At 72.1% G+C, this 57,671-nt stretch carries 48 protein-coding genes and 2 tRNA genes (1 of these 50 running past the window's edge); 34 read left to right on the plus strand and 16 right to left on the minus strand.

Annotated features, from left to right (window positions below):
- The first annotated feature begins 213 nt into the window (after positions 1 to 213).
- From ACZ607_RS14880 to moeZ, 5 genes are all read left to right on the plus strand, one after another.
- Positions 214 to 2,043 (plus strand): DUF3492 domain-containing protein, encoded by a 1,830-nt coding sequence (locus ACZ607_RS14880; RefSeq protein ID WP_469735119.1) that lies wholly within the window; start codon positions 214 to 216, stop codon positions 2,041 to 2,043.
- A gap of 31 nt (positions 2,044 to 2,074) precedes the next feature.
- The gene (locus tag ACZ607_RS14885; RefSeq protein ID WP_469735120.1) at positions 2,075 to 3,271 is read left to right on the plus strand and encodes a hypothetical protein; all 1,197 of its coding nucleotides are present in this window, start codon (positions 2,075 to 2,077) and stop codon (positions 3,269 to 3,271) included.
- 131 nt (positions 3,272 to 3,402) lie between these two features.
- Positions 3,403 to 4,368, plus strand: coding sequence for an NAD-dependent epimerase/dehydratase family protein (locus ACZ607_RS14890; protein ID WP_356716154.1), 966 nt, complete (start codon positions 3,403 to 3,405; stop codon positions 4,366 to 4,368).
- Positions 4,356 to 5,183, plus strand: coding sequence for a spherulation-specific family 4 protein (locus ACZ607_RS14895; RefSeq protein ID WP_469735121.1), 828 nt, complete (start codon positions 4,356 to 4,358; stop codon positions 5,181 to 5,183). Before ACZ607_RS14890 ends, ACZ607_RS14895 begins: the two co-directional genes overlap by 13 nt.
- An 84-nt stretch (positions 5,184 to 5,267) precedes the next feature.
- Entirely contained in the window at positions 5,268 to 6,446 is a 1,179-nt protein-coding gene (gene moeZ, locus ACZ607_RS14900; protein ID WP_469735122.1) for an adenylyltransferase/sulfurtransferase MoeZ, read from the plus strand.
- Between the two features lie 66 nt (positions 6,447 to 6,512).
- On the opposite strand, the gene ACZ607_RS14905 is transcribed toward moeZ, so the two are convergent.
- From ACZ607_RS14905 to ACZ607_RS14915, 3 genes are all read right to left on the minus strand, one after another.
- A complete protein-coding gene (locus ACZ607_RS14905; RefSeq protein ID WP_469735123.1) occupies positions 6,513 to 8,054 on the minus strand; it encodes an alpha/beta hydrolase in 1,542 nt (513 codons plus the stop codon).
- A gap of 83 nt (positions 8,055 to 8,137) precedes the next feature.
- Complete coding sequence (locus tag ACZ607_RS14910) at positions 8,138 to 9,736, minus strand: alpha/beta hydrolase (RefSeq protein WP_469735124.1); 1,599 nt, start codon at positions 9,734 to 9,736, stop codon at positions 8,138 to 8,140.
- A gap of 76 nt (positions 9,737 to 9,812) precedes the next feature.
- The gene (locus ACZ607_RS14915; RefSeq protein WP_469735125.1) at positions 9,813 to 12,629 is read right to left on the minus strand and encodes a lysylphosphatidylglycerol synthase transmembrane domain-containing protein; all 2,817 of its coding nucleotides are present in this window, start codon (positions 12,627 to 12,629) and stop codon (positions 9,813 to 9,815) included.
- Between the two features lie 216 nt (positions 12,630 to 12,845).
- Here ACZ607_RS14915 and ACZ607_RS14920 point away from each other — a divergent pair, with 216 nt between their 5' ends.
- The 6 genes from ACZ607_RS14920 (at position 12,846) to ACZ607_RS14945 (ending at position 23,759) form a co-directional block, all read left to right on the plus strand.
- A complete protein-coding gene (locus ACZ607_RS14920) occupies positions 12,846 to 13,259 on the plus strand; it encodes an MGMT family protein (protein ID WP_469735126.1) in 414 nt (137 codons plus the stop codon).
- Positions 13,260 to 13,567: 308 nt separating this feature from the next.
- Positions 13,568 to 16,909: an ATP-dependent helicase gene (locus ACZ607_RS14925; protein ID WP_469735127.1), complete on the plus strand. Its 3,342-nt coding sequence runs from the start codon at positions 13,568 to 13,570 to the stop codon at positions 16,907 to 16,909.
- Positions 16,910 to 16,969: 60 nt separating this feature from the next.
- A complete protein-coding gene (locus tag ACZ607_RS14930; RefSeq protein WP_469735128.1) occupies positions 16,970 to 20,470 on the plus strand; it encodes a UvrD-helicase domain-containing protein in 3,501 nt (1,166 codons plus the stop codon).
- A gap of 10 nt (positions 20,471 to 20,480) precedes the next feature.
- Entirely contained in the window at positions 20,481 to 21,875 is a 1,395-nt protein-coding gene (locus tag ACZ607_RS14935) for a dipeptidase (RefSeq protein ID WP_469735129.1), read from the plus strand.
- 44 nt (positions 21,876 to 21,919) lie between these two features.
- Positions 21,920 to 22,864, plus strand: a complete 945-nt coding sequence (nudC, locus tag ACZ607_RS14940) for an NAD(+) diphosphatase (RefSeq protein ID WP_469735130.1) — start codon at positions 21,920 to 21,922, stop codon at positions 22,862 to 22,864.
- 70 nt (positions 22,865 to 22,934) lie between these two features.
- Positions 22,935 to 23,759: a hypothetical protein gene (locus tag ACZ607_RS14945; RefSeq protein WP_469735131.1), complete on the plus strand. Its 825-nt coding sequence runs from the start codon at positions 22,935 to 22,937 to the stop codon at positions 23,757 to 23,759.
- 73 nt (positions 23,760 to 23,832) lie between these two features.
- Here the strand turns inward: ACZ607_RS14945 and ACZ607_RS14950 are convergent, their stop codons facing one another.
- The gene (locus ACZ607_RS14950) at positions 23,833 to 24,075 is read right to left on the minus strand and encodes a mycoredoxin (protein WP_203182343.1); all 243 of its coding nucleotides are present in this window, start codon (positions 24,073 to 24,075) and stop codon (positions 23,833 to 23,835) included.
- A 184-nt stretch (positions 24,076 to 24,259) separates the two neighbouring features.
- On the opposite strand from ACZ607_RS14950, the gene ACZ607_RS14955 reads away from it, so the two are divergent.
- From ACZ607_RS14955 to ACZ607_RS14975, 5 genes are all read left to right on the plus strand, one after another.
- Positions 24,260 to 26,482, plus strand: coding sequence for an ATP-dependent DNA helicase UvrD2 (locus ACZ607_RS14955; protein ID WP_469735132.1), 2,223 nt, complete (start codon positions 24,260 to 24,262; stop codon positions 26,480 to 26,482).
- 167 nt (positions 26,483 to 26,649) lie between these two features.
- On the plus strand, positions 26,650 to 26,979 hold the full coding sequence (locus tag ACZ607_RS14960; protein WP_469735133.1) for a hypothetical protein: 330 nt from the start codon (positions 26,650 to 26,652) through the stop codon (positions 26,977 to 26,979).
- 169 nt (positions 26,980 to 27,148) lie between these two features.
- A complete protein-coding gene (locus tag ACZ607_RS14965) occupies positions 27,149 to 27,517 on the plus strand; it encodes a WhiB family transcriptional regulator (RefSeq protein ID WP_033298139.1) in 369 nt (122 codons plus the stop codon).
- Between the two features lie 17 nt (positions 27,518 to 27,534).
- The gene (locus tag ACZ607_RS14970) at positions 27,535 to 27,882 is read left to right on the plus strand and encodes a hypothetical protein (protein ID WP_469735577.1); all 348 of its coding nucleotides are present in this window, start codon (positions 27,535 to 27,537) and stop codon (positions 27,880 to 27,882) included.
- Positions 27,883 to 28,033: 151 nt separating this feature from the next.
- Positions 28,034 to 28,237: a hypothetical protein gene (locus ACZ607_RS14975; protein ID WP_469735134.1), complete on the plus strand. Its 204-nt coding sequence runs from the start codon at positions 28,034 to 28,036 to the stop codon at positions 28,235 to 28,237.
- A 111-nt stretch (positions 28,238 to 28,348) separates the two neighbouring features.
- Here the strand turns inward: ACZ607_RS14975 and ACZ607_RS14980 are convergent, their stop codons facing one another.
- Together ACZ607_RS14980 and ACZ607_RS14985 are read right to left on the minus strand one after the other, a co-directional pair.
- Positions 28,349 to 29,800: an ABC1 kinase family protein gene (locus ACZ607_RS14980; protein ID WP_469735135.1), complete on the minus strand. Its 1,452-nt coding sequence runs from the start codon at positions 29,798 to 29,800 to the stop codon at positions 28,349 to 28,351.
- A 64-nt stretch (positions 29,801 to 29,864) separates the two neighbouring features.
- Positions 29,865 to 31,010 (minus strand): ThiF family adenylyltransferase, encoded by a 1,146-nt coding sequence (locus tag ACZ607_RS14985; protein ID WP_469735136.1) that lies wholly within the window; start codon positions 31,008 to 31,010, stop codon positions 29,865 to 29,867.
- Between the two features lie 192 nt (positions 31,011 to 31,202).
- On the opposite strand from ACZ607_RS14985, the gene ACZ607_RS14990 reads away from it, so the two are divergent.
- From ACZ607_RS14990 to ACZ607_RS15005, 4 genes are all read left to right on the plus strand, one after another.
- Complete coding sequence (locus ACZ607_RS14990; protein ID WP_469735137.1) at positions 31,203 to 31,826, plus strand: M48 metallopeptidase family protein; 624 nt, start codon at positions 31,203 to 31,205, stop codon at positions 31,824 to 31,826.
- Positions 31,827 to 31,931: 105 nt separating this feature from the next.
- Positions 31,932 to 33,584: a TerD family protein gene (locus ACZ607_RS14995; protein WP_469735138.1), complete on the plus strand. Its 1,653-nt coding sequence runs from the start codon at positions 31,932 to 31,934 to the stop codon at positions 33,582 to 33,584.
- 11 nt (positions 33,585 to 33,595) lie between these two features.
- The gene (locus ACZ607_RS15000; RefSeq protein ID WP_469735139.1) at positions 33,596 to 34,276 is read left to right on the plus strand and encodes an AIM24 family protein; all 681 of its coding nucleotides are present in this window, start codon (positions 33,596 to 33,598) and stop codon (positions 34,274 to 34,276) included.
- 19 nt (positions 34,277 to 34,295) lie between these two features.
- Positions 34,296 to 35,051, plus strand: coding sequence for an AIM24 family protein (locus ACZ607_RS15005; RefSeq protein ID WP_469735140.1), 756 nt, complete (start codon positions 34,296 to 34,298; stop codon positions 35,049 to 35,051).
- Positions 35,052 to 35,148: 97 nt separating this feature from the next.
- Here ACZ607_RS15005 and ACZ607_RS15010 read toward each other — a convergent pair whose 3' ends face one another.
- Both ACZ607_RS15010 and ACZ607_RS15015 read right to left on the minus strand, forming a co-directional pair.
- Positions 35,149 to 35,697, minus strand: coding sequence for an NUDIX hydrolase (locus ACZ607_RS15010; protein ID WP_469735141.1), 549 nt, complete (start codon positions 35,695 to 35,697; stop codon positions 35,149 to 35,151).
- Positions 35,694 to 37,166: a zinc-dependent metalloprotease gene (locus ACZ607_RS15015; protein ID WP_469735142.1), complete on the minus strand. Its 1,473-nt coding sequence runs from the start codon at positions 37,164 to 37,166 to the stop codon at positions 35,694 to 35,696. Before ACZ607_RS15015 ends, ACZ607_RS15010 begins: the two co-directional genes overlap by 4 nt.
- Before the next feature lie 191 nt (positions 37,167 to 37,357).
- Here ACZ607_RS15015 and ACZ607_RS15020 point away from each other — a divergent pair, with 191 nt between their 5' ends.
- The 4 genes from ACZ607_RS15020 to ACZ607_RS15035 all read left to right on the plus strand — a co-directional run bounded on the left by ACZ607_RS15020 (position 37,358) and on the right by ACZ607_RS15035 (position 40,687).
- Positions 37,358 to 38,506, plus strand: a complete 1,149-nt coding sequence (locus tag ACZ607_RS15020; protein WP_469735143.1) for an SDR family oxidoreductase — start codon at positions 37,358 to 37,360, stop codon at positions 38,504 to 38,506.
- Positions 38,507 to 38,638: 132 nt separating this feature from the next.
- Positions 38,639 to 39,100 (plus strand): molybdenum cofactor biosynthesis protein MoaE, encoded by a 462-nt coding sequence (locus tag ACZ607_RS15025; protein ID WP_469735144.1) that lies wholly within the window; start codon positions 38,639 to 38,641, stop codon positions 39,098 to 39,100.
- Positions 39,101 to 39,227: 127 nt separating this feature from the next.
- Positions 39,228 to 39,398 (plus strand): hypothetical protein, encoded by a 171-nt coding sequence (locus tag ACZ607_RS15030; RefSeq protein ID WP_014048224.1) that lies wholly within the window; start codon positions 39,228 to 39,230, stop codon positions 39,396 to 39,398.
- Positions 39,399 to 39,580: 182 nt separating this feature from the next.
- Positions 39,581 to 40,687 carry a YlbL family protein gene (locus ACZ607_RS15035; RefSeq protein WP_469735145.1) on the plus strand — a complete coding sequence of 369 codons (1,107 nt, stop codon included), beginning with the start codon at positions 39,581 to 39,583 and terminating at the stop codon, positions 40,685 to 40,687.
- Between the two features lie 21 nt (positions 40,688 to 40,708).
- On the opposite strand, the gene ACZ607_RS15040 is transcribed toward ACZ607_RS15035, so the two are convergent.
- A complete protein-coding gene (locus tag ACZ607_RS15040) occupies positions 40,709 to 41,278 on the minus strand; it encodes a PPA1309 family protein (RefSeq protein ID WP_469735146.1) in 570 nt (189 codons plus the stop codon).
- 127 nt (positions 41,279 to 41,405) lie between these two features.
- On the opposite strand from ACZ607_RS15040, the gene ACZ607_RS15045 reads away from it, so the two are divergent.
- The 4 genes from ACZ607_RS15045 to ACZ607_RS15060 all read left to right on the plus strand — a co-directional run bounded on the left by ACZ607_RS15045 (position 41,406) and on the right by ACZ607_RS15060 (position 46,937).
- Complete coding sequence (locus ACZ607_RS15045; protein ID WP_469735578.1) at positions 41,406 to 44,363, plus strand: UPF0182 family membrane protein; 2,958 nt, start codon at positions 41,406 to 41,408, stop codon at positions 44,361 to 44,363.
- A 43-nt stretch (positions 44,364 to 44,406) separates the two neighbouring features.
- Positions 44,407 to 44,480 (plus strand) — tRNA-Met (locus ACZ607_RS15050).
- Between the two features lie 211 nt (positions 44,481 to 44,691).
- On the plus strand, positions 44,692 to 46,770 hold the full coding sequence (locus ACZ607_RS15055) for a tetratricopeptide repeat protein (RefSeq protein ID WP_469735147.1): 2,079 nt from the start codon (positions 44,692 to 44,694) through the stop codon (positions 46,768 to 46,770).
- 93 nt (positions 46,771 to 46,863) lie between these two features.
- Positions 46,864 to 46,937: transfer RNA gene (locus ACZ607_RS15060), tRNA-Met, on the plus strand.
- A 110-nt stretch (positions 46,938 to 47,047) separates the two neighbouring features.
- On the opposite strand, the gene ACZ607_RS15065 is transcribed toward ACZ607_RS15060, so the two are convergent.
- Positions 47,048 to 47,467 carry a Fur family transcriptional regulator gene (locus ACZ607_RS15065; RefSeq protein ID WP_124274600.1) on the minus strand — a complete coding sequence of 140 codons (420 nt, stop codon included), beginning with the start codon at positions 47,465 to 47,467 and terminating at the stop codon, positions 47,048 to 47,050.
- Between the two features lie 158 nt (positions 47,468 to 47,625).
- Here ACZ607_RS15065 and ACZ607_RS15070 point away from each other — a divergent pair, with 158 nt between their 5' ends.
- Positions 47,626 to 49,095 carry a catalase gene (locus ACZ607_RS15070; protein WP_469735148.1) on the plus strand — a complete coding sequence of 490 codons (1,470 nt, stop codon included), beginning with the start codon at positions 47,626 to 47,628 and terminating at the stop codon, positions 49,093 to 49,095.
- Between the two features lie 110 nt (positions 49,096 to 49,205).
- Here the strand turns inward: ACZ607_RS15070 and ACZ607_RS15075 are convergent, their stop codons facing one another.
- Both ACZ607_RS15075 and hisN read right to left on the minus strand, forming a co-directional pair.
- The gene (locus ACZ607_RS15075) at positions 49,206 to 49,607 is read right to left on the minus strand and encodes a CBS domain-containing protein (protein ID WP_469735149.1); all 402 of its coding nucleotides are present in this window, start codon (positions 49,605 to 49,607) and stop codon (positions 49,206 to 49,208) included.
- A gap of 199 nt (positions 49,608 to 49,806) precedes the next feature.
- Positions 49,807 to 50,607: a histidinol-phosphatase gene (gene hisN, locus ACZ607_RS15080; RefSeq protein WP_469735150.1), complete on the minus strand. Its 801-nt coding sequence runs from the start codon at positions 50,605 to 50,607 to the stop codon at positions 49,807 to 49,809.
- 117 nt (positions 50,608 to 50,724) lie between these two features.
- Between hisN and ACZ607_RS15085 the strand changes: the two genes are divergently transcribed.
- Positions 50,725 to 51,318, plus strand: a complete 594-nt coding sequence (locus ACZ607_RS15085) for a TetR/AcrR family transcriptional regulator (RefSeq protein WP_469735151.1) — start codon at positions 50,725 to 50,727, stop codon at positions 51,316 to 51,318.
- Here the strand turns inward: ACZ607_RS15085 and ACZ607_RS15090 are convergent.
- From ACZ607_RS15090 to ACZ607_RS15105, 4 genes are all read right to left on the minus strand, one after another.
- The gene (locus tag ACZ607_RS15090) at positions 51,275 to 51,598 is read right to left on the minus strand and encodes a DMT family transporter (protein ID WP_469735152.1); all 324 of its coding nucleotides are present in this window, start codon (positions 51,596 to 51,598) and stop codon (positions 51,275 to 51,277) included. The genes ACZ607_RS15085 and ACZ607_RS15090 overlap by 44 nt on opposite strands.
- 115 nt (positions 51,599 to 51,713) lie before the next feature.
- Positions 51,714 to 52,730 carry a ribosome small subunit-dependent GTPase A gene (gene rsgA, locus ACZ607_RS15095; protein ID WP_469735153.1) on the minus strand — a complete coding sequence of 339 codons (1,017 nt, stop codon included), beginning with the start codon at positions 52,728 to 52,730 and terminating at the stop codon, positions 51,714 to 51,716.
- Positions 52,731 to 52,734: 4 nt separating this feature from the next.
- Positions 52,735 to 54,114: a 3-phosphoshikimate 1-carboxyvinyltransferase gene (gene aroA, locus ACZ607_RS15100; RefSeq protein WP_469735154.1), complete on the minus strand. Its 1,380-nt coding sequence runs from the start codon at positions 54,112 to 54,114 to the stop codon at positions 52,735 to 52,737.
- 115 nt (positions 54,115 to 54,229) lie between these two features.
- Positions 54,230 to 54,943 (minus strand): M50 family metallopeptidase, encoded by a 714-nt coding sequence (locus tag ACZ607_RS15105; RefSeq protein ID WP_202078978.1) that lies wholly within the window; start codon positions 54,941 to 54,943, stop codon positions 54,230 to 54,232.
- A gap of 75 nt (positions 54,944 to 55,018) precedes the next feature.
- Between ACZ607_RS15105 and ACZ607_RS15110 the strand changes: the two genes are divergently transcribed.
- The 4 genes from ACZ607_RS15110 to rsrA all read left to right on the plus strand — a co-directional run.
- The gene (locus ACZ607_RS15110) at positions 55,019 to 55,834 is read left to right on the plus strand and encodes an SOS response-associated peptidase (protein ID WP_469735155.1); all 816 of its coding nucleotides are present in this window, start codon (positions 55,019 to 55,021) and stop codon (positions 55,832 to 55,834) included.
- Between the two features lie 9 nt (positions 55,835 to 55,843).
- Entirely contained in the window at positions 55,844 to 56,506 is a 663-nt protein-coding gene (locus tag ACZ607_RS15115; RefSeq protein ID WP_469735156.1) for an alpha/beta hydrolase family protein, read from the plus strand.
- Positions 56,507 to 56,826: 320 nt separating this feature from the next.
- Positions 56,827 to 57,483 (plus strand): sigma-70 family RNA polymerase sigma factor, encoded by a 657-nt coding sequence (locus tag ACZ607_RS15120; RefSeq protein ID WP_187281824.1) that lies wholly within the window; start codon positions 56,827 to 56,829, stop codon positions 57,481 to 57,483.
- Positions 57,480 to 57,671 carry the 5' portion of a mycothiol system anti-sigma-R factor gene (gene rsrA, locus ACZ607_RS15125; protein WP_469735157.1) on the plus strand. It continues 129 nt past the right edge of the window, so 192 of the gene's 321 nt are visible here — the first part of the coding sequence; its start codon is at positions 57,480 to 57,482; its stop codon lies off the right edge, out of view. Before ACZ607_RS15120 ends, rsrA begins: the two co-directional genes overlap by 4 nt.

Genomic DNA, 57,671 nt, shown 5'->3' on the forward strand with positions numbered 1-57,671 from the left:
CGCGCGCCGCGCCCCCCCCCCCCCCCCCCCACCCCCCCCCCCCCCCCCCCCCCCCCCCCCCCCCCCGGGGGGGCAAACCTCCCCCGGCAACACCCGGGGGGGGGGGCCCCCCCACCCCCGCCCCCCCCACCACCCATGAATCCGCATACGGTCGTCCCGCTGCGAGTCGCCGATCAACGGCGGCCGCCCACAAGGGAGATCGGGGGTGTGCTCGTGCGGATCGGACTCCTCACGGACGGTGGTTATCCGTATGCGACCGGTGAGTCCAGACTCTGGTGCGACCGTCTGGTGCGCGGTCTTCCCCAGCACGAGTTCGACCTCTTCGCGCTCAGCCGCTCCGCCGACCAGGAACAACAGGGCTGGGTCAGACTCCCCGACCGGGTCGGACGGGTGCGGACCGCGCCGATGTGGACGCACTTCTCGGAGGACACCCGCCACACCGGCCGCCCCCGGGGGCTGACGGGCAGACTCGCCACCGGCCTGGGGCGCTCGTACGGGCGGCGGGACCGCCGGCGCTTCACGGCGCACATGGCGGCACTCGTCGGAGCGGTCTGCGCCGGCGCGGAGACCGGCCCGGAATCCGAGGGCGTGGACTCCGGGACGGCGGCCGCCCTCTTCACGGACGGCCTCTACGGCCTGGCCGAACTGGCCGGGGAAGGCGGCGGACTGCACCACGCCCTGCGCTCCGAGACGACCGTACGCATCGTGGAGGCGGCCTGCCGCGCCCCGGGCACCGGGCGCACCGTCCACGGCGCCACCGTCCCCGACTACCTCGCCTTCGTGGCCGAGCTGGAGCGCTCGCTGCGCCCCCTCTCCCTCGACTGGTACGACGAGGACGGCCTCGGCGCGGTCGACCTCTGCCACGCGGCGTCCGGCGGCGCGGCCGCTCTGCCGGGACTGCTGGCCAAACGCTTCTTCGGAGTGCCCCTGCTGGTGACGGAGCACGCCGTGCCGCTGCGGGCCCACTACCTCGCGGCGCCCGAAGCGCTCCTCGGCGCGCCGGTGCGCGCCCTGCTGGCCAACTTCCACGGGCTGCTCGCCTCCGAGGTCTACCGGCAGGCCGCGCTCATCACCCCCGGCAACACCCATGTCCGCCGCTGGCAGGAGCGCTTCGGCGCCGACCGGAACAAGCTGCGCACGGTCTACCCGGGCATGGAGGCGGAGCGGTTCGCGGCCGTGGGGGAGGGCGACGACGACGGCGGCCCCGCCACGCTGGTGTGGATCGGACGGATCGAGCCCGCCAAGGACCTGATCGCCCTGCTCCACGCCTTCGCCGAGGTGCTCAGGGCCGAACCGGACGCCCGGCTGCGGATCTTCGGCGCGCCGGTCCAGGGGGCCGAGGGCGACACCTACCTCGCCCACTGCAAGGCACTCGCCGCCCAGCTCTTCCCCGACGAGGCCACGGACGCGCACGCCGTCGGCGACAACCCGGTGACCTTCGAGGAGATCGGCGGCCCCGAGGTGTCCGACCTCGCGGAGGCCTACGCCTCGGGTGGCGTCGTCGTGCTCTCCAGCGTCGTCGAGGGCTTCCCCATCAGCCTGGTCGAGGCGATGTTCTGCGGCCGGGCCACGGTGTCGACGGACGTGGGCGCCGTCGTCGAGGTCGTCGGCGGTACGGGGCTGGTGGTGCCCCCGCGCAATCCGCGAGCGCTCGCCGACGCCTGCGTCGCGCTCCTGCGCGACCCCGAGCGCCGGGCGCGCCTGGGAGCGGCGGCGCGCGCCCGGGCGCTCGAACTCTTCACCGTCGAACAGAACCTCGCGGCATTCCGCGGCATCTACCTGGACCTCGTGGGCCAGGCCCCGTCCCGCTGGGCGACACCGCCCGATCCCGGCGATCCGGCTGCTCCGCCGCGCCCCTTCTCCACCCCGCCGGAGGCCCATGTGCTGGGGGCGCTCCCTCCCGGACGGATCACGGGGGCGCTGCCCGGCCGGCCCTCGGCGGGTGCGGCCGTCGGTGCCGCCGCCTCACGGGTGCCGAGCTGGGCGCTCGGCACCGAAGGCGTGTGCGCGGGCGCACGCGGGGCGGGGGACGGCGATGCGTGACGACATGGGCCACGACCACGGAGGAGCCCCGATGGGCGGACCGAACGACGCCCCGGCCCAGGACACCGGGGACGAGCCGGCGGACGAGGGCCGGAGCCCGGTCCGCTCCGCCGTCCGGGCACCCGAGATCGCCTACCACCCGGCCCGCCGGTCCGTGGTCAGGCGCGGACCCGCCGACCCCGTGAAGGTGCTGATGCACCGCCACCGGGAACTCTGCGAGCGCGCCGTGGACCCGCTGGAGATCGCCGCGGGCCTGGAGGCGCACGGGCTCACCGACCGCGCCGCCGCGCGCTACCGGCACCGCGACGTCTTCTCCCTCGCGGAGGAGCTCTACGCCCGCGTCCCCGGCGCCGGCAGGCACGCCCCCCGGCCCGCCGGTGCGAGGCCGGACCCCGGCGGGGAGGCGCGGGCCGGCTGGACGCTCCACGCCCTCCTGCCCGGCGCCGCCTGCCTGGCGACCGCCGGCGCGCTCCGGGTCACCGAAGGGGTGCTCGGCGGCGAGGCCAGGTTCGCCGTGACCGCCGCCGGGGCGCTGCTCGTCGTCCTCGGGCTCCGGCTCGCCCTGCGCGCCGGTCCGCTGCGCGCCCCGGACGGCACCGGCGGCGTCACGCTGTACGTCTGCTGGCTCCTCGGCTACGCGGTGTACGGCGACGACCTGCTCGCCCAGGTCATCAGCGGCGGACCCGACGGCCACTGGACCGCCGCGCCCGCCCCCCTGCTCGGGCTCACGCTCGCCCTGGCCCCCGGGGCCTGGTGCGCCCATCTGTTCTCCGTACAGGCGCGCCGCCGGCTCGCCGGGTCGCACGGGCTGTCGGACTTCGGCGCGGGCGTACGCCCCCTGCTCCTCGCCGCTGTCGCGCTCTTCCTGTGCGCGCTGACCGCGCTGCTGTACCTCGCCGGCCTCGGCCATCCCGGTGCGGGTGGCGGCCTCCTGGCACCCGCCGCCCTCGGGGCCCTGCTCTTCCTGGCCCGCCTGCTGGCCGTCCACGGCTTCCCTGAGCCGCCCGCCACCGGGCTCGCCGCCGCCTGCGCCGTCGAAGTGGCTGCGCCCTTCCTGGTCCTGGCCGGCCGGCTGCCCGGTCTCGGCCTCCTCGCCCGGCCGGTCGACGCCGTGTACACCACGGCCGGTCCCGCCGGCGTACCCGTCCTGGCTTGCGGTGTCGCCGCGTTCGGACTGCTGGTCCACGCGTCGGTCACCCTCACCCGGGCATCCGCCCACGCCGCCTGATCCCGCCCCACCCCCGCGGAGCCGACGCCGCGGGTCTCCCGTACCGCACACCACCTTCCTCAAGGAGACACCGACATGACCCCCCAATCCCCCGCACCGGCAGCCCGCCGTCGGCACCGAGGGGGCGCGCGATGAGGGTTCTGCTGCTCGGAGCCAACGGATTCCTCGGACGCTTCGTCGCCGACCGGCTGCTCGCCGACCCCGCCGTGCACCTCACGGCGCTCGGTCGCGGCGACGACGCCGATGTGCGCTTCGACCTCGCGGGCGGCAGCCCGGGAGCGCTCACCCGCTTCCTGGACGCCGTCCACCCCGGGGTCGTCGTCAACTGCGCCGGTGCCACCCGCGGCGGCGCCCGGGACCTGACCCGCCACAACACCGTCGCGGTGGCCACCGTCTGCGAGGCGATGCGCCGCAGCGGGTGCAGCGCGCGGCTCGTCCAGGTCGGCTGTGCCTCCGAGTACGGGCCCTCGCAGCCCGGCTCGTCCACCGCCGAGGACGCCGTACCCCGCCCGGGAGGTCCGTACGGGGTCAGCAAGCTCGCCGCCACCGAGCTGGTCCTCGGCTCCGGCCTCGACGCGGTCGTCCTGCGGGTCTTCTCACCGGTGGGGCCCGGCACCCCGGCCGGATCCCCGCTCGGCCGGCTCGCGGAGACCATGCGCCGCGCCATGCAGACCGGCGACCCCGAGCTCAAGCTCAGCGGTCTCGGGGTGCAGCGGGACTTCGTCGACGTACGGGACGTGGCGCGTGCCGTGCACGCCGCCTCGCTCTCCGCCGCCCAGGGCGTGGTCAACATCGGCACCGGGCGGGCGGTACGGCTGCGTGACGCGGCGGCGGTCCTCGCCAGGGTCGCCGGTTACGCGGGCGCGCTCCACGAGCTCGACACGCCCCCCGGCCGGCTCCCCATCGGCGCCCCCCGCACCTCCTCGGAATCGGTCGTGGAGCACCTCGCCGCGACCCCTTCGCCCTACCCCGACGGCTGCGGCGCCTGGCAGCAGGCCGATGTGCGCACCGCCCGGGACCGGCTCGGATGGCGTCCCCGGATCAATCTGGAGGAGTCCCTCGCCGATATCTGGATGGAGGCGGCATGCCGCATCTGACCAGTACCGGCCCCACCCTGCGGACCGGCGGCGCGGACCAGCTCGGCGTGGGGATCCCCGGATACGCGCACCCGCTGCTCGCGCCCGCCGAGTGGGCCGGGCTCAACCGGCCGGGCACCCCGCTGCACTGGGCCGTCCTCAACATCGACAACGGTCCGGGGGCGCGGCCCGACCCGCACTGCCTGGAGGCCGCCGGCCGGCTGCGCAACGCCCGTGAGCGGGCCCTGCACGGGGAGGCCCCCGAGGACACGGTGCGGGCGTCGGGGGGCAGGCTGCTGGGCCACCTCGACCTGGCCTTCGGCGGCCGCCCCTTCGCCGAGCTGATCGCCGACGCCCAGTCCTACCTCGACTGGTACCGCGTGGGCGGCTTCTACCTGGACCACTGCCCGGCCGGGCGGGACGGGCTCCACCCGGTCCGCCGGCTGACGAGCACCCTCTCCGCGCTCCTGGCCGACAGCGACAGCGCGGACGAGGAGGGCGGGCGGCTCGTCCTCGGCCACGGCACCCACCCGCACCCCGGTTACGCCGAGGCCGCCGACCAGCTGGTCACCTTCCGGGGGCCGTGGACGGACTACCGCTGGTCCCAGGTGGCCGAGTGGACCGCCGCGTACGAACCGGGCCGCTTCGCCCACTTCGTCCACGGCGTCCCGCGTACCCACCTGGAGGAGGCCATGCGCATCGCGCGCTGGCAGGGCGCGGGCACGATCTTCTTCACGGACCGGGACGGAGCGAAGGGGCAAACCGATCCATTCGCGACACTGCCCAGCTACTGGGACGAATTCGTCTCGCGGATCGGACCTGGTATCTCGGAATGAGGAGCGGCGTGGCAGTGTTACGGGAGAACAACCGTACGTAGATGAAGTACGTAGAAACCGACCACCTGCATTGTTGAGGTTCCTGTGTCGCTGCCACCCCTGGTCGAGCCAGCTGCTGAGCTCACCGTCGACGAGGTCCGCAGGTACTCCCGCCACCTGATCATCCCGGATGTCGGGATGGACGGACAGAAGCGGCTGAAGAACGCGAAGGTGCTCTGTGTCGGAGCCGGGGGCCTCGGCTCGCCGGCCCTGATGTACATGGCCGCGGCCGGTGTCGGCACGCTCGGCATCGTCGAGTTCGACGAGGTCGACGAGTCGAACCTCCAGCGCCAGGTCATCCACAGCCAGGCCGACATCGGCAAGTCCAAGGCCCAGTCGGCCAAGGAGACCGTGCAGGGGATCAACCCCCTGGTGAACGTGGTCCTTCACGAGGAGCGGCTCGAAGCCGACAACGTGATGGACATCTTCGCCCAGTACGACCTGATCGTGGACGGCACGGACAACTTCGCCACCCGCTATCTCGTCAACGACGCCGCGGTCCTGCTGAACAAGCCGTACGTCTGGGGCTCGATCTACCGCTTCGACGGTCAGGCCTCCGTCTTCTGGTCCGAGCACGGACCCTGCTACCGCTGCCTCTACCCGGAGCCCCCGCCCCCCGGCATGGTTCCCTCCTGCGCCGAGGGCGGTGTCCTGGGCGTGCTCTGCGCGTCCATCGGCTCCATCCAGGTCAACGAGGCCATCAAGCTGCTCGCCGGCATTGGTGACCCGCTGGTCGGCCGTCTGATGATCTACGACGCGCTGGAGATGCAGTACCGCCAGGTCAAGGTCCGCAAGGACCCCGACTGCGCGGTCTGCGGCGAGAACCCCACCGTCACCGAGCTCATCGACTACGAGGCCTTCTGCGGCGTCGTGTCCGAGGAGGCCCAGGAGGCGGCGGCCGGTTCCACGATCACTCCCAAGCAGCTCAAGGAGTGGATCGACGGCGACGAGAAGATCGAGATCATCGACGTCCGCGAGCCGAACGAGTACGAGATCGTCGCGATCCCCGGCTCCCGGCTGATCCCGAAGAACGAGTTCCTGATGGGCAACGCCCTCCAGGACCTTCCGCAGGACAGGCGCATCGTCCTGAACTGCAAGACCGGTGTCCGCAGCGCCGAGGTCCTCGCGGTCCTCAAGTCGGCGGGCTTCGCCGACGCGGTGCACGTCGGCGGCGGCGTGATCGGCTGGGTCAACCAGGTCGAGCCGGAGAAGCCGATCTACTAGACCTGCGAGGCGACGACGTACGAAGGGGCCGGCTCCGCGGAGCCGGCCCCTTCGCATGCCCGGACCTCAGGAGCAGACACGTCCGTCCGACGGGACCCTGCCCTTCAGGAAGTAGGCGTCGACGAGCGAGGTCACGCAGTCGCTCCGGCCGTACGCGCCGTGGCCCTCGCCCCTGTTGGTCACCATGACGCCGACCCCCTCGCCCAGCTCGTCCGCCATCCGCCGCGCCCCCTCGTAGGGGGTGGCCGGGTCGCCGGTGGTGCCGACGACGAGGACCGGCGCGGCTCCCGGGGCACTCGCCTCCGGGGTGTCGCGCTCGCCCTCGACCGGCCATCCCGCGCACCAGCCCGCCGTGTCCCAGGCCAGGAACGGGCCGAACACCGGGGACAGCTTCCGGAATTCGGGCAGCAGCGCCCTGGCCTCGGCGGCCGTCGGCCGCGCCTTGGCGTCGGCGCAGGAGATGGCCCGCTGGGAGTGGCTCCGGGTGTCGTAGTGCCCGTCGCCGTCACGGCCGTTGTACGAGTCGGCCAGCGCGAGGAGACGGTCGCCCCTGCCGCCGTTCTCGGCCTCGTCGAGCGCGGACGTGAGGGTGGGCCAGCTGCTCCGCGCGTACAGGGGAGCGACGATGCCGATGACGGCGAGCGATTCGTTGAGCTCGCGTCCCGAGGAGGTCGGCAGCGGGTCCCCGTCGATCCGTTCCAGCAGCCGGGCTATCCGCCGGGTGCCCGCCGCCGGGTCCTGGCCGCGGTCCTTCAGGTAGTTCTCCAGGGCCCGCTGGAACCCCTCCGCCTGGTTGCGGGCGTGGCCCACCGAGTCCGCCGTCGGGTCGACGACGGCATCCAGCACGACCCGCCCCACGTTCCGCGGGAAGAGGTGCGCGTAGGTCCCGCCGAGCTCCGTGCCGTAGGAGACGCCGAAGTACGACAGCTTCTCGTCGCCCAGCGCGCGGCGTATCGCGTCCATGTCCCGGGCGGCGTTCGCCGTGCCGACGTGGGGGAGCAGAGGGCCGGAGAGGCGTGCGCAGCCGGCGCCGAAGTCCCTGCCGTCCCGGAGGAACGCGGCTTCCTCCGCCGGGGTGTCCGGGGTCATGTCGATCTCGCGGGAGGCCTTCTCCTGCTCTTCGTCGTCGCGGCAGCGGACCCCCGCACTCGCCGCGACCCCGCGCGGGTCGAACCCGACCAGGTCGTAGCGGGTGTTGAGCTCGCGGTAGGAGGAGGCGGCGCGCGGCAGGATGTCCACTCCCGACCCGCCGGGGCCGCCGAAGTTGAACAGCATCGAACCGAGCCGCTCGCTCCGGCGCGTGGCGGACTTGCGGATCAGCGCGATGCCGATCGTCTCCCCGTCCGGCCGCGCGTGGTCCAGGGGGACGTCGAGCGTGGCGCACCGCCAGGCGGGACCCGGCGCCGATCCGCCCTCCGGGGCGCCGCAGCGCTTCCAGTCCAGGGGCCGGGTGGTGCCCGGCGCCTGGGACGAGGTCGCGGAGGCGCGCGGTGAGGAGCCCTTCGAGGACTGCGGCGGCCCGGGACCGTCGTCGCACCCCGCGAGGACCGCCGACACCAGCAGCAGGGCGGCCGCCGCGCCCGCCCGGGCCCGTCCACGTACGCGCACGCGCGCTCCCTCCCCCGTGCCCGGAGGCCGCCGTCCGAGGCAGGCGGTCCGGGTGTACCGATGTCCGGCTGTTCAACGAGCGGTCACTCGCAGACCGTTCCCGACTTCGGGACCTTGCCTTCGAGCAGGTATCCGTCCACGGCCCGCTGCACACAGGTGCTGCCGCCGTTGTACGCCCCGTGGCCCTCGCCCTTGTAGGTGAGCTCGATCCCGACCCCCTTGCCGAGCTCGGTGGCCATCGCCTTCGCGCCGGCGTACGGGGTGGCCGGGTCCCCGGTGTTGCCGATGACCAGGATCGGGGCCGAGCCGGGGGCGCTGACGTCCGGGTTCTCCCAGGCGCCCGCGACGGGCCAGCCGGTGCAGGACATCAGCCCCCAGCCGAGGTAGTCGCCGAACACGGGGGAGGCCTTGCGGAACTCGGGGAGCGCCTTCCTGGTCTGCTCCAGGCTGAACCGCTGCTTGGAGTCCGCGCAGTTGATGGCGGTGTTGGCGGCGTTCGAGTTGTCGTAGTGCCCGTCCTCGGAGCGGCCGTTCAGCGAGTCGGCGAGGGCGAGGAGCAGCCCGCCGTTGTTGCCGTCCGCCTCGTCCAGGCCCTGTTCGAGCAGTGGCCAGGTCTCCTTGGAGTAGAGGGCCGACGCGATGCCCGTGGTGGCCTGGGTCTCGGTCAGCTTCCGTTCGCCGAGTCCCGGGACGGGCTTCTTCTCCAGGTCGGCCAGGAGCGTGGCGATCCAGTCCTGGACCTCCTTGGAGGTGGTCCCGGGGAGCTTGCAGTCGTCGCGCTCGGCGCAGTCGGCGGTGAAGTTGTCCAGGGCGAGCTGGAATCCCTCGGCCTGGCCGAGCGCGGACTCCAGGGCGTCCTCCGTCGGGTCGACGACCGCGTCCAGGACGGCCCGGCCGACCCGCTTCGGGTACAGGTGCGCGTAGACACCGCCGAGTTCGGTGCCGTACGAGATCCCGAAGTAGTACAGCTTGTCGTCACCGAGCACCTGGCGCAGCAGATCCATGTCGCGGGCCGCGTTCGTCGTGCCGACGTAGGGCAGCTCGTCCCCCGAGTTCTCCTCGCAGTCGGCGATGTAGGACTTCTGGTCGTCGACGAAGGCCTTCTCCTCCTCGGCGTCGTCCGGGGTGCCGTCCTGCTCGTAGCGCTTGTCCAGCGTGCTGTCGTCCGAGCACTCGACGCCCTCGCTGCGGCCGACGCCGCGCGGGTCGAAGCTCACCAGGTCGTAGCGGGTGCGGAGCGTGTCGTACGCGGTGCCGAAGGAGGGCAGGGTGGCGACACCGGAGCCGCCGGGGCCGCCGAAGTTGAAGATCAGCGAACCGATCCGCCTGTCCTTGTTCCGGGCGGCGGCGCGGATGAGGGCCAGCTCGATGGTCCGGCCGTCCGGGTCCGCGTAGTCGAGGGGTACGTCCATGAAGGAGCACTCCCAGGACGTCCCGCCCGGCAGCGGCGAGGGGGACGTACCGCTGCCCTGCGACTGGCTGGGCGGCGGACACGCCTTCCAGTCGAGCTTCTGGGAGGCCAGCTCCTTCGACGTGGCCGTGGGCGACGCCGTCGAGGCGGTCGTCGGCGTCGACCTCCCCGTACCTCCGTCGTCCCCGTCGTCCGAACAGGCGGCCAGTGGAAGCAGCACGGTGGCGGTGGCGGCGAGGGCGGCGGCACGCAGAACGGGGGAGGTCCTCATGGATCCATCGTGCGGCGGAGCGCGAGGGATCGCGCGGGGCGCGGTCCATGCGAGTGGCGCGCCCCGCGCGTGTGTTCTAGAGCTCGCCCTTGCGGGTCAGCTGGTTGAAGCAGATCCAGCCGGGGAGCACCGGCAGCCACAGCGTCATCACGCGGTACAGCAGGACGGCCGGCGCGGCGACCTCCTTCGGCAGGCCCACCGCGATCAGACCCAGCGTCAGCGCGCCCTCGACCGCGCCCATACCGCCCGGGGTGGGCGCGGCGGATCCCAGCGCGTTGCCCGCGAGGAAGACCACCGCGATGCTGGCGTAACTGAGCTGAGGGACGTCGGGACCGCTGAACGCGCGGATCGACGCGTCGAGGCAGAGTACGAACAGTCCGGTCAGCAGCAGCATGCCGCCGATGCCCGTGACCAGCTTCTGCGGGCGCTGCACCACGTCGAGCATGCGGGGCACGACACCGGCGAACAGCGACCGCACACGGGTGACGACGAACTTCCGCAGGAACGGGATCGCCGTCACCACCAGCACGAGCACGGCGACCGTGAGCAGGCCCGCGATGACCGTCCTCGACGGGGTGAGCGAGTCCGGGGTCTTCTCCGTGCCCGTCAGATACCCGAACAGGGCGAGCAGCAGGATGTGGCAGCCCAGGCCGAACAGCTGGGAGGCGCCCACGCTCGCGACGGCGAGCCCCGGGCGCACCCCGGCGCGTTGCAGGAAGCGCGTGTTCAGCGCCACCCCGCCGACCGCCGCCGGGGCCACGATCTTCACGAACGACCCGGCCACCTGCGCCAGCACCGTCTTCCCGAACGGCACCCGCTCGGGCACGAAGCCGAGCAGGCTCATGGCCGCGGCGACGTAGCTCAGGGCCGAGAAGCCGAGGGCCGCGGCCACCCAGCCCCACTCCGCCTGCTCCACGACCGTGCCGAAGTCGGCCTCGGTGACCTGGGAGATCAGGAAGTACGCGGCGATGGAACCCGCGATGAAGCTGAACAGGGTGCGCGGCTTGATGCGCTCCAGCCGGACCGGCTCGACCGGCGCCTGCGGCCTGATCAGCAGCACCTGACGGCGGATCTGGGCCAGCATGTCCTCCTCGCGGGCCTCTTCCAGGGCATCGTCTATCGCCCGCTTCTCGGCCTGCTTCTCCGTGCGCTGCGACTTCCGGGCCGCCTTGCGGTCGGCGGACGCCGCGGCGTCGTGCTCCTCCGCCTTGGCCTGCTTGGCCGCCTGCGAGGCCTCCAGCACGGCCTCGCGCTCGCGCTGCGAACGCTCCCGGGCGAGCCTGCGCAGGGTCGCCCGGGTGGAGCGGCTCAGGGCGATCGGCTGGAGCAGCGGCAGACAGTCGGCGACGGCGTCGGGCCCGAGGACGGCGAGCGCCCCCTCGACGGCCCGTTCCGCGCCCACCCGCAGACCGGTGGTGGTGAGCAGCTGGGCGACGTCCATGCGCAGCACCAGGTCGCCGGCGGCGATCTCGCCGCCTCGCAGGTCGGTGACGAACACCTTGCCGGAGTCGTCCACGAGGATGGCGTCCCCGGTGAGCCTGCGGTGCGCGATCCGCCGCGACTGGAGTGCCTGCACCTGCCGCCACGCGCCCCGCACCAGGTCGTCGGTGATCTCCTCGTCCTCCATGGCGTCCAGCGAGCGCCCGCCGATGTGCTCGTAGACGAGCATCACGGCGTCGGGTCCGAGCTCGGACGTGGCGATCAGCTTCGGCGCGTTCGCCCCGGCCGCGATCGCCGCGTACGCGAGGAGCGCCTCCTGCTCCAGGGCCTGGCGCAGGGACAGGATGGAGCGGCGCTGGGTGATGCTGCGCAGCGTGAGCCTGCGCCACACCCGGTAGAAGAACCCCTGGGCCTGCTGTTCGCGGTCGACGACCGTGACGTCCAGCGGTGGTCCGTCCTCCAGGGTCACCAGATAGCGGCGGCCGCGGTCGCTCTGGTCGATGTTGTCGGGGGCGTCCTCGGTGCGCATCGCGGCGACCGGGCGGAAGCCGACATGGCGCAGACCGGCCATCAGATGCTGGCCGGTCGGACGGACGTTCGGCGAGCCGACGGCGTACAGCGTGCCGTACGCGACGGTCCAGCCGATCAGCACGGTGAGGACGATCGAGAACGGGGTGGTGTAGCCGCCGACCAGCATGGCGAAGGCGTCAAGGAGCAGCACCACCCACAGGACGACCCGCCAGCGCGGTCTGCGTGCCATCCCGACCGCCGTCATATAGGCGATGACGGGGGCGAGGTAGCCGTGCACCGGGTCGGTGAGCGCGTCACCCGGCTGGGGCTGGGTCAGGGCGTCCCGGATCGTCCCCGACGCCGACCTGGCGACCCAGAGGTCGGTGGCCAGGGTCACCCCGTGCGCCAGCACGGCGGCGAGCACCCCGTCCGCGATCCGCAGCCCGTCGCGTTTCACCAGACGCTCGATCGCGAAGGCGACCGGGACGAGGAGCACGGCGATGCTGGACACCAGGCCCGCGAGCTTGATCAGCAGATCGGGGGCCTGGTCGGTGCCCTTGGAGATGTCGTCCTCAAGGCCCGTGGTGGTCCCCTGGGCGAACGCCGCGACGGAGAACAGCAGCGCGATCGCGAGGACCCCGATGAGGAGCCGCATCAGATCGGAGGGCCGGTGGACCCGGGCGGGCAGCAGCGGCTCGTCGCCCGACACACGGTCGGTCAGGCCGCTGTCCGCCGACGCGAGGGTCGAGCCGGCGAGGTGCTCACCGGAGCGCCCGGTGCTCTTCCCGGACCGCCCGTCGTCGTTCCCGCTGTCCTTCCCGGCGTCCTGGGCTCCGTTCTTCCCGGAGCCCCGGGTCCCGCCGGATTCCGGGGCACCAGGGGCATCGGGCGCGTCCGGGCGCGACTCGGCGTCGGAGGCGCCCGCCGCCTTCGGTGGCTGCACGCCCTGCTCCTTAGCCTCTGACGAATCTTCGTCTTCTCGTATCACCGGTCACCGCCCGCATGATGGTGGCACGGCCTGCAGACAGAGGGGGGCATCAGGGTGCATTGCGCGGGCGCGATGCGCAACATACGCTGCTTCGCCCCCGCGTGCACGGTGTGTGACCAGGACGACACCGGGCAGGCCCGGTTGTCGGTGGCGTACGGCAGGATGGGACGGATGAGCGAAGACCGGACGAGAGGCGGCGACCGGCCGGGAGACCCGCCCCCCGGCGCCGTGACCGCCGAGCTGCCCGTCTACGCCGAGCGGGTGCTGGACGTGGCGGACCTGATCCCGCCCGGCCGCGTCATGACGTACGGCGACGTCGCGGAGTGGCTCGGCGACGGCGGGCCGAGACAGGTCGGCCGGGTGATGGCCCTGTACGGCTCCGCGGTGCCCTGGTGGCGTGTCGTGCGCGCCGACGGGGTGCTGCTGCCGGGCCACGAACTGCGGGCCCTCGGCCACTACCGCGAGGAGGGCACACCGTTGAGAACGGCCCCGCGCGACGCCGACGGGCACGTTCCGCGCCTCGACATGAAGCGCGCCCGCTGGGACGGTGCGACCGGTGGTCCGGGCGACGAAGCTCACACCTGACAGCTTCCGCCCCCGTGCGCCGTCAGGACGGGCGCCGTGCCGGTGAAGGGGACGCGTCGGCCGGCCGGAGCCGTCGTGTGACCGGGGACGCGGTCCGAGGCCCGGTGTCCGCCCCGCCGCTGGCGTAGCGTCGTGGACACGCGGCACGCTCCGCTCCCTCATCCGACTCCCTCATCCCTCTCCTCCGCGACCGGGCCGTCCTCACGGCCCCCGCACCGCCCGGCACCAGCAGCCGTCACACCCGGGCCCGTCACCCCAGGGCGGGCCACCGCGCAGACCGAGTACACCCACCAGGACCGGCGAACCACGTGAGCTCCTCCTTCACCACCCGGAACGGCCCGCACCGCCAGACGCGGCGGCGGGCCCCGGGCGCGTACCGGCTGGTGCGCACCCCTCCGGGCTCCGTGGAACCCCCTCTCCTGGACGCACCGCAGCGCGCCGTGGTTGACCACGGGGACGGCCCGCTGCTGGTCCTCGCCGGGCCCGGCACCGGCAAGACCACGACGCTCGTCGAGGCGGTCGCCCGGCGGGTGGCCGACGGGACCGACCCCGCCCGCATCCTCGTCCTCACCTTCAGCCGCAAGGCGGCCGTCGAACTGCGCGACAGGATGGCGGCCCGGCTCGGCGGCGTCCGGGGGCCGCAGGCCACCACCTTCCACTCGTACTGCTACGCCCTGGTCCGTGCCCACCAGGACGCCGATCTCTTCGCCGATCCGCTGCGGCTGCTCTCCGGGCCCGAGCAGGACGTCACCGTCCGCGAGCTCCTCGCCGGCCAGCTCGGTCTCGACCGGGCGGGGCTGGCCCATGTGCGCTGGCCGGACGAGCTACGGGCGTGCCTGACCACCCGGGGCTTCGCCGACGAGGTCCGCGCGGTGCTGGCCCGCAGCCGTGAGCTGGGCCTCGGCCCCGACGCGCTGGCCGCCTTCGCGCGCCGCACCGGACGCCCGGACTGGAGCGCCGCCGCCCAGTTCCTCGCCGAGTACCTCGACGTGCTCGACGCCCAGGGCGTCCTCGACTACGCGGAACTGGTCCACCGGGCGGTCCTGCTCGCCGAACGGCCCGAGGTGGCGGCGGAGCTGGCCCGGAGCTACGACGTGGTGTTCGTCGACGAGTACCAGGACACCGACCCCGCCCAGGTGCGGCTACTGCACGCGCTGGCCGGCAACGGGAGCGGCGCCGCGCCGGGCACCGGAGGCGGTCGCACGCTGATCGCCTTCGGCGACCCCGACCAGTCGATCTACGCCTTCCGGGGCGCCGACGTGAACGGCATCCTCGACTTCCCGGACACCTTCCGCCGCGCGGACGGCGGGCCCGCACCCGTCGGGGTCCTCACCACCTCGCGCCGCTCGGGGGCGGTGCTGCTCGACGCCACCCGGAAGCTCACCCGCCGGATGCCGCTCACCCGCCTGCCCTCCGACAAGGTCCGGGCCCACCGCGAGCTGTCCGCCGTACGCGAAGGCGGCCGGGTCGAGGCGTACACCTATCCGACGCCCTCCACCGAGCTGGAGAACATCGCCGACCTGCTCCGGCGCGCGCACCTGGAGGAAGGCGTGCGCTGGCGCGACATGGCGGTCCTCGTACGTGCCGGCGGCCGTTCCATCCCGGCCGTGCGCCGGGCGCTCACGTCCGCCGGGGTGCCCCTGGAGGTGGACGGCGACGATCTCCCGCTGCGCCATGAGCCGGCGGTCGCCCCGCTGCTGACCGCTCTGCGCACCGTCGCCACGGCCGCACTGCGCCCCTCCGCGCCCGAGGAAGCGGAGGAGGGGGAGAGCGGCCCGCTGCTCGACACCGAGACCGCCCTCGCCCTCCTCTCCTCGCCGCTCGGCTCCATGGACGCCGCCGATCTGCGCCGCCTCGGCCGGGCCCTGCGCGACGAGGAGCGGGCCGCCGGGAACCGCGTACCGCCGCCGTCCGGGGAGCTGCTGGCCCAGGCGCTCGCCGAGCCCGAGCGCCTGGCCACGCACGACCCGGCGTACGCCCGGGGCGCGCAGCGGCTCGGCGCGCTGCTGCGCAGGGCCACCGAACTCCTGGAGTCCGGCGGCACCGCCGAGGAGGCCCTGTGGACCCTGTGGAACGGCACCCCCTGGCCCGGCCGGCTGGAGCGGGCGGCTCTGCGCGGCGGTGCGGGCGGCCGGAACGCCGACCGTGACCTCGACGCCGTGTGCGCCCTCTTCGACACCGCGGCACGCGCCGAGGAGCGCACCGGGGGGCGCGGCGCGCTCAACTTCCTGGAGGAGGTCGACGCCCAGGACATCGCCGCCGACACCCTGTCCCGGCGCGCCGTACGACCCGACGCCGTACGGCTGATGACCGCGCACCGTTCCAAGGGGCTCGAGTGGCGCCTGGTGGTCGTCGCCGGGGTGCAGGAAGGGCTCTGGCCCGACCTGCGGCGCCGGGGATCACTCCTGGAGGCGGACCGGATCGGGCGCGACGGTCTGGCCGAACCGCTCACCCCGGGGGCACTCCTGGCCGAGGAGCGCCGGCTGTTCTACGTGGCCGCGACCCGGGCCCGTGACCGTCTGGTCGTCACCGCCGTCAAGGCACCCGCCGACGACGGGGACCAGCCCTCCCGCTTCCTCACCGAGCTCGGCACCGAACCCCGGGACGTCACCGGACGCCCCCGCCGCCCGCTGGCGGTGGCCTCGCTCGTCGCCGAGCTCCGGGCGACGACCGTCGACCCGGCCGCCTCGGAGGCCCTGCGCGACGCCGCCGCGCGACGGCTCGCCCGGCTCGCCGCGCTCAGCGACGACGAGGGCCAGCCCCTCGTGCCGGCGGCCCACCCGCACCGCTGGTGGGGACTGGACGAGCCGACCCGCTCCGAGGTGCCGCTGCGCGACCGGGACCACCCCGTCGCGCTCTCCGGGAGCGCGCTCGACCAGCTCGCCAACACCTGCGCCCTCCAGTGGTTCCTGGGCCGCGAGGTCAAGGCCGACGCCCCGGCGACCGCCGCCCAGGGCTTCGGCAACGTGGTCCACGTGCTGGCCGACGAGGTGGCCTCCGGACGCACCGCCGCCGACCTGGACGTCCTGATGGAACGCCTGGACTCCGTGTGGGACGGCCTGGTCTTCGACGCCCCCTGGAAGTCGTCGCAGGAGAAGGACCAGGCGCGCGCCGCCCTGGAACGCTTCCTGCGCTGGCACGTCATGGACCGCGCGGGCCGCACCCCCACCGCGAGCGAGCACGACTTCGACGTCACCCTCGAAGCGGGCGAGTACGCCGTACGCATCCGGGGTTCCATGGACCGGGTCGAACAGGACACCGAGGGCCGGGCGTACGTCGTCGACTTCAAGACGGGCAAGGGCGCGCCCACCAAGGACGAGGTGGCGTCCCACCCCCAGCTCGCCGTGTACCAGCTCGCGGTCAGGGAGGGCGCCGTCGACGAGGTCTTCGACGGCCGCCGCCCGGAGGCCGGGGGAGCCGAACTCGTCCAGCTGCGCCAGCCCGCCCCGAAGAAGGAGGGCGGGGACGCCCTTCCCAAGGTGCAGGCCCAGGAACCCCTCTCCGGGGAATGGGTCTCCGACCTGCTGGCCACGGCGGCGGGCCGGGTCCTGGACGAACGGTTCACCCCCACGACCGGCCAGCACTGCACCCACTGCGCCTTCAGGGCGTCGTGCAGCGCGCAGCCCGAGGGCCGGCAGATCATCGAATGATCTTCCCGGCGGATTCCGCGCCGGACGGCGTTGTCGGTGGGTCCGGTTAGCCTCTCTGGAGTGTCCTCCCGTATCACCGATCCCGAGCAGCTCAAGGAGCTCCTCGGGATCCCCTTCACCCCGGAGCAGACGGCCTGCATCACCGCGCCGCCCGCCCCGCAGGTGATCGTGGCCGGCGCCGGCTCGGGGAAGACCACGGTGATGGCCGCCCGGGTCGTCTGGCTGGTCGGGACCGGACAGGTCGCCCCGGAGCAGGTCCTCGGCCTGACCTTCACCAACAAGGCCGCCGGTGAGCTCGCCGAGCGCGTCCGCAAGGCCCTCGTCGCGGCCGGGGTCACCGACCCGGACGTCATCGACCCGGACAACCCCCCGGGCGAACCCAGCATCTCGACGTACCACGCCTTCGCCGGCCGGCTCCTCACCGACCACGGCCTGCGGATCGGCCTCGAACCCACCACCCGGCTCCTCGCCGACGCCACCCGCTACCAGCTCGCCGCCCGGGTGCTGCGGGAGGCCCCCGGCCCGTACCCGGCACTGACCCGGTCCTTCTCCACCCTCGTCAGCGACCTGCTGGCGCTGGACGCCGAGCTCGCCGAACACCTCGTACGCCCCGAGCAGCTCGCGGAGTACGAGACCGGGCTCCTCCAGGACCTGGGGACGGCCAGGCTCACCAACGCCGAGCTGCGCAAGCTCCCCGAGGCGTCGGAGGCCCGCCGCGAGCTCCTCGGACTGACCCGGCGCTACCGCGCGGCCAAGCGCGGCCGGGACCTCCTCGACTTCGGCGACCAGATCGCCCTCTCCGCCGAGCTGGCCCTCACCCGGCCCGAGGTCGGCGCCATCCTCCGCGACGAGTTCCGGGTCGTCCTGCTCGACGAGTACCAGGACACCTCCGTCGCCCAGCGGCTGCTGCTCTCCGCCCTGTTCGGCAGCGGCCCCTCGGGCCGCACCGGGCACGCCGTCACCGCCGTCGGCGACCCCTGCCAGGCGATCTACGGCTGGCGTGGCGCCTCCGTGGCCAACCTCGACGACTTCCCGGAGCACTTCCCGCACGCCGACGGGACGCCGGCCACCCGCTACTCCCTCAGCGAGAACCGCCGCAGCGGCGGCCGCCTCCTCCACCTCGCCAACGGACTCGCCGAACCCCTGCGCGCCATGCACGAGGGCGTCGAGGCGCTGCGCCCCGCGCCCGGTGCCGAGAGGGAGGGCACGGTCCGATGCGCCCTCCTGCGCACCCACGCCGAGGAGATCGACTGGCTCGGCGACTCGCTCGCCCATCTCGTCCGCACCGGGACCCCGCCCGGGGAGATCGCCGTCCTGTGCCGGACCGCGGGGGACTTCCCCCGTATCCAGGGAGCCCTCGTCGCCCGGGACATCCCCGTCGAGGTCGTAGGCCTGTCCGGGCTGCTCCACCTCCCCGAGGTCGCCGACCTCGTCGCCGTCTGCGAGGTCCTCCAGGACCCCGGGGCGAACGCCTCCCTGGTCCGGCTGCTCACCGGGCCGCGCTGGCGCATCGGGCCCCGGGACCTCGCGCTCCTGGGACGCCGCGCCCGCCTCCTCGTCCACCGCTCCACCGCCGGTGACGACGCCGACCCGGACCAGCGGCTGGCCGAGGCCGTCGAGGGCATCGACCCCGCCGAGGTGATCTCGCTCGCCGACGCCCTCGACACCTTCCTGGAGTCCGGCGGCGCCGAGGACGACCAGCTGCCCTTCTCCGCCGAGGCGCGCGTACGGTTCGCCCGGCTCGCCACCGAGCTCCGCGACCTCCGCCGCTCGCTGGCCGACCCCCTCATGGACGTCCTGCACCGCGTCCTCGCGACCACCGGGCTCGAAGTGGAGCTCTCCGCCTCGCCGCACGCCCTGGCCGCACGCCGGCGTGAGACCCTCGCCAACTTCCTCGACGTCGCGGCCGGCTTCGCCGCGGTGGACGGGGAGGCGAGCCTCCTCGCCTTCCTCGGATTCCTGCGCACCGCCGCGCAGTACGAGAAGGGCCTGGACAACGCCCTGCCCGGCGGCGAGAACACCGTGAAGGTGCTCACCGCCCACAAGTCCAAGGGCCTGGAGTGGGACGTCGTCGCCGTCCCCGGCCTGGTGGGCGGTCAGTTCCCCAGCACGCAGTCCCGGGACGCCTGGACCTCGCAGCCCCAGGTCCTCCCGCACGCCCTGCGCGGCGACGCGGCGACGCTCCCCGCCCTCCACTCCTTCGACGCCAAGGGGCTCAAGGCGTTCAAGGAGGAGCTGAAGGCCCATCAGCACACCGAGGAGCTGCGGCTCGGCTACGTCACCTTCACCCGCCCCCGCCGCCTGCTGCTGGGTTCCGGACACTGGTGGGGCCCCTCCCAGAAGAAGCCCCGGGGCCCGTCCGCCTTCCTGGACGCGCTGTACGAGCACTGCGCGGCCGGGTACGGCGAGATCGAGGTCTGGGCGGACCAGCCCGAGGAGGACGAGGAGAACCCGGCGCTCCAGGAGAAGGACGCCGACCAGGCGTGGCCGCTGCCGCTCGACGGCACGGCCCTGGCCCGCCGCCGCGCCGCCCGCGACACGGTGCTGGCGCACCTGGAGACCCTGGCGGCCACGCCCGTACCGGACGCGTACGAGGAGCCCCCGTACGGGGACGGTCCCGAGGAGCCGCTGTACGGGGACGGTCCCGAGGAGCCCCCGTACGGGGACGGTCCCGAGGAGCCTCCGCACGAGGACGAGATGCCGGCGTACGACGAGGCGGACGCGCCGTTCGACGACCCGTTCCCGGACGGCGGCCCCGCCGTCCCCGCAGGCGGCGCCCCGTCCGTGCCCGCGGCGGCCGTCCTCCCGGAAGGCCCCGCGCCCCACGTGCCCGCCGCCCGTGCCCCGGCGGACGCGGACCTCACCCCGGAGGAGTCCCGCACCCTCGCCTCCTGGGACCGCGACCTCGACGCCCTCGCCGGTGAGCTGCGCCGTGCCCGCGCGGCCGTGCGCGACGTCGTCGTACCCGCCACGCTCTCCGCGACCCAGCTGCTGCACCTCGCCGACGACCCCGAGGGCTTCGCCCGGGAGCTCGCCCGCCCCATGCCGCGCCCCCCGCAGCCCGCCGCACGCCGGGGGACGCGCTTCCACGCCTGGGTGGAGTCCCGCTTCGAGGAGCTCCCCCTGCCCATGCTGGGCCCGGACGAACTCCCCGGGGGCGACGGCAGTGACGCGGAGATCGCCGACGAGCGGGACCTCGCCGAGCTCAAGGAGGCCTTCGAGCGCACCGCGTACGCCCGGCGCACTCCGTACCGCGTGGAGACCCCGTTCCAGATCACGCTCGGAGGCCGGGTGATCCGCGGCCGGATCGACGCGGTCTACCGCACGGGGGAGACGTACGAGATCGTCGACTGGAAGACCAGCAGGCACCGCACGGCCGACCCGCTCCAGCTCGCCGTCTACCGCCTGGCCTGGGCCGAACTGCACGGGCTGCCGCTGGAAGCGGTCACGGCGACCTTCCTGTACGTACGCACGGGGGAGACGTCCCGTCCCGCCGGGCTGCCGGGCAGGGAGGAGCTGGAGCGGCTCCTGCTGGACGAGCCACCTCCCGAGGGCCGATAGGCTCATAAGCATGAGCGACACCCCGGACAGCGCCGTCCGTACGTACACCGAACAGCACCGCGCGGCGTTCCTCGACGACCTCGCCGAGTGGCTGCGCATCCCCTCCGTATCGGCTCAGCCCGAGCACGACGGGGACGTACGGCGCAGTGCCGAGTGGCTGTCCGCCAAGCTCGCGGAGACCGGATTCCCGGTCACCGAGATCTGGGAGACGCCAGGAGCCCCGGCGGTCTTCGCCGAATGGCCTTCGGAGGACCCGGACGCCCCGGTCGTCCTGGTCTACGGCCACCACGACGTGCAGCCCGCGGCCCGCGAGGACGGCTGGAGCACCGACCCGTTCGAGCCGGTGATCCGCGACGGCAGGATGTACGGACGCGGCGCCGCCGACGACAAGGGCCAGGTGTTCTTCCACACACTCGGCGTCCGCGCCCACCTCGCGGTGACCGGCCGCACGACGCCCGCGGTGCACCTCAAGCTGCTGATCGAGGGCGAGGAGGAGTCGGGCTCGCCGCACTTCCGCGCGCTGGCCGAGGAGCGGGCCGCCCGGCTCGCGGCCGACGTCGTGATCGTCTCCGACACCGGCATGTGGGACGAGAACACCCCCACGGTCTGCACCGGTATGCGCGGCCTCGCGGAGTGCGAGATCGAGCTGAACGGCCCGGACCAGGACATCCACTCGGGCTCCTTCGGCGGCGCGGTGCCCAACCCCGCGACCGTCCTCGCCCGCCTCGTCGCCGCTCTCCACGACACGGAGGGCAGGGTCGCGGTCCCCGGCTTCTACGACGACGTCACCGAGCTCACCGCGGCCGAGCGGGCCCTCTTCGCCGAGCTGCCCTTCGACGAGGACACCTGGCTGCGCACCGCCGGCTCGTACGCCACCGCGGGCGAGGCCGGCTACTCCACCCTGGAGCGCGTCTGGGCCCGCCCCACCGCCGAGGTCAACGGCATCGGCGGCGGCTACCAGGGCGCCGGCAGCAAGACGGTCATCCCCTCGTCGGCGCTGGTGAAGCTGAGCTTCCGGCTGGTCGCGGGCCAGGACCCCGAACGGATCCAGGAAGCCGTACGCACCTGGGCCGAGGCCAGGATCCCGGCCGGCATCCGGCACCGGATCACCTTCCGCCCCGCCACCCGCCCCTGTCTGACGCCCCTGGGCCACCCCGCCCTCCAGGCGGTGGCCCGCGCCATGGGACGGGCCTTCGGGACGAAGATCCTCTTCACCCGCGAGGGAGGCTCGGGGCCCGCCGCCGACCTCCAGGACGTGCTCGGCGCACCCGTCCTCTTCCTGGGCATCTCCGTACCGTCCGACGGCTGGCACGGCCCCGACGAGAAGGTCGAGCTCGGCCTCCTCCTCAAGGGCGTCGAGACCACCGCCCATCTGTGGGGCGAGCTGGCCGACGCCCTCCGCTGAATCTCTGAACGCCCGATCCACCCCCGGGGGAGTAGGAAGCACCTGTGAGCACCTTCGACAACGCCACCGCCCGTCCGATCGGTTTCACCGCGCCCAGCGGCATCGACCGCGCCGCCCACCACCGGCTCGACGAGGCCTGGCTCGCCGCGGCCTGGAGCCACCCGACGACCAGGGTCTTCGTGGTCTCCGGCGGACAGGCGCTCGTCGACGACACCCCCGACGGCGGCACCGAACTCGTCATGACGCCCGCCTTCGAGGCGCCCGTCACCGAGACCCACCGCTACTTCCTGGGCACCGACGAGGACGGCGTACGCTACTTCGCGCTCCAGAAGGACTCCCTCCCGGGCCGCATGGACCAGTCCGCGCGGCCCGCCGGGCTCCGCGAGGCCGGGATGCTCCTCGGCCCGCGCGACGCCGGGCTGATGGTGCACGCGGTGGCCCTGGAGAACTGGCAGCGGCTGCACCGCTTCTGCTCTCGCTGCGGCGAGCGCACCGTCATCGCGGCGGCCGGCCACATCCGCCGCTGCCAGGCCTGCGGGGCGGAGCACTACCCGCGGACCGACCCCGCGGTGATCATGCTGGTCACGGACGACCAGGACCGTGCCCTGCTCGGACGCCAGGTCCACTGGCCCGAGGGCCGTTTCTCGACCCTGGCCGGCTTCGTCGAGCCCGGGGAGTCGATCGAGCAGTCCGTGGCCCGCGAGGTGTTCGAGGAGGCGGGGGTCGTCGTCGGCGAGGTCGAGTACATCGCCAGCCAGCCCTGGCCGTTCCCCTCCAGCCTGATGCTGGGCTTCATGGCACGCGCCACGTCCTCCGAGATCAATGTGGACGGCGAGGAGATCGAGGAGGCCCGCTGGTTCTCCCGCGAGGAGCTGACGGCCGCCTTCGACTCGGGAGAGGTGCTGCCCCCCTTCGGCGTCTCGATCGCGGCGCGCCTCATCGAGCTCTGGTACGGCAAGCCGCTCCCGAGGCCCGGCAGCATCGGCTGAGGACACGGGTCTTGCGTTACGGGCGCCCTGGTGCGCCCGTGCACGGGAGGCATCGGTAGAGTCCGCGCCCATGCCCGAACCGAGCGTCCGTCACGACGCGATCATCGACGCCATCATGGCCAACGCCGGCCGCTCGACCCTCCCCTTCGAACAGGCGCACGCCGATCGCGGGCACGGGACGGCGTTCTGGTTCAACGACCTCCTCGACTCCCCGCCCGGCTCCGAGGTCATCAGCCAGTACCTCGTGACGGCGGCCGGGGTGACGGGCTACGACCTGGGCGAGCTGACGCTGCGACCCGAGCTGTGCGAACCGGGGATGAGCGCGGAGAAGCTCCTCATGACGGACTTCGCCGAAGGGTGGACCGTCCTCGGTGACCTGGGGGTCGCCGTGATGCCCACGGCGGGCCTGCACGCCCACGGCACGCGCAAGGGCTGGAGCTGGGCGACCGACGAGATCACCGACGGACTGGCCGCGCGCCGGGACGACATCGCCCGGATCGGCGCCGAGCCCCGGTTCGCCTACATCCTGGGTCATGACGTGGGGCCGGACGGGGAGAGGCTGCAGGCCGTCGTCGTGGGCCAGGTGACGCGCGGGAGCGACGGCCGTGTCCACTGGGACTCCACCGTGCCCGAGGGGTGCGCCGGTGCTCCGGTCTTCGTGGGGGAGTCGCTCGGGGACGACCGGTTCACGCTGGTCTGCATCGGCGTCGTCCTGCCCGGCGAGAAGCAGAACGCGATAGCGACCTTCGACCGCATCAGGACCGCTGTACGGGAAGCGGCGGCGGAACCGGGAACGGAGCCGGCGGCCGTGCGGATCTCCGACCGGGAAGCGGAGCGGCGCCCGGAGGCGGGGAAGCGCCCGGGCTGGTGGCGCAGGAAGCCTCGCGGGCGCTGACACGACGAGGCCGGTCCGGGGAGCGGACGACGGCGGCCCCGGGCTTCTGCCCGGGGCCGCGTCCGTACCTGTATCAGGCGCCGATCTTCTGCTTGACCTGGGCCAGCGAGGGGTTGGTCAGCGTGGAACCGTCGGGGAACAGCACCGTCGGAACCGTCTGGTTTCCGCCATTCGCCTTCTCGACGAAGGCCGCGGAGTCCGGGTCCTGCTCGATGTTGACCTCGGTGTACGCGATGCCTTCGCGGTCCATCTGCCCCTTGAGCCGGCGGCAGTAGCCGCACCACGTGGTGCTGTACATCGTCACAGTGCCCGGCATGTCGTCGGCGCTCCTTCGTCTTGTCCGTCTCGCTGAACGGGAGCCGCACGCACGCGCGTACTCCCGCATGGAGGGAACGTACGGGACCCGACGGCCATTCCCACGGCCTCCCGCCGGTATGACGAACGGCACCCCCTGTGGACAACCGCCGCTGCGGCCCCTCGCGACCTGGCAGCATGGCAGGGTGACAGCAGCAACGCATTCCACCCTCTTCCCCCAGGTCCCCGACACCGCGGACGCCGTGCTCGACGGGCTCGACCCGGAGCAGCGCGAGGTCGCGCTGGCCCTCGGTGGACCGGTCTGCGTGCTGGCCGGAGCGGGGACGGGCAAGACGCGGGCGATCACGCACCGCATCGCCTACGGGGTGCGTGCCGGGATCCTCCAGCCGACGACCGTGCTCGCCGTCACCTTCACCAACCGGGCCGCCGGGGAGATGCGGGGCCGGCTCCGCCAGCTCGGCGCGACGGGGGTCCAGGCCCGGACGTTCCACTCCGCCGCCCTGCGCCAGCTCCAGTACTTCTGGCCGAAAGCCGTCGGTGGTGAGCTCCCGCGTCTGGTGGAGCGCAAGGTCCAGCTGGTCGCCGAGGCCGCCGCCCGCTGCGGGGTCCGGCTCGACCGCAACGAGTTGCGGGACGCCACCAGCGAGATCGAGTGGGCCAAGGTCACCCAGACCGTCCCCGCCGACTACCCGGCCGCCGTCGCCAAGACCCAGCGTGACGTCCCGCGCGACCCGGCCGAGCTCTCCCAGATCTACGCGATGTACGAGCAGCTGAAGCGCGACCGCTCGGTGATCGACTTCGAGGACGTGCTGCTGCTCACCGTCGGCATCCTCCAGGACCGTCATGACATCGCCGAACATGTGCGCCGTCAGTACCAGCACTTCGTCGTCGACGAGTACCAGGACGTCAGCCCGCTCCAGCAGCGGCTCCTCGACCTGTGGCTCGGCGACCGGGACGACCTCTGCGTCGTCGGCGACGCCGGCCAGACGATCTACTCCTTCACCGGTGCCACCCCCGACCACCTGCTGAACTTCCGCACCCGCCACCCGGACGCGACCGTGGTCAAGCTGGTCCGCGACTACCGCTCCACCCCCCAGGTCGTCCACCTGGCCAACGGTCTGCTGAGCCAGGCGCGGGGCAGGGCGGCCGAACACCGGCTGGAGCTCGTCTCGCAGCGCGACAAGGGACCCGAGCCGGTCTACACGGAGTACGCGGACGAGCCGGCGGAGGCCGAGGGCACCGCACGCCGGATCCGTGACCTGATCGCCGCCGGTGTCCCGGCCGGTGAGATCGCCGTGCTGTACCGCGTGAACTCCCAGTCCGAGGTCTACGAGCAGGCATTGGCGGACGCGGGCGTGCCCTACCAGCTCCGCGGCGCCGAGCGTTTCTTCGACCGGCCCGAGGTGCGGGAGGCGGGCGTCGCCCTGCGCGGCGCCGCCCGGGCGGGGGGAAACGACTCGCTGCTCGACGGCGCCGACGACCTGCCGTCCGAGGTGCGGGCCGTGCTCTCCACCAAGGGATGGACCTCCAAGCCGCCCGCCGGATCGGGAGCGGTGCGGGACCGCTGGGAGTCCCTGGCCGCGCTGGTGCGGCTGGCCGAGGACTTCGAACAGGCCAAGCCGGGCGCGACGCTCTCCGATCTGGTGGCCGAGCTCGACGAGCGGGCCGCGGCCCAGCACGCGCCCACGGTCCAGGGCGTCACCCTGGCGTCGCTGCACTCGGCGAAGGGCCTGGAGTGGGACGCCACGTTCCTGGTCGGGCTGACCGAGGGCATGATGCCGATCGCCTACGCCAAGACGGACGAACAGGTCGAGGAGGAGCGCCGGCTGCTGTACGTCGGCGTCACCCGGGCCCGCTTCCACCTCTCGCTGTCCTGGGCGCTGTCCCGGTCGCCGGGCGGCCGGGGGAACCGCAGGGCGACCCGCTTCCTCAACGGGCTGCGGCCCGGCTCGGCGGCGCTCGGCACACGGGGCGGTGCCGGAGGAGGCGGCGGCATCGACCGCGGCTCCCGTACGGGCACGGGCGGAGCCGGAGCGGAGAGGCCGGTCAGGGCCGCCCGGAGGGGCCCGGTGCGGTGCAGGGTCTGCGGCAGGACGCTGACCGAGGCCGGCGAGATGAAACTGATGCGCTGCGAGGACTGCCCCTCGGACATGGACGAGGGCCTGTACGAGCGGCTGCGCGAGTGGCGCGCGGACCGGGCGAAGGAGATCAGCCAGCCCGCGTACTGCGTCTTCACCGACAAGACACTGATGGCGATCGCCGAGGCGGCGCCCGGCAGCGAGGGCGAGCTCGTCGTCATCGCCGGTGTCGGCAACCGGAAGCTGACCAGGTTCGGGGCGGACGTACTGGCCATCTGCGCAGGCCGGACGGTGGGTCAGGAGCCCGGAGAGGGTGAGGACGACGTGTGAGAAAAACTCGTCGAAAAAATAGTTTGCGCGCGCAGCGGCAAGCACCATAGGTTCTTAACCACGGGAACAGCGACTTCTCTGAAGCCCTGACTCCGTGCTGTACTTATCCGAATACCGCAGGATCGGCCCCGGCCGGTCCCTTGAGACGCCGAGAGGAGGCGATTGTCGTGATCAGCATCATCAACACCATCAAAATGACCGATCCGTCGGTCGTCTCCACCTGCTCGCTCGGCCTCGCCAGCTCCTCGGAGCTCTCTCTCCGTGGCACCGGTGTGTCCGGCGTCTCCCTGGTCAGCCCGCTGTCCCTGGCGAGCCTGCCCGTGCGGGAGCGCAATGAGCGACCGACCGGGGCACCGGAAGCAGCAGTAGCGAAGGGTCAGGCCTCGGCCTATGCCTTTGCGGCCGCCGCAGCCGGTGCCGGAGCCAAGAAGCAGACGACGCAGCACCACACGATGTGGGCCTTCCGTGGGCCTGAACCCTGGAGTGATCCAGCCTGATCCGATCAGGCCGGCGCCTTCAGGGCCGCGGAACCCCACTCGGGATCCGCGGCCCTTTTGTTTTGTCCGAACGGATGAGACGAGACGAAGGAGCCTCGGGACAGCAGGACCTGGTACCAGCCGCCAACCGGCCAACAGGCCGGCACGACCAGACGAGGACAACGCCACCGTGCAACTCGAGACGCACGCCCCGTCCGTACCGCCTTCCGACACGATCTCCCCGCCCGGCCTCACGGAGGACTCCACCTTGATCCCCCTCACCGCGCTCACCGCGCTCGACGACGCCATCGAGAACCTCGGCGTACCCGTCCCCTGCCGTTCCTACGACCCGGAGGTCTTCTTCGCCGAGTCCCCGGCCGACGTCGAGTACGCCAAGTCCCTCTGCCGTACCTGTCCGCTGGTCGAGGCCTGCCTCGCCGGAGCCAAGGAGCGGCGCGAGCCGTGGGGCGTCTGGGGTGGAGAGCTCTTCGTCCAGGGCGTCGTCGTCGCCCGCAAGCGGCCCCGTGGCCGTCCGCGTAAGAACCCGGTCGCGGCGTGACCGCCGGCCTGGGGGTCATGGCCCCCACACGAACGAAGCGCATCGGCACCATCGACCGTCCCCAGACTCATGACCCCCGGAATCAGGCACCAATGATCACCACCACGAGCACCGCGAAGGAGCCCGTCGGCTCCGCAACCCCGGACGTCACCATCATCGGCGCGAACGACTCGCGTCAGAACAGGACCCGCGAGATGCAACTCATCCCAGAAGCCCTGGCCCGTGCGCATATGCACGACCGCCTGAGGGAGGCCGAGGAGGGACGTCAGGCAGTGCGCCTGGCGGCCGCCCGGCGGATGCAGCGCCGTGCGGAGCGTGCCTCGATGCGCGCCCGCCGCGCGCTGGCCATGGCTGTCATGCACTGACATCCCACCAGCAGTACGGCGCACCACCGCTGCCGGGCCACCGCTCGGCCCCAGGCAGCCACCCTCCCCATCAGCGGGGCCGGTCCGAACGGGCCGGCCCCGCAGTGCGTCGCGGCGCGCGCCGTACGGCCCGCGGCGTTATCGTCGCGAGGTGGACGAGGAGACTCAGCACCCCGCGGAACCGGGCGCCGGCCAGGTGGTGTGCGCCCGCTGCGGCGCCGCCGCGGAGTCGGACCCGCCACCCGTGACGTGGCTCTGCACCGTGGAGAACGGCGAGCGCCGGTACGTCTGCGAGGACTGCGCGCGCACCCACCTCCGGGCGATCGAAAGCCGGCTCGACTCCACCTGGTGGTGAACCGGGGGAGGGAAGCGTCGGCCCCCGGGGCCAGGGAGGAAGAGAAGGCCCGGGCGAGGGAGGCGGACCGGGGAGCGGAAGGCGGCCCGGGAGGGGGAGGCGGAGCGGCCCCTACACCTCGACCGTCACGTCCTCCTCGGCGGCGTCCTCGTCCGGCTCGCCCTCCGGGAGGAATCCCGGCAGCCAGGTCTCCAGTTCGTCGCGCAGGCGGACCGTCGCACCCAGCTGGCACAGCACCCCGATCGTGCTCAGCGTCACGCGGTGTATCAGCAGGTACGCCGGCGGCAGATTCAGCTGCTTGCCCAACTGATGGGCAGGTGAGCGCGGATCGGCGATCCGGGCGGCCTGGCTCCGCAGCCAGGAGCGGGTGAACGTGAACTCCTCCGCCTGCGCCGGCTCGATGATGGGCAGCAGATAGCCGAGCACCGCGTCCGGTTCGAGATCGATGGACTCCTTGACGAAGCCGTCCTCGCGCAGCATGGCGTAGACGGCGTCGGCGTCCCCGTCCAGCGTCATCCGCAGGGCGTCGCCGATGGTCCGCGGCAGACCACCCGGAAGCCGGTCCACCGTGCCGAAGTCGAGCACCCCGAGGCGCCACGGCTTCCCGCCCTCGGCCTCGACCGCGCCCTCGTCGGGCCCGCCCCCGTCCCCGTCCGGATCCTCGGCGTCCTCCGTGGCCGTGTCCGCGGGGGGCAGCAGCCGGAAGTTGCCCGGGTGAGGGTCCGCGTGCAGCAGGCCGGTGCGTGCCGGACCCGAGAACAGGAAGCGTGCCAGCAACTGGCCCGCCCGGCCCCGCTGTTCCTGCGTACCGTCGGCGATCACCTCCGACAGCGGCACTCCGTCGATCCACTCCGTGACCAGCACCTGCTCCGACTGGTGCACCACCGCCGGGATCACCACGTCCGGGTCCCCCTCGAACTCCGCGGCGTGCTCCTGCTGGGCACGGGCCTCCAGCTCGTAGTCCAGCTCCTCGGACACCCGGTCGCGCATCTCCGCGATGAGCGGCTTGATGTCCATGCCGGGGACCAGCGGGCCCAGCAGCCTTGCGAAGCGACTGAGTTGGGTGAGGTCCGACAGCAACGCCTCACCCGCGCCCGGGTACTGCACCTTCACCGCGACGTCGCGCCCGTCGTGCCACACGGCCCGGTGGACCTGTCCGATCGAGGCCGCGGCGGAGGGCCGGTCCTCGAACTCGGCGAACAGCTCCCGCCAGTCCTCGCCGAGCCGGTCCGCCAGCACCCCGTGGACCGTGTGGGCCGGCATGGGCGGTGCCGCCTCCTGCAACTTGGTCAGCGCCGCCCGGTAGGGGCCCGCCACATCCTCGGGCAACGCGGACTCGAAGACGGACAGCGCCTGTCCGAGCTTCATCGCACCGCCCTTCAGCTCGCCGAGGACCTTGAAGAGCTGGTCCGCCGTGCGCTGCTGGACCTCCCGGGCCACTATCTCGGCGGACTTCCCGCCGATGCGCTTGCCCAGCCCCCACGTGGCACGGCCGGCGAAGCCGAGCGGCAGGGCTGCCAGCTTCGCGGTGCGGGTGACCGCCTTCCGGGGAAGATCAGACATGTGCCCCTCCAGTTCCCAGACTGCCGTGCGGCGTGAGTATCCGGCACCGCTCCGTCGGCGGCGGTCACCCGGCCATTGTGTCCTGCGTGGCGCCGGCCGCGGGGGTGAGCTCCACCTCAGTGTGCCCGGCGGCACCGCAGGCGCAGTCGCGGTGGGCCCCCAGCCGCTCCGACCGCCAGTCCAGCATCGGCATGGCGGCCTCCCAGCGTGCGCCCGTACTCGCGGGCAGCTCCCCGTCGAGAAAGGACAGCGCGTGGGCCGCCGCGAGTCCGGCCACCGCGGTCGCCAGGCCCAGATCGCAGGCCTGCACGCAGGTGCGCCGACCGGAGCGCCACTGCGCGAGCATCCGCGGCCACTGGGGGTCCCTGTCGGCGCGGTGCAACGCCAGACAGCCGGCGCAGCCCGTGCCCCCGGGCAGCACCAACGGCCCCACCACTCCGGTGGCTTCGATCACTCCGGCGTAGAGATGCGGCGTACCCGAAGCGATCCAGGGCGCGGCGACGTCCGGATCGGGGACGTACACGGAGAGTCCGTCCCGGGGGGCCACCACGATCAGGGACAGGGCGGGTTCACCACGGGGAGGGGCGTCGGCCGTCCCGCCCGGCCGGGGAGGGCCGCCGACCGCCGACCTGCGCACCAGCTGCCGGGCCGCCGTGTCCCGGCGCTCCCCGACCGAGGACGCCGGGAGGCCGCCCGGAGCGACGTCCCAGGGCTCGGTGCGGCCCCCGTCCAGCACCTCGACATGACCCACCCCCGACCCGGACAGCACCGCGGCGATCGCCGCGCCGACCCGTCCGGCTCCCCGCACCTGGACCCGCATCGCGCGCCGGGCGGCCAGCGTCCGCAGGCCACCGCCCGGCGTCGGGTGGACGACCGAGAGCGCCGCCGCGTCGGGACGCTGCCGCTCCAGGGTCTCGGCCCGTCGGCGTAAGGCGTCGGCCTCGGGGCCGCCCGCGTCCGGATCGTCCAGCAGACCGGCCTCCGTGAGACGCGATACGAGAATGTCCACGTGACGGTCCGACAGATCCAGAGCCCTCGCCTCTTCACGGAGCAGGGGAAGTCCACGTGTTCCGTCGAGCAGTTCCAGAAAGCTGCCCGTGGCGATATCCATCGGCCCCAGCGTTACCGCGTGCGCCGGCGTCACTCCGAATTGCACGGTGTTCCGTCCACGCCATGCGCGGCGGAGCGCGGGCTTCAGCATCGGGTGCATGACTTCTCCCAGGTCGGTGTCGGATCTGTTGGATGGATCCGTTGCAAGAATGCAACGTGGCGGCAGAACGGGCAGAAAGTTATCCACAGGCTGGGGCATTAGTCGTTCAAATGGTGCAAGCCGAGAAGTGGATCAACGCGGGAACGCCGAGGGGGCGGGACTTCCCGCACCGCCAGCGGGTAACGTCGTGTCGTGCCCGCCGACCCCTCTCCCGGTCCCGCCGGGGAGACCCCCGCGCGCAGTGCCGTACGCAAGCAGCCCAGCCCGGCCGTCCAGCAGCCCCGCGCCTCGGTGGCGAGCGCGGTCGAGGTCCGCAGGAGCACCCGGCGCAGCCGAACGGTCTCCGCGTACCGGGAGGGCGATCGCACCATCGTCCTCATCCCCGCCCGGATGTCGGAGGCCGAGGAGCAGCGCTGGGTCGGCGTGATGCTGGACAAGCTCGCCGCGCAGGAGAGCAGACGCGTCATCGGTGACAGCGAGCTCGCCGACCGTGCGGAGCGGCTCTCCGGCCAGTATCTGGACGGCCGGGCACGGCCCGCCTCCGTGCGATGGGTGACCAACCAGAACACCCGCTGGGGCTCCTGCACCCCGGCCGAGGGCAGTATCCGCCTCTCGCACCGTCTCCAGGGGATGCCGGAGTACGTCCTCGACTACGTCCTCCTCCACGAGCTGGCCCATCTGCTGGTCCCGGGCCACGGACCGGGCTTCTGGCGGCTCCTGGAGTCGTACCCCCGCACCGAGCGCGCGCGTGGCTACCTCGAAGGGGTCGTGGCGGCCGACCGGCTTCCGCATCTGCCCGCCGCCCGCGAAGAGTGAGTTGCCGATTCTGTACCGGGTCTGTACCGGCTTGGCTCGATGTCGTGGTTTGCGGTTAGCCTGACGCGACGCATTCACCTTCGGGATGGGGGACGGTCGTTACGCATGGCCAGGGAATTTCAGCGCGGCCACAAGGCCAAGATCAGTGATCTCACGTCAGGGACGGATCTGTACGTAGGCGTGCAGATCGCGGGCCCCGGCCTGACGTTCGACATCAGCTGCTTCGGTCTCGACGCCAACGAGCAGCTCTCCGACGACCGGTATTTCATCTTCTTCAACCAGCCGAAATCGCCTGAGGAGTCCATTCAGCTTCTCGGCGCCCAGGCCGGTGACACCGAATCGTTCCGCGTCACCCTCGACCGTATTCCGGCGAACATCCACAAGCTGTCCTTCACCGCGACTCTCGACGGTGCCGGGCAGATGTCGCAGGTCGGCCCCGGATACATCCGGATCGTGGCGGGCGGCGAGGAAGTGGTGAAGTACGCCTTCACCGGTTCGGAGTTCACCACCGAGCGCGCGGTCATGCTCGGCGACTTCTATCTCAAGGACGTCTGGCGGTTCGCCGCCGTCGGCCAGGGCTTCGACGGTGGACTCGAGGCGCTGCTCAAGAACTTCGGCGGCGAGGTCGCCGAGGAGGCTCCCGCCGCACCGCCGGCGGGTGCCGCCCCCTCGTTCGCGCCGCCTGCCCAGGCCACGGCGCCTCCTGCCTTCGGTGCTCCGGCCGCCCCCCAGGCGCCGCAGCCCGCACCGGCGTTCGGCGCTCCGCCCGCTCCCGCGCAGCAGCAGCCGATCCATGCCGCGCCCACCATCGCGGCGCCCCTGGCACCGGCACCGCACGCACCCGCACCGGCGCCCGCCCCGTACGGGCAGCCGCCCCAGCAGCCGCAGTTCGGCCAGGTCCCCGGCCAGGGCGCCCCGCCCGCGCCGCCCTACGGGCAGCAGCCCCCGGGCACTCCGCCGTTCGGACAGCAGCAGCCTCCGGGCGCCCCGCCCTACGGCCAGCAGCCCCCGGGCGCCCCGCCGTTCGGCCAGCAGCCTCCGGGACAGTTCGGCCAGCAGCCCCCGCAGGGCGTGCCCCAGGGTGTTCCCGCGGGGGGCGCAGGACTGCGGGCCGCCCTGCAGCCGTACAAGGAGACGGCCACCGGGCAGCGCTGGACCTCGCAGAACCAGCAGCTCATGCGCGTCGACCTCACGATGGGCGGCAATCCGGTGCTGGCCCGTCAGGGCAGCATGGTGATGTACCAGGGCAAGGTCGACTTCGGCTACAAGGGTGCCGGCTTCGCGGGCCGCATGGTGGGCAACGCGACGGGCCAGGAGATGCAGCTGATGCGCTGTACCGGCCGTGGCCAGGTCTTCCTCGCCGAGGAAGGTTCCCATCTGCACCCCATCGAGCTGCAGGGCGACGGCATCTGCGTCTCGGCGGAGAGCGTCCTCGCGTTCGACGAGTCCCTGCAGTACGAGGTCCGCAGGATCGAAGGGCACGGGATCCCCGGCGGCGCCCTGTTCACCATGCAGTTCCACGGGACCGGCACCGTCGTCGTCAAGACCCACGGTGTGCCGGTCGTCCTGCCGGTCACACCGACCACCTTCGCCGACTGCAACGCGGTGGTGGCCTGGTCGTCCGCGTCCCAGGTGATCATCTCCAGCCAGGTCCGGCTGCGCCGCAACGCGTACCCGGGGCACAGCGGGGAGACCGTGAACCTCCAGTTCCGGGGAGCCCCCGGCAACTTCATCGTCGTCCAGCCCTACGAGGTCTGAGGGAGCCCGTCATGAACCAGCAGCTCGCGGGCTTCGCCCCGACCCCCGTCACGGCCCGCATGGAGAACCACGGCCACACGATGCTCAAGGTCGCCATGGCCACCGGCCAGGACCTCTACGCACGTACCGGCTCGATGGTGGCCTACGAGGGCTTCATCCAGTACGAACCCAACCCGCCCGCCGTACGCCAGATCGCGTCCCAGTGGATCACCGGCGAGGGCGCACCCCTGATGAAGTGCGCCGGCGACGGACTGCTCTACCTCGCCGACTACGGCGCCGACATCGTCGTCATCCACCTCGACAACGACTCCCTCTCGGTCAACGGGACCAACCTCCTGGCGTTCGACGCACACCTCACCTGGGGCGTGGAGCGGGTCAAGGGACTGGCCAAGTTCGCCGGCCAGGGTCTGTGGAACGTCGCGATCCAGGGCACGGGATGGGTCGCCATCACCTCGCGCGGCACACCGATCGTCGTCGACTGCGGCCGGGGCGAGGACGAGACGTACGTCGACCCCGACGCCCTCGTCGCGTGGTCCCCGAACCTCAAGGTGAAGGGCAAGCGCAGCTTCAAGGCGGGCTCGCTCATCGGGCGGGGCAGCGGAGAGGCGTACCAGATGGCCTTCTCGGGCCAGGGGATCGTCGTCGTCCAGCCGAGCGAGGACAGTACCGACCGCCTGCGGATCCGGAACTGAGCGGGGGGAACCACACATCATGCAGAGTCCGCTTTTCAGCCACACCGAACAGCAGTCGCAGGAGCGCTACACCGTGCAGAACCCGCAGCTCCTGCGGGTCTCGCTGACCGGTCACGACGACGTCCTCGCCCGTAAGGGCGCCATGGTCGCCTACCAGGGGCTCATGGAGTTCGACGGGGAGTACCAGTCGCAGGGCCAGCGCCGCGCCCGGAGGAACACGGGGGAGGGCCTCGACCTGATGCGCTGCTCCGGTCAGGGCACGGTCTACCTGGCCAACCTCGCCCAGTACATCCACGTGGTCGACGTCGACCACGAGGGCATGACGGTCGACAGCGCCTACGTCCTGGCGCTCGACTCCTCGCTGCACACCGAGGTCATCGCGGTGGACAGCCAGTACGGGATCTCCGGCACCGGCAAGTACCAGCTGAACATCTCCGGGAACGGCAAGGTCGCCCTGATGACCTCCGGCCAGCCCCTGATGATGCAGGTCACCCCCGACAAGTACGTCAACGCCGACGCCGACGCGATCGTCGCCTGGTCGAGCGGGCTGAGGGTCCAGATGCAGGCCCAGACCCACTCCTCCGGCGTCTTCCGGCGCCGCGGCAACACGGGAGAGGGCTGGGAGCTGAGCTTCCTCGGCCAGGGGTTCGCCCTCGTCCAGCCGAGCGAGGTCCTGCCGCCGCAGAACGCACAGATCGGGCAGGGGGCCGCAGCCCAGTTCGGCATGGGGCAGCACGGCGCGCACGGCCAGAACCAGAACAACTCCTGGAACTGAGCCGGACGGTCCGGCCGGGTGCCGGACAACCCGGTGCCCGCCTGCCGGGCGCCGGAGGTGTGAGGGGCGGTCCCGCGTGGGGCCGCCCCTCACCCGGCTACCGGGCCGCGTGCTCCAGCCGTGCGCGGGTGCTCTCCAGCAGGCGCACGACCGAGGTGTCCGCCACGCCCGCCACCTCGTCGTAGGGGAACCAGCGCAGATCGAGGGACTCTCCGCTGATCCGCTCCACCGCCCCGGGCGACGCCGTCGCCGCGTACTGCACGTCGAGGTGCCAGTGGCAGGGCGCCGGGATGGGATGCCGGTCCAGCCGCACGGGCCCGCCGGGCAGCAGGGTGAGGCCCGGGATCCCCGACTCCTCCGTGGCCTCGCGCAGGGCGGCCGCCGCCAGGGTGGTGTCCTGGGGCTCGCAGTGTCCGCCCATCTGCAGCCACATCCGCAGCTTCCTGTGCAGGGTCAGCAGGACCCTGCCGCGCTCCGGGTCGATCACCAGCGCGCTGGCCGTGAGATGCCCGGCCCCGCACGCCTTCCACATGCCGTCGGGATGCGCGGCCAGATGGTCCAGATACGTCCGGCGCAGCTCGGCCTGGGCGGCGTCGCCCCTCTCGTAGCCGTCGAGCACCGCGACGGCGTCGTCATGCAGGCTCACGTGCCGGAGTCGTCCTTGCCGTCGCTCTTCGGGTCGTCGCCGGGGCCGTCCTGACCCGCTTCCCCGCCCGGCTCCTGCCCCGGCTCCTCGGCGGCGGGCTTCTGCGGGCCCTTCGCCGCCTCGCCGAGCATCTTGTCCAGCTCGGAGAAGTCCAGCTGCTCGTGGTGGACGAAGCCGTCCGGGTCGTCCAGGTCCTGGGCGGTCGGCAGCATGTCCGGGTGCTCCCACAGACCGTCGCGGCCGTCGACACCCCGGGCGTCCGTGAGCGAGGCCCACAGCCGCGAGGCGTCCCGCAGCCGGCGCGGCCGCAGCTGGAGCCCGATGAGGGTGGCGAAGGTCTGCTCGGCCGGACCGCCGGACGCCCGGCGCCTGCGCATCGTCTCCCGGAGCGCGTCCGCCGAGGTCAGCCGGGACTTCGCGGCCTCGTGCACCACCGCGTCCACCCAGCCCTCGACGAGCGCGAGAGCGGTCTCCAGACGGGCCAGCGACGCCTTCTGCTCCGGGGTGTCCTCCGGCTGGAACATGCCCTGCTGGAGAGCGTCCTGGAGCTGCTCGGGCTGCGACGGGTCGAACTGGCCGACGACGTCCTCCAGCTTGCTGGTGTCGACCTTGATGCCGCGCGCGTAGGCCTCGACCGCGCCGAACAGGTGCGAGCGCAGCCACGGGACGTGGGCGAAGAGCCGCTGGTGGGCAGCCTCGCGCAGCGCCAGGTACAGCCGGACCTCGTCCTGCGGAACGCTCAGGTCCTTGCCGAACCGCTCCACGTTCAGCGGGAGCAGCGCGGCCTTGCCGGCCGGTGCCAGCGGGAGGCCGATGTCGGTCGAGCCGACGACCTCGCCGGCGAGCGTGCCCACGGCCTGGCCGATCTGCTGGCCGAACATGGCACCGCCCATGGACCGCATCATGCCGATCAGCGGGCCGGCCATGGCCTGCATCTCCTCCGGCAGGACATCGCCCATGGCGAGGCCGACACGCTCGGCCACCGGGTCCACCAGTTGCTGCCAGGCGGGCAGGGACGCCTCGACCCACTCGGCGCGGCTCCAGGCCACCGTCGAGACCGAACCCGAGGGGAGCGACGTCACACCGTCCAGCCACAAGTCGGCGAGACGCAGCGCCTCGTCGACGGAGGCGCGCTCGGCGGGTCCGACGCTGGCGTCCTTGCTGCCGTCCGTGGTGCCCTGCGACACCGTCTGGCGGGCGATCTGCTTGGCCATGTCCCAGTTGACCGGGCCGCCCTCGTAGCTCAGCATCTGGCCGAGCTGCTGGAAGGCCGCACCCAGGTCGTTCGGGTTCATGGAGCCGAACATCGCCGCGAACGGGTTGTCCCCGCCCGCGCCGGGCCCGAAGCCGAACGGGTTCGCCGGCCCGCCCGAGCCCTGCCCACCACCGGTGGGGTCCTTCTTCTTGCCTTCGTCGCCGTCTTCCGGCTCCTCCGGCGGAAGGCCGAATCCGAATGGGGTGTCACTCACGGGTTTCCTCGGCTCGTAGGGCCGCCGGCTCGAACCGACGGCGACTGCCCGACATCACCATCCAGCGTAGACACCGAAGACCGCTCGGGCCCTCGGTGCTCCGCCGGCTCCCGGCCTGCGGCAGGATGGACGCCACCTGGTACGCACGCGTCATACGGGTACGTACTGAAGACAACCGCTGGAGACGCCCGGTGAGTTCCCCAGATCCGCAGGTTCGCGCAGCGCGAAACCTGGCCGACCCCTCGCCCGAAAGCAAGCCCACGAAAAATTCTTCCCGAAGCCGAAGCCGGGGCCCCGTCGTCGCGGTCACCGGCGCCGCGACCGGCGTCGGTGAGCTGCTCACCGCCCATCTCGCCGCATCCGACGAGATCAAGCAGGTCATCGCCATCGACGAGCGCCGGGGGGACGTCTCCGAGGCGACCTGGCACATCCTGGACGTACGGGACCCCGCCATCGCCGAGAAGCTGCGCGGTGCGGACGTCGTCGTCCACATGGCGCTCGACCTCGACCTGGAGACCGATCCCGCCGCCCGTACCGCGTACAACGTGCGCGGTACCCAGACCGTGCTGACGGCGGCGGCGGCCGTGGGCGTCCACCGGGTGGTGCTGTGCACCTCTGCGATGGTCTACGGCGCTCTGCCCGACAACGACATCCCCCTCTCCGAGGACGCGGAGCTGCGGGCCACGGCGGAGGCCACCGGGGTCGGCGACCTGCTGGAGATCGAACGCCTCGGCCGCCGCGCCCCTCGCGCCCACCCCGGCCTCGACGTCACGATCGTGCGCCCCACGGTCCTGGTCGGCGGTACGGACACGGCGCTCACCCGGTACTTCGAGTCACCCAGGCTCCTGGTCGTCGCCGGCTCCCGCCCGGCCTGGCAGTTCTGCCACGTCGACGACCTGGTCAGCGCCCTGGAGTACGCGGCTCTCGAAAGGATCGAGGGCGAGTTCGCGGTCGGCTGCGACGGCTGGCTCGAACAGGAGGAGGTGGAGGAGCTCTCCGGGGTACGCCGCATGGAGCTGCCGTCCGCCGTCGCCCTCGGCGCCGCGGCCCGGCTGCACCGCCTCGGCCTCACCCCCTCGCCCGCGGGCGACCTCGCCTACACGATGCACCCCTGGGTGGTCAGTGTGAGCAGGCTCCACGACGCGGGATGGCGCCCGCGGTGGACCAACGAGGAGGTCCTGGCGGCGCTCCTCGAAGAGGTCGAGGGACGCCACACCGTCGCGGGCCGGCGGCTCGGCCGTAAGGACGCGACCGCGGCGGGTGCCGCGGGGGCGACCGTCGCCCTGCTCGGCACGGCGGCCCTGGTCCGGCGGGCCCGCAAGGCGCGCCGGCGCTTCTAGCGGCACGACCGGAGGCCGTCCCGCCCGGCGGAGGCTCCGGCCCCCGTCTGGTAGGAGGCTCCAAGCCGTCCGGCACGCCACCGGTCGAAACCGCTATTCCGGGATGCGCGTCCCGTGCGGCACGATGGCCTCATGGCACGCACCCACAACCACCCCGGTGAGCAGGCTGCCCAGGACCCCATCCGGCTCCTGGACATCCGTGACACACCGCTGTCCGTCGACGAGATCTTCCGTGCGGTCGGGGACGACGCCGCGGGAGGCATGGCGCTCTTCGTCGGCACGGTGCGCAACCACGACGGCGGGCAGGACGTCGGCTCCCTCGGGTACTCCTGCCATCCGACGGCCGTCGACGAGCTCCGCAGGGTGGCCGAGAAGGTGGTCGCCGAGTTCCCGGTACGGGCGCTGGCCGCCGTCCACCGGGTGGGTGAACTGGACGTGGGCGATCTGGCGGTGGTCGTCGGAGTCTCCTGCGCCCATCGGGGTGAGGCCTTCGAGGCCTGCCGGAAGCTCATCGACGACCTCAAGCACGAGGTCCCGATCTGGAAGCACCAGCGTTTCTCCGACGGCACGGAGGAGTGGGTCGGAGCCTGCTGAACGCAAACCGCCCCGGGGGGCATCAGCCCCGATTTGCGTAACCCCACCCCTGCCGTGAGCGTTGGTCCTGCAGGTCGTTAATCTTCTGATCGTCAGTTGCGGTCGCTCATGGGGTAGGGAGGTCGTGATGGCAGCACTCGCTTGGCTGTTGATTCCACTTATAGCTGCTCTTGGCGCGGCGATATGGGGAGGGTGGGCAGCCCGCAATCGAACGACCGGTGATGTCACCGAACTCGCCGGCTACGCCAGGTTCCGTGAGGCGATGGAGAAATCGCACTCCGGTTCCGAGGCCGTCTGAGACTCCGCAGCTGTACGCAGTTGCCAATTCCGCACCGCATCCGCTGCCGGTGGGCGCAGGCCCCGCAGCGAGGGCACCAGCGGTGCCCCCAGGTGTTCCGGGATCCGTCCCGACTCCGCCGTCCGCCCCGTACGGACCGGCCCCGACGGTGCACTGACAGGCCGTTCCCGTACTGTCGTTCCATGCCACGCCGCACCGCGACGATGCTCGCCTCGACCCTCATCCTCATCGCGCTGCTCTGCGCAGGCGTGCTGATCCGCGTGCCGTATTCGGAGATGTCCCCGGGCCCGACGGTGAACACGCTCGGCGACGCCCGCGGTGAGCCGGTCCTGCACATCAGCGGGCGCAAGACGTATCCGACGTCCGGGAACCTCAACATGACGACGGTTCGCGTCACCGGTGCGGACTACGACATGAACATCGTCGAGGCCGTCTACGGATGGCTGGCCCACGACAGCGTGGTCGTGCCCCACGACACCCTCTACCCGGACGGCAAGACCGAGGAGGAGTCGACGCAGGAGAACGCCGAGGAGTTCAGCCAGTCCCAGGAGAGCGCGAAGGTCGCCGCCCTGGAGGAGCTGAAGATCCCCGTCACCTCCCGCGTGGTGGTCTCCACGGTCGTCAAGGACAGCGCCGCCGAGGGCGTGCTGCACGCGGGCGACGTGATCGAGGCGGTCGACGGCACGGCGGTCGAGCAGCCGGAGGACGTCGCGAAGCTCGTCACGAAGCACAAGCCCGGTGAGGACGTCGTCTTCACGATCATCCCGGCGAAGACCGCGGCGGCGGCGGAGAAGGCGGGCAAGGAGCCCAAGGGCTCCCGCGACGTCACCCTCACCACCCGCAAGGGGCCCGAGGATCCCGCGAAGCCGTCCGAGGACCGCGCGATCGTGGGGATCCAGGCGGGGACGGACCACACGTTCCCGTTCGAGATCGACATCAAGCTGGCCGACGTCGGCGGCCCGAGCGCCGGACTGATGTTCTCGCTCGGCATCATCGACAAGCTGACGCCCGACAAGCTGACGGGCGGCAAGTTCATCGCCGGCACCGGCACCATCGACGACGACGGCAAGGTCGGCCCCATCGGCGGGATCAACATGAAGCTGGTCGGCGCGCGCGACGCGGGCGCCCAGTACTTCCTGACCCCGGACGACAACTGCTCCGCCGCGGCGTCCGACACCCCGAGCGGCCTCACCCTGGTGCGGGTGAAGACCCTCGACGACGCCAAGAAGTCCCTGGAGAAGATCCGGGCGGGGGACACGGCCGGCCTGCCGAGCTGCTCGAAGGGCTGAGGCCGGCCCCCGCCGGGGGCGTCAGGACTCGAAGGTGGCCGCGAGGGCCTCGGCGAGCCCCGGCACGAGCCCCGCCCCGGTCAGGACCTCGGTGGGGGAGTCCTTCTCCCGCAGACGCACGGCGGAGTCCCGCGCACCGTCCCGCAGCACCGCCACGGTCATCCGGACCTCCTGCCGGTCGGGGTGCTCGGCGACCCACTTGGTCAGCTGGGCGTCCGACAGGCCTTCCGGTACGGACGCCTCCGCCGAGGGCGGCAGCATCAGCCGCTCGACGGTCATGGCGCAGCCGACTACGGCGTCGGGCCAGGCGATCGTGGCGAGGAATTCGTCCAGCGCGGTGCCGGCGGGGAGCTCCTCCTGCTCCACAGGGGTGAGGGTGGCGGTCGTGGAAGCGCCGTCGTCGAGGCCGAGCTGGGCGGCGAGACCCGGCTCGTGGGCACGCAGCCGGGCGGTGTCGACCAGGGCGAACAGCCTGGCCGGCTGGTCCCAGCCGAGACCTGCGGCGTAGGCGTCGATCTCGAGGACGGCGACGGTCAGTGGGCTCGCGGCCATCGGAGGGCCTGAGGGGGAAACGTTGGGCATGCTCAACATCCTGCCTCCTTCTGCCCCGGGAACGGGAACTAGGTAAAGCCTCAGTAAGTTGCATAGGTGGGCTCTACGATCGCTGGGCCCGCTCCACACGACCGCGAACTTCGAGGTGCGCACGTTGGCTTTCCAGATGCCGGACCGCGGCGGAGGCCCGACCGGGCCACGGATCAGAGTCGGCCGCCCGTCCCGGCGCGTCCGTACCCTGCTCATGACATTGGGTGTCCTGGCGGTCCTCGCCATGGCCTTCGTCATGTTCGCCGGGTTCTGGACGGACTGGCTCTGGTACAGGTCGGTCGCGTATTCGTCCGTCTTCACCACCACCCTGTGGACCAAGATCGGACTGTTCCTCGTCTTCGGACTGCTGATGGCCCTCGCCATCGGCGTGAACATCTGGCTCGCGCACCGGCTCAGGCCGCCGCTGAGCGCGATGTCGCTGGAGCAGCAGAGCCTTGACCGCTACCGGATGAGTGTCGCCCCGTACAAGAAGTGGGTGCTGCTCGCGGTCACCGCGCTGGTGGGGCTCATCGCCGGCGCCTCCGCGTCGGGCCAGTGGCGTACGTGGCTGATGTACGTCAACGGCGTGTCGTTCGGGCAGAAGGACCCCCAGTTCAAGCTGGACGTCTCCTTCTACGCGTTCGACCTGCCGTGGTACCGCTTCCTGCTCGGCTTCGGCTTCGCCGCGGTGGTGCTGTCGCTGATCGCGGCGGCGGTGACCCACTACCTCTACGGCGGGCTGCGGATCACCAGCCCCGGCGCACGTGCGACGGGCGCGGCCACCGGTCATCTCTCGGTGCTGCTCGGCGTCTTCGTCACGCTGAAGGCCGTGGCGTACTGGCTCGACCGGTACGGCCTGGCCGTGAAGTCCAGCGACTTCAAGGCCACGGACAACTGGACCGGCCTGCGGTACGTCGACGCCAACGCCTACCTGCCGGCGAAGACGATCCTCTTCTGCATCGCCGTCATCTGCGCCGTGCTGTTCTTCGCGACGCTCTGGCGCCGCACCTGGCAGCTCCCGGTCATCGGCTTCGGCCTGATGGTGCTCTCGGCGATCCTGATCGGCGGGCTCTACCCGGCGATCGTGCAGAAGTTCCAGGTCCAGCCGAACGAGCAGGCCAAGGAAGCCCCGTTCATCCAGAAGAACATCGACGCGACGCGCGACGCCTACGACATCGACGACGCGAAGGTCGACGACTACGCGGGCACCAGCACCACCGATGACAGCGCCAAGCTGAGGGCGAACGCCGACTCTGCCGCCAGCTACCGCGTGATGGACCCGAACGTCGTCTCGCCCGCGTTCCAGCAGCTCCAGCAGAAGAGGAACTACTACCAGTTCCCCAAGACGCTGGACGTCGACCGCTACAAGGGCGAGGACGGCAAGGAGCAGGACACCGTCATCGGTCTGCGCGAGCTGAACCTCCAGGGCCTCCCCAAGAGGAACTGGATCAACGACCACTTCACGTACACCCACGGCTACGGCGTCATCGCGGCCCGGGGCACCACGACGGGCACCAACCCGACGGGCTCCCCGGACTTCACGGAGTCGGGCCTGCCCACCACCGGTGAGCTGGGCAAGTACGAGCAGCGGATCTACTACGGCGAGAAGACCGAGCAGTACTCCATCGTCGGCGGGCCCCAGAAGGAGCTCGACTACGAGGAGGACGGCGAGAAGACCACCAGCTACAAGGGCGACAGCGGGGTCAGCCTCGGCAACGCCTTCAACCGAGCGGCCTACGCGGTCTCGTTCAGCGAGCCGCAGATCCTGTACTCGGGAGCCATCGGCGACGGCTCGCGGATCCTCTACAACCGCACCCCCAAGGAGCGCGTCGAAGCGGTCGCGCCCTGGCTGACCATCGACGGTGACGCCTACCCGGCGGTCGTCGACGGCCGGATCCAGTGGATCGTCGACGCGTACACCACGACCAACGGCTACCCGTACGCCTCGCGTACGACGCTCGGTGACACCACGGCCGACTCGCTGACCACCAACCAGCGCGCGGTCGTCGCCCAGCAGAACCAGGTCAACTACATCCGGAACTCCGTGAAGGCCACCGTCGACGCGTACGACGGCAAGGTCAAGCTCTACGAGTGGGACACCGAGGACCCGGTGCTCAAGACGTGGCGCAAGGCGTTCCCGGGCACGGTGGAGCCGCGGGCGGACATCCCGAAGGAGCTGATGGACCACCTGCGGTACCCGCAGGATCTGTTCAAGGTCCAGCGTGAGCTGCTGACGCGGTACCACGTGGAGAACCCCGCGCAGTTCTACAGCGGCAGTGACGCCTGGCAGGTGCCGGACGACCCCACCAACAAGGAACCCGGGTCCGTTCCGCCGTACTACCTGAGCATGAAGATGCCGGACCAGGACACGCAGAAGTTCTCGCTGACCACGACGTTCACCCCGAAGGGGCGCCCCAACCTGGGGGCGTTCATGGCGGTGGACGCGGACGCGGCCAGCAAGGACTACGGCACGATCAGACTCCTGAGAGTCACCAGTACGGTCAAGGGCCCCGGCCAGGTGCAGAGTGAGCTCAACGGCAACGACGACGTCGCCGAGTTCGTGAGAAACCTGAAGGGCACCGACTCGGACATCGAGTACGGGAACCTCCTGACGGTGCCGCTCGACGGCGGCTTCCTCTACATCGAACCGGTGTACACGCGCGGTGGCACGCAGAACTACCCGCTGCTGCGCAAGGTCGCCGCCTCGTACGGGTCGAAGATCGTCTTCGAGAACAGTCTCGGCGAGGCGCTCAACGCGGTCTTCGGGGTCGAGGGCGATACGACGACACCGCCCACCGAGCCCGACGAGCCGCCGGGTGACACCACGGAGCCGCCGGCCACCGGCGACGCGGCTCTGAAGAAGGCCATCGCGGACGCCCAGAAGGCGTACACGGCGGGTGAGACGGCCCTCAAGGAGCAGAACTGGGAGGCCTACGGCAAGGCCCAGAAGGACCTCCAGGAGGCCCTGGAGCGGGCGGCGGCGGCTCAGCCGAAGGCCTCGGGCGGCTCCTCGGGCGCCTCGGGCGACTCCGGGTCGTCGGGCTCGGGTGCTGACGCTGCCACGAAGCCGGAAGGCGACGACCAGGGCAGTTGAGAAAAGCTCCACCCCGCGTCGTGGTACGGTTTGAACACAACGACGCGGGGTGGAGCAGCTCGGTAGCTCGCTGGGCTCATAACCCAGAGGTCGCAGGTTCAAATCCTGTCCCCGCTACTGAATGGTGAAGGCCCGGATCCTTTGGGATCCGGGCCTTCGTCGTGCCGTGGCGCTTTTTTCAAGTTGTCGGAGTGAAGTGCGGTTCGCGGGGCACGAGTTGGACTCAGTCGTGTTTCACTTGTCTCTCTGTGGGCATGTCGACAAAACGCCGAAGTGACTTCACTGACCGCGGTATTCCAGGTGTACGCGGGTTGCAGGTGGTGCGACGATGGTATTTATGGGGGACAGGGCAACTCTGTTGGAGACAGGGCGGTTTGTGCAGCGACGCGGCCGGACGACGGAAAACATGGCAGATGCGGCATTCGCCGCTGCCCTGGCCGGAACCGCTGACACCGCCGACGGCGCCCACGAGGACGCCGCCTTCACCGTGGACATCTCCGGGACGCCCGACGCCGTGAGGAGCGCCGTGAGCCCCCTCGGGCGCGCCGCCGACGAGGGCGCGGACACGGACGGGAACGCCGAGCCCACGGACACCACGGAGTACGCCGACGAGACCGAGGCGCGGCACCGGCGTGGGGCGGAGGCCGGTGACACGGCGTCCATGAGCGTCCTCGGCGCCCTCCTGCTGCGCCGCGGCGACCTGGACGGAGCCGAGGTCCACCTGCGGGCGGCGACCGCCGAGGGCGACCGGGCCGCCGCCAACAACCTCGGAGTCCTCCTCCACCAGCGCGGATACGCCGACGAGGCGGCCGGCTGGTGGCGCATCGCCGCCGTCGCCGGCTCCGCCGCGGCCGCGCACGCCCTCGGACGTCACTTCCGGGAGCGCGGGGACGAGCCCGGCGCCGAGTACTGGCTGCGCCAGTCCGCCGAGCAGGGCCACGCGCTCGGTGCGTACGCGCTCGCCGACCTGCTGGAGCACCGCGGGGACGACGGCGCCGAGCGCTGGCTGCGCGCCGCCGCCGAGCAGGGGCACAGGGAGGCCGCCTACCGCCTGGCGCGGACGATCGAGCGCAACGCCGTCGGTGACGCGCACGACGCCTTCGGCCTGGGCCGCGTCGTCGTGGGCGAGGAGCGCCGGGTGCTGGACACCGGTGCGCCCGCGAAGCCGGACAGCCCCGTCGCCGGCCCCGACGCGGGGCGCGTCGGCGAGGCCGAGCAGTGGTACCGCCAGGCAGCCGCCCGTGGCCACCGCCGTGCCGCCCTGCACCTGGGCGCCATCCTCGAACAGCGCGGGGAGCTGAAGGAGGCCGGCCGCTGGTACCTCACCGCCGCCAAGGACGGCGAGCCCCGGGCGGCCTGCGCCCTCGGCTTCCTGCTGCGTGACGCGGGCGACGAGGAGAGCGCGGCCGTCTGGTGGCTGCGTGCCGCCCAGGACGGCGACGGCAACGCCGCCAACGCCCTGGGGGCCCTGCACGCGGCCCGGGGCGAGCAGCAGACCGCCGAGCGCTGGTACCGCGCGGCCATGGACGCCGGTGACGTCAACGGCGCGTACAACCTCGGTCTGCTCTGCGCCGCCCAGGACCGGATCCCGCAGGCCGAGCAGTGGTACCGCCGTGCCGCCTACGCGGGGCACCGGGAGGCGGCGAACGCGCTGGCCGTGCTCCTGCTCCAGGCGGGGGACGCGACCGGGGCCGAGCCGTGGTTCTCCAAGGCCGCGGAGGCCGGCAGCGTGGACGCCGCCTTCAACCTCGGCATCCTGCATGCCGGACGGGACGAGGACCGCACGGCGCTCGGCTGGTACCAGCGGGCGGCGGCGGCCGGGCACACCGATGCCGCGCTCCAGGTCGGCATGGCCCTGCTGCGGGACGGCGACGAGCGGGCGGCCGAGCGCCATCTGCGCTGCGCCGCGGGCGGCGGCAGCGCCGAGGCGGCCTTCCGGCTGGCCGGCGTCCTGGACCTGCGTCAGCCCGCGCCGGGTCCTCCCGCGCTGGGCGAGCCGATGCCGGAGAAGACCGAGTGCGAGGAGTGGTACGAGCGGGCGGCCGAGCAGGGCCACCGCCGCGCCCAGGTCAGGGCGGGGATGCTGGCGGCCGCGCGCGGCGACATGCAGAGCGCCGCGCGCTGGTACCGCGAGGCCGCCGAGTCGGGCAGCCGCAACGGGGCCTTCAACCTCGGCCTGCTGCTCGCCCGTGAGGGCAGCGAGCGCGAGGCCGCCCTGTGGTGGAGCCGCGCCGCCAACGACGGGCACGGCAGGGCGGCCCTGCGCCTCGCGCTGCTCGCCGCCCGCCGGGGCGAGCTCACCGAGGGGCAGCGCTGGTGCGCCCGGGCGGTCGAGCTGGGCCCCGCCGAGGTGGCGGAGCGGGCCGCCCGGCTGCTGGAGGCGCTGCACCAGGAGCTCACCGCGTGACGGCCGGCCCGTCGGCCCACGGGTGTGTGCGGGTGTCCGGCGAATGAATTTGCTCCGGCCGGTCCGGGTACCGTAGAGTTGCAATCACAACGACGCGGGGTGGAGCAGCTCGGTAGCTCGCTGGGCTCATAACCCAGAGGTCGCAGGTTCAAATCCTGTCCCCGCTACTGAAAGTCAGAGGCCCGGATCCTTCAAGGATCCGGGCCTCTGACGTATGCCCGTGCAAAGGCCCCCGGATCCTGAGGCATCACGGGCGCTCCTCAGGACCTGGGATGCCTCAGGCCGTGGCCGCGCAGTTCGGGCAGATGCCGCGGTAGGTGACCTCGACGTCCGAGACGGTGAAGCCGAAGCGCTCGTCGTCGGGCAGGTCCGCCAGCGGATTGCCGGAGGGGTGCACGTCCCGGATGGCTCCGCAGCGCCCGCACACCAGGTGGTGGTGGGGGCGATGGGCGTTCGGGTCGTACCGCTTCGCACGGCGGTCGGTGGTGACCTCGATGACCTCACCGAGGGACACCATCTCGCCCAGCGTGTTGTACACGGTGGCCCGGGAGATCTCGGGCAGCCGGTCGACGGCCCTCGCGTGGACCTCGTCCGCCGTCAGATGCACATGGTCCCCTTCGAGAACCTCGGCCACCACGCGCCGCTGTGCCGTCATGCGCCAGCCGCGTCCACGAAGTCGTTCCAGGAGGTCACTCATGCGCCCAGGGTAACAGTGGCCGGCCCCGAGTCCCGAGTCGGTGTGACTTTAGATGACTGTTTGACTTGGACAAAGTCCATTGTAGGATCGGTGACGTACTGGCCAAGGACAGGCTGCGGCCGAGAACAAGCCGCACAGGGAACGACACTGTGCGGGACATGACGCAGGAGGCGCGCGTGACTCAGGGACCGCTCACCACGGAGGCCGGCGCTCCGGTGGCCGACAATCAGAACAGCGAGACCGCTGGCCCGGGTGGACCGGTTCTCGTCCAGGACCAGGCGCTTCTGGAGAAGCTCGCCCACTTCAACCGCGAGCGCATCCCGGAGCGTGTCGTGCACGCCCGTGGCGCCGGTGCGTACGGGACCTTCACGCTGACCCGGGACGTCTCGCAGTGGACGCGGGCGAAGTTCCTCTCGGAGGTCGGCAAGCAGACCGAGACCTTCCTGCGCTTCTCGACCGTGGCGGGCAACCTCGGCTCCGCCGACGCGGCGCGTGACCCCCGCGGCTGGGCGCTGAAGTTCTACACCGAGGAGGGCAACTACGACCTCGTCGGCAACAACACCCCGGTGTTCTTCATCCGGGACGCGATCAAGTTCCCCGACTTCATCCACACCCAGAAGCGCGATCCGTACACCGGTTCGCAGGAGGCGGACAACGTCTGGGACTTCTGGGGTCTGTCGCCCGAGTCCACGCACCAGGTGACCTGGCTCTTCGGCGACCGGGGCATCCCGGCCTCGTACCGTCACATGGACGGCTTCGGTTCGCACACGTTCCAGTGGAACAACGAGGCCGGCGAGGTCTTCTGGGTCAAGTACCACTTCAAGACCGACCAGGGCATCGAGAACCTCACCACCGAGGAGGCCGTCCGCCTCTCCGGTGTGGACCCGGACAGCCACCAGCGTGATCTGCGCGAGTCCATCGAGCGCGGTGACTTCCCGACCTGGACGGTGCAGGTCCAGGTCATGCCGGCGGCCGAGGCCGCCACGTACCGCTTCAACCCGTTCGACCTCACCAAGGTGTGGCCGCACGCGGACTACCCGCCGATCGAGATCGGCAAGCTGGAGCTCAACCGCAACCCGGAGAACGTCTTCGCCGAGGTCGAGCAGTCGATCTTCAGCCCGGCGCACTTCGTGCCCGGCATCGGCCCGTCCCCCGACAAGATGCTCCAGGGCCGTCTCTTCGCGTACGGCGACGCCCACCGCTACCGCGTCGGCATCAACGCCGACCACCTGCCGGTGAACCGTCCGCACGCCACCGAGGCGCGCACCCACAGCCGGGACGGCTATCTGTACGACGGCCGCCACAAGGGCGCGAAGAACTACGAGCCGAACAGCTTCGGCGGCCCGCACCAGACGGACCGGCCGCTCTGGGAGCCCGTCCCCGTCACGGGCGGCACGGGCAACCACGAGACGCCGGTCCACGCCGAGGACGACGATTTCGTGCAGGCCGGGAACCTCTACCGGCTGATGACGGAGGAGGAGAAGGTCCGTCTGATCGACAACCTCTCCGGGTTCATCTCCAAGGTCTCGCGTGACGACATCGCCGAGCGCGCGATCGACAACTTCCGTCAGGCGGACGGAGACTTCGGCAAGCGGCTGGAGGCCGCGGTCCAGGCCCTGCGCGGCTGACGCGGGCGCTTGCCGTAGGTGGTGGGCCGGATCCCGGGAGGTTGTCCCGGGATCCGGCCCGCTGTCGTCCGTAGACGGGTGGTGTGCGGAAGGGCCGTCAGGGGGAAGCGTCAGAGGGCCATTTCGGGGCGGGCCCGCCGGGCCGGCGCCCAGCACCTGATGATGTCGCGCACCGAGACGATGCCGACGGGGCCGTCGTCGTCCAGCACGATCAGATGCCGGAAGCCGCCGTGCGTCATGGCCTGGGCCGCCTCCTCCAGGGTCCACACCGGAGTGGCGAAGACCACGTCGGTGGTGGTGTGGGTGGACGCGGTCTCGACATCGGGATCCAGCCCGGCGCCGACGGCGTCGAGGATGTCGCGCTCGGTGATGATGCCGAGGCCGCAGGTGTCCGGGTCGTGGACGACGGCCGCTCCGATACGGCGGGCCGACATCAGCCGGGCCGCCTGCCGGAGCGTGTGGGCCGGGCCGATGGTGAGGACCAGGGTGCTCATGGCGTCACGGACGAGCATGCGAGGAGCCACCTCCTTCGAGAAGTGACCTGTGGAGCCCCTCGTGAGGGAATTCACAAGTTCACAAGTGGGGGGACTCTCAGAGTGGCACCCAGGAGGGGACTCAACAAGGGGGCGCGGGGGTGATCCCCCGCGCGCCGACCCGTGCGCCGGCCGCACCACTCCCCGGTGCCGACCCGCGCGCCGCCCGGGACACGCCCTAGTAGCGCTGGTTCAGATAGCCGAGCAGCTCGTCGTGGAGCAGGCCGTTGGACGCCGCCGCGTTGCCGCCGCCCGGGCCGGAGACGCCGTCCAGGCTGGTGAAGCGCCCGCCCGCCTCCTGGACGATGATCGCGTTGGCCGCCATGTCCCACAGGGAGAGCTCCGGCTCCGCACAGATGTCCACCGAACCCTCGGCGACCATCATGTACGGCCAGAAGTCCCCGTACCCGCGCGTGCGCCAGACGGCCCGCGTCAGGTCCATGAAGCCGTCCAGGCGGCCCTGCTCCTCCCAGCCCGTCATCGAGGCGTACGCGAACGACGAGTCCGCGATCCGCTCGACCTTCGACACGTGCAGCCGCGTCGCGGACGTCAGGCTGCGACCGGAGAACGCGCCGGCGCCCTTCGCCGCCCACCAGCGGCGGTTCAGCGCGGGGGCGGACACCACGCCCACCACCGGCTGGAAGCCGTCCTCGCCCGCCTCCATCAACGAGATCAGCGTCGCCCAAACGGGGACACCCCGTACGTAGTTCTTGGTGCCGTCGATCGGGTCGACGACCCAGCGCCGCGGGCCGGTGCCCTCGACCCCGTACTCCTCGCCGAGGATCGCGTCGCGCGGACGGGCCCGGTGCAGGTGCCCGCGGATCAGCTCCTCCGCGTGTTTGTCGGCCTCGCTCACCGGGGTCATGTCCGGCTTGGTCTCGACCTTGAGGTCCAGAGCCTTGAACCGGTCCATCGTCGCCGCGTCGGCGGCGTCCGCCAGGACGTGGGCAAGGCGCAGATCATCGTGGTAATCGGGCATGCCGTTCACAGTAACCACCGCCACCCTCCCGGGCTACACGGCCCCGTGCGCGGACCCTTGACAGTGCCTCCGGGCGCCTCAACTCTGATGCGCAGGTCCCCGGCGTGGGAGGCGACGATGCCATCGGCGCGAGAAGCACTGCTGGACTCCGCACGGTCGGCGCTGCGCACCAGGCCCTGGACGGCCGTGCGCATGGTCGACGTGGCGGCCCGCGCCGGGGTCTCCCGGCAGACCCTCTACAACGAGTTCGGCAGCAAGGACGGTCTGGCCCGCGCACTGGTCCGGCGCGCGGCCGACGGCTATCTGGCCGGGGTGGACCGGGCGCTCGGCACCGGCCGCGTCCTGGGGGAGGGCCCGGCGGAGCTCGCCCGCTGGACGGTCCGGGCGGCTCGCGCCGACGTCCTGGTCATGGCCCTGCTCACGGGCGTCTGGGGCGAGCACCTGCCCCGGCCGGGAGACCCGCCCGACGACAGCCGTACGGAAACGGGACCGGCGCCGCCCACGCCCACCGAACTGCTCACGCTCGTCCGGGACCGCGCCGTGGCCGCGCTGGAGCGGGACGCGCCGCCGCGCGACCCCGCGAGACTGGAGCTGACCTGCGAGATCGTGCTCCGGCTCGCCCTCTCGTACGCCCTGGTGCCGGCGGACTCCGTGGCCGCCCCGGGGGTCAGTGCGTCGAACCGGACAGCTGCAGCCCGATCACGCCGATGATCACCAGCGAGATCGACACCAGCTTGAGCGTGGAGACCACGTCGTCGAGGAAGATCATCCCGTAGATCGCCGTCCCCGCCGCCCCGATGCCCGTCCACACCGCGTACGCCGGACCGACGTCGAGCTTCTTGAGAGCCATCGTCAGCAGACCGAAGCTGCCGAGGGCGAACGCGCAGAACGCGATCGTCGGCCAGATCCGGGTGAACCCGTGCGAAAGCTTCAGACACACGGCGAAGCCGGTCTCCAGCAGTCCGGCGACCACGACCAGCAACCACGCCATCGTCAGGTGCCTCCCACGTAGGTGACGCTTCGTCTCGCTTGCGCGATTATGCCCTTACCAGCCGTGGGAGACCGCAAACGTGCGCGAGTCGGGCGGCGGCGTCCGCCGCCGTGCCTCAGTCGCCCTCGCGCCGTTCGCGGGTCGCGAGCAGCCTCCGCAGCGAGTCGAGGCGCGCCGGGTCGGCGTGCCCCTCCGCGACCCAGGCGTCCAGGGCGCACTCCGGCTCCTGGCCGTCGTGCGTGCAGCCGCGCGGGCAGTTCTCCGTGCCCGGCTGAAGATCGGGAAAGGCGTTGATGACCCGTGAGGGGTCGACGTGGTGCAGCCCGAACGACCGCACGCCGGGGGTGTCGACGACCCAGCCGCGGCCGTCCGGCAGCGGGAGGGCGAGCGCCGACGTGGTGGTGTGCCTGCCGCGCCCCGTGACGGCGTTGACCACGCCGGTCGTCCGTCGCCTGTCCTTCGGCACCAGCGCGTTGACCAGCGTCGTCTTGCCGACACCGGAGTGCCCGACGAAGGCGGTCACCCGGTCGTTCAGCAGCTCCCGCACCCGGTCGGCGGCGTCCCCGTTCTCCAGCTCCTCGCGGCTGGTCACGATGTAGGGGACCCCCAGCGGGGTGTACGCCTCCAGGAGCTTGTCCGCCGAGGCCAGGTCCGACTTGGTCAGCACCAGGAGCGGGGTGAGCCCGCCGTCGTACGCCGCGACCAGGCAGCGGTCGATCATGCGCGGGCGGGGTTCGGGATCGGCGAGGGCGGTGACGATCGCCAGCTGGTCGGCGTTGGCGACGACCACCCGCTCGAACGGGTCGTCGTCGTCCGCCGTGCGGCGCAGCACCGACGTACGCGCCCCGATGCGCACGATGCGCGCCAGGGTGTCCTTGGCGCCGGAGAGGTCGCCCACCAGGGAGACCCGGTCACCCACCACGGCGGCCTTACGGCCCAGTTCGCGGGCCTTCATCGCCGTCACCGTACGGTCCTCGACCAGGCAGGTCAGCCTGCCCCGGTCGACGGTCAGGACCATGCCGTCCTGGGCGTCCTCGTGCTTGGGGCGGGTGTGGGTGCGGGGGCGGTTGCCCTTGGGGTTGGGGCGGACGCGGATGTCGTCCTCGTCCGGGTTCTTCCCGTAGCGGCGCATTTCCTCAGACCCCGCGCCCGCCGGCCGGGGCGCCGAGCGCTCCGGACGAGACGCCGACGGCGCCGGAGGGCTCCCCGAGCATCCCGGTCCACATGTCCGGGAAGTCCGGCAGCGTCTTGGCGGTCGTGGCGACGTTCTCGATCTCCACGCCCGCCACGGCGAGGCCGATGATCGCGCCCGCGGTCGCCATCCGGTGGTCGTCGTACGTGTGGAAGGTGCCGCCGTGCAGCGGGCGGGGGTTGATCCGCAGGCCGTCCGCGGTCTCCGTGACGTCGCCGCCCAGGCCGTTGATCTCCTTGGTGAGGGCCGCCAGCCGGTCCGTCTCGTGGAGCCGCAGATGGGCGACGCCGCTCAGGGTGGACGGGGAGTCCGCGAGGGCGGCGAGGGCCGCGATGCCCGGGGTCAGCTCGCCGACCTCGCTCAGGTCGACGTCGATGCCGTGCACCGAGCCCGAGCCGGTGAAGGTGAGCCCCTGCTCGGTCAGCTCGCACGCGCCACCCATCGCGGTGAAGATCTCGCGCAGCGCGTCACCCGGTTGGGTGGTCCGCAGCGGCCAGTCGGGGACGGTGACCCGGCCGCCGGTCACCAGCGCGGCGGCCAGGAACGGCTGGGCGTTGGAGAGGTCGGGTTCGACGGTGAGGTCGCGGCCCAGCAGGGCGGAGGGGGAGACCCGCCAGACATCGGGCTCGCCGCCCGACTCCGGCTCGTCGACCTGGGCGCCGACCGAGCGCAGCATGTCGACGGTCATCCGGATGTGCGGCATCGAGGGCAGCGCCGAACCGGTGTGCCGCACCTCCACGCCCTGGTTGAACCGGGGCGCGGACAGCAGCAGGGCGGAGACGAACTGGGAGGACGAGGAGGCGTCGATGGAGACCGGTCCGCCGTCCAGCGCGCCCGCGCCGTGCACGGTCAGCGGGAGCGTCCCCCGGCCGTCGTCGTCGATCCGGGCGCCCAGCGACTTCAGGGCGTCGATCACGCCGTGCAGGGGCCGCTCGTAGGACCTCGGGTCGCCGTCGAAGTGGACGGGGCCGTCCGCGAGGCAGGCCACGGGCGGCAGGAAGCGCATCACCGTGCCCGCGTTGCCGACGTCCACCCGGGCAGGTCCGTGCAGACCCGCGGGGATGACCCGCCAGGCCTCGCCCGAGCCGTCCGGGCCCACGCCCTCCTCGATGCCCACGCCCATGGCGCGGAGCGCCTGGGCCATCAGCAGGGTGTCGCGCGAGCGCAGCGGGCGGCGCAGCCAGCCCGGCTCGGAGGACAGGGAGGCCAGGACGAGGGCGCGATTGGTGACCGACTTCGATCCGGGCACGGTGACGGTCGCATCGACGGCCCCGGTCGCTCGGGGGGCGGGCCAGAGGGCGGGGTGCACGGAACTTTCGGTCATGCCCCTCACTTTAGTGGCTCGGCGCAATCCCAGATCCTGAACAAAAGGGCCGAAACCGGGGCGTAATACAAGGGTGGTAGAGGCGGCCTCCCCACCCGCGTCCGGTCGGGCGTCCTCACAGCCCGAGGAGCCAGCGTCCGCCGCCGATCAGCGAGCACAGCGACACCGCGTGGAAGAGGAAGAGCCATATCGCGGCCGGCGCGTGCGTGAGCCGGGCGAGCTGGTCCGCGTCGGAGTCGGGAGCGCCGCCGTACCTGCGCTTGGACTGCAGCTCGAACGCGGGACGCACGCCGCCGAGCAGCAGGAACCAGACCACGGTGTACGCGAACGCCGACTGGACGTCGGCGGAGGTCAGCCAGGACACCAGCAGGAAGGTCGTACCCGTGAGGATGACCGTCAGCGCCCCGTACAGATTGCGGATCATCACCAGCATCACCGCCAGGAGGGCGGTCGCCAGCCACAGGAGGAGGGTGATCCGGCCGTTGGTCAGCAGCCAGGCGCCGCCGAGCCCGAGCAGCGGCGGCGCCGTGTAGCCGGCCGCGGCGGTGAGGATCATGCCGATGCCCGTGGGCTTGCCGCGGCTGACGGTGAGGCCGCTGGTGTCCGAGTGCAGCCGGATCCCCGACAGCTGACGTCCGGTGAGCAGGGCGATCAGCCCGTGCCCTCCCTCGTGCGCGATGGTGATCGCGTTGCGGGAGAGGCGCCATATGAGGTTCGGGACGACCGCGACGAGCGCCGCCGTGGCCGTGACGACCACCAGCCACTGCTCGGGCGCGGGCTGGGTTCCGAAGACGCGATCCCACAGATCGCCGAGGTCGGTGCTGTCCATGGTGCGGGCGGCTCCTTGAGGTGCTCGAGGGAATCGGCATCCACTCGACTGGCGGGTCGTGGCAGTCTGGCACTTATGTGCGGACGGTATGCAGCGAGCCGGCGGCCGGAGGATCTGACCGGGCTCTTCGGCGTGGAGAAGTGGGAACCGACGGAGACCCTGGAGCCCGACTGGAACGTCGCGCCGACCAAGGAGGTCTACGCGGTCCTCGACCGTCCTGTGAAGGACGCGGACGACCAGCGGCCGGTTCGCCAGCTGCGCGCCCTGAAATGGGGACTCGTACCGTCCTGGTCGAAGTCGCCGGAGGGAGCCGCGCGCATGATCAACGCCCGCGCGGAGACCGTCCACGAGAAGCCGTCCTTCCGTCGCCCCTTCGTGTCGCGGCGCTGCATCCTGCCCGCCGACGGCTACTACGAGTGGGTCACCGGGGCCGAGGAGCGGCAGCTGGAGGAGAAGGGCAGGAAGAAGCGGCCCCGGAAGCAGCCGTACTTCGTGACCCCCGCCGACGGCTCGGTCTTCGCCATGGCCGGCCTGTACGAGTTCTGGCGCGACCGGACGCTCCCCGACGACCACCCGGCGGCCTGGTGGGTGACCTGCTCGGTGATCACCACGGAGGCCGAGACGTCCCCGCTCGCCGTCGCCCCCGCCGAGGGGCCCGCCTCGCTCTCCGACATCCACCCCCGGATGCCGCTGATGCTGACCCCGGACCGCTGGGACGACTGGCTCGACCCGTCGCACACCGGCATCGAGGAGCTGAAGGCGCTGCTGGAGCCGCCGCCCGGCGGTCTGATGCGGGCCTACCCGGTGGCCACCGCCGTCAGCAACGTCCGCAACAACGGCCCGGAACTCCTGGAGGAGCTGGCCGCGCCGGAGGAGAGCACGCTCTTCTGACCCGGCAGGATGGGCGGTGTGAGCCCTACTGCAGCGACAGCGCGGAAGACCGAGAACGTCGGGACGGACGCGGGAGAGGCCAGGATCACCTGGCTGCCCGCGAAGCGGGCCCGGCTGGTGCTCGCCGTCGGCCACGGTGCCGGCGGCGGCATCGAGGCCCGTGACCTCCAGGCCCTGGGCGCCGCGCTCCCGGACCGCCGGGTGACCGTGGCCCTGGTGGAGCAGCCCTGGCGGGTCGCCGGGAAGAAGCTGGCGCCCGCGCCCAGGACCCTCGACACCGGCTGGCGGGGGCTGTGGCCGGCACTGACGGCCCCGGGACTGCCCGTGGTCGCCGGGGGACGCAGCGCGGGAGCCCGGGTGGCCTGCCGTACGGCGGCGGAGCTCGGCGCCCGCGCGGTGCTCGCCCTGAGCTTCCCCCTGCACCCCCCGGGCAAGCCGGAGAAGTCCCGGGAGGACGAGCTGCTCTCCACGGGCGTCCCCACCCTCGTGGTGCAGGGCGGCCGCGACCCGTTCGGGCGGCCGGAGGAGTTCCCCCCGGGGGAGCACGGGCTCGTCGAGGTGCCGTACGCGGATCATGGCTTCGCCGTGCCGAAGAAGGCCCCGCTGACCGTGGATCAGGCGATGGACCTCCTCACCGGCGCGGTGGCCGGATGGCTGGACGGGCTCGACTGAGCATGTGGCCCCGCTCACACCCCGGGCGCCCGTCGGCGCCTGGGAATGCGCCGTACGGGACGGCTGTTGTGGCTGGTGTCGGTACAACGCCGATGTCGGTACACGCCGTCGTACGTGGAGAGGGAGTCCGTCGCATGGGTTCGACCATCTGCCCGAGCCGCTCGAACGCCGCCGAACTGGAGTGGACGGTGCTTCACGCGGCCACGAGCACTCCGGCGCGCGCCGCGGGCGGTGCCGATCGACAGCCCGCCGGGAAGCAAGGTCGACTATTCTCCGATGCGAGCGGGTCCGGTTTCGGCTCCGCGACATCGTTGGAGGAGGTGGGTCCGGTCACTGGGACCGACACAGGGACCGACGACGGCCGTGCGCAGGAGACGACTGCCGAGCGCAACGCGCGCTTCGAGCGGGACGCCCTGGGATATCTCGACCAGATGTACTCGGCCGCGCTGCGCATGACGCGCAACCCCGCGGACGCCGAGGACCTGGTGCAGGAGACCTACGCCAAGGCGTACGGGTCCTTCCACCAGTTCCGTGAAGGCACGAACCTCAAGGCGTGGATGTACCGCATTCTCACCAACACCTTCATCAACTCGTACCGCAAGAAGCAGCGCGAACCCCAGCGGAGCGCCGCCGAGGAGATCGAGGACTGGCAGCTGGCGCGTGCGGAGTCGCACATGTCCACCGGTCTGCGCTCGGCGGAGTCCCAGGCACTCGACCACCTGCCGGACTCCGATGTGAAGTCCGCACTGCAGTCGATCCCCGAGGAGTTCCGCATCGCCGTGTATCTCGCCGATGTAGAGGGCTTTGCCTACAAGGAGATCGCGGACATCATGGGGACACCCATCGGTACGGTGATGTCCCGGCTGCACCGGGGACGCCGTCAGCTGCGCGGCATGCTGGAGGACTACGCGCGTGAGCGCGGGCTCGTCCCGGCCGGAGCCGGTGAGTCGGACGACACGAAAGGCTCGGCCTCATGAGCTGCGGAGAGCCGCACGAGACGGATTGCTCAGAGGTCCTCGATCATCTCTACGAGTTTCTCGACCATGAGATGCCCGAGGGCGACTGCACCAAATTCGAGGTGCACTTCGAGGAATGCTCCCCGTGCCTGGAGAAGTACGGCCTGGAGCAGGCCGTGAAGAAGCTGGTCAAGCGCTGCTGCGGGCAG

Source organism: Streptomyces sp. NPDC104381 (assembly GCF_055583745.1).

Coding starts and splice junctions, on each gene's coding strand:
- ACZ607_RS14885 (WP_469735120.1), top strand. CDS start 2,075: ATGGGCGGACCGAACGACGCCCCGGCCCAGGACACCGGGGACGAGCCG.
- ACZ607_RS14890 (WP_356716154.1), top strand. CDS start 3,403: ATGAGGGTTCTGCTGCTCGGAGCCAACGGATTCCTCGGACGCTTCGTC.
- ACZ607_RS14895 (WP_469735121.1), top strand. CDS start 4,356: ATGCCGCATCTGACCAGTACCGGCCCCACCCTGCGGACCGGCGGCGCG.
- ACZ607_RS14910 (WP_469735124.1), bottom strand. CDS start 9,736: ATGAGGACCTCCCCCGTTCTGCGTGCCGCCGCCCTCGCCGCCACCGCC.
- ACZ607_RS14920 (WP_469735126.1), top strand. CDS start 12,846: ATGAGCGAAGACCGGACGAGAGGCGGCGACCGGCCGGGAGACCCGCCC.
- ACZ607_RS14935 (WP_469735129.1), top strand. CDS start 20,481: ATGAGCGACACCCCGGACAGCGCCGTCCGTACGTACACCGAACAGCAC.
- ACZ607_RS14945 (WP_469735131.1), top strand. CDS start 22,935: ATGCCCGAACCGAGCGTCCGTCACGACGCGATCATCGACGCCATCATG.
- ACZ607_RS14950 (WP_203182343.1), bottom strand. CDS start 24,075: ATGCCGGGCACTGTGACGATGTACAGCACCACGTGGTGCGGCTACTGC.
- ACZ607_RS14970 (WP_469735577.1), top strand. CDS start 27,535: ATGGCCCCCACACGAACGAAGCGCATCGGCACCATCGACCGTCCCCAG.
- ACZ607_RS14980 (WP_469735135.1), bottom strand. CDS start 29,800: ATGTCTGATCTTCCCCGGAAGGCGGTCACCCGCACCGCGAAGCTGGCA.
- ACZ607_RS14985 (WP_469735136.1), bottom strand. CDS start 31,010: ATGCACCCGATGCTGAAGCCCGCGCTCCGCCGCGCATGGCGTGGACGG.
- ACZ607_RS14995 (WP_469735138.1), top strand. CDS start 31,932: ATGGCCAGGGAATTTCAGCGCGGCCACAAGGCCAAGATCAGTGATCTC.
- ACZ607_RS15000 (WP_469735139.1), top strand. CDS start 33,596: ATGAACCAGCAGCTCGCGGGCTTCGCCCCGACCCCCGTCACGGCCCGC.
- ACZ607_RS15005 (WP_469735140.1), top strand. CDS start 34,296: ATGCAGAGTCCGCTTTTCAGCCACACCGAACAGCAGTCGCAGGAGCGC.
- ACZ607_RS15025 (WP_469735144.1), top strand. CDS start 38,639: ATGGCACGCACCCACAACCACCCCGGTGAGCAGGCTGCCCAGGACCCC.
- ACZ607_RS15030 (WP_014048224.1), top strand. CDS start 39,228: ATGGCAGCACTCGCTTGGCTGTTGATTCCACTTATAGCTGCTCTTGGC.
- ACZ607_RS15035 (WP_469735145.1), top strand. CDS start 39,581: ATGCCACGCCGCACCGCGACGATGCTCGCCTCGACCCTCATCCTCATC.
- ACZ607_RS15040 (WP_469735146.1), bottom strand. CDS start 41,278: ATGTTGAGCATGCCCAACGTTTCCCCCTCAGGCCCTCCGATGGCCGCG.
- ACZ607_RS15045 (WP_469735578.1), top strand. CDS start 41,406: ATGCCGGACCGCGGCGGAGGCCCGACCGGGCCACGGATCAGAGTCGGC.
- ACZ607_RS15055 (WP_469735147.1), top strand. CDS start 44,692: ATGGTATTTATGGGGGACAGGGCAACTCTGTTGGAGACAGGGCGGTTT.
- ACZ607_RS15065 (WP_124274600.1), bottom strand. CDS start 47,467: ATGAGTGACCTCCTGGAACGACTTCGTGGACGCGGCTGGCGCATGACG.
- ACZ607_RS15070 (WP_469735148.1), top strand. CDS start 47,626: ATGACGCAGGAGGCGCGCGTGACTCAGGGACCGCTCACCACGGAGGCC.
- ACZ607_RS15075 (WP_469735149.1), bottom strand. CDS start 49,607: ATGCTCGTCCGTGACGCCATGAGCACCCTGGTCCTCACCATCGGCCCG.
- hisN (WP_469735150.1), bottom strand. CDS start 50,607: ATGCCCGATTACCACGATGATCTGCGCCTTGCCCACGTCCTGGCGGAC.
- ACZ607_RS15085 (WP_469735151.1), top strand. CDS start 50,725: ATGCCATCGGCGCGAGAAGCACTGCTGGACTCCGCACGGTCGGCGCTG.
- ACZ607_RS15090 (WP_469735152.1), bottom strand. CDS start 51,598: ATGGCGTGGTTGCTGGTCGTGGTCGCCGGACTGCTGGAGACCGGCTTC.
- rsgA (WP_469735153.1), bottom strand. CDS start 52,730: ATGCGCCGCTACGGGAAGAACCCGGACGAGGACGACATCCGCGTCCGC.
- aroA (WP_469735154.1), bottom strand. CDS start 54,114: ATGACCGAAAGTTCCGTGCACCCCGCCCTCTGGCCCGCCCCCCGAGCG.
- ACZ607_RS15105 (WP_202078978.1), bottom strand. CDS start 54,943: ATGGACAGCACCGACCTCGGCGATCTGTGGGATCGCGTCTTCGGAACC.
- ACZ607_RS15110 (WP_469735155.1), top strand. CDS start 55,019: ATGTGCGGACGGTATGCAGCGAGCCGGCGGCCGGAGGATCTGACCGGG.
- ACZ607_RS15115 (WP_469735156.1), top strand. CDS start 55,844: ATGGGCGGTGTGAGCCCTACTGCAGCGACAGCGCGGAAGACCGAGAAC.